This is a genomic window from Buttiauxella sp. BIGb0552 (genome assembly GCF_004366275.1).
GTDB lineage: Bacteria > Pseudomonadota > Gammaproteobacteria > Enterobacterales > Enterobacteriaceae > Buttiauxella > Buttiauxella gaviniae.
Genome location: NZ_SODY01000005.1, coordinates 173,015 through 230,685 on the forward strand (window position 1 = coordinate 173,015; position 57,671 = coordinate 230,685).

Below are 57,671 nucleotides of genomic sequence, written 5' to 3' on the forward strand. Positions count from 1 at the left end.
CATTCAAAATGCTGCTACGCGATAAATGCGTTCTCAGGCGAATATAATCAAGGATAGAAGTGTTGAGCCGAGCTTCGAGCGGCAGTCCAATCATCTCCTGCAGGTGGCTGCGAATGACGGAGTAAGTACGCTGTTGCAACACCATTTCATCGCGATAAACGAGGTAAGCGTTGAAATAAGCTAAGGTAGTGGATACATCACGCCACAGGTTCTGTTCATCGAATATTTTTAATGCATTTTCAACGTCAACGGCCAAAATTCGCGACTTTTTCTCGACACGTAGAATATGGTAGCGCTTGGGCTGGATAGCCTCGCCCAAGCCAAAAATATGAGGATCATAAGCACTTGCAACAACCAGACCATCAGTAACACGTACTAGCGAAATCTCACCTTCCATAAAGAGATATAGTTGTGGTTTACCTTTGTATTCCCAGCTCATTCTTTTGCGAGGGATAACTTTTATCTCCGAACTTACTGGTTCAAGTGCTGAGAACAGACATTGCATAGAATCGTCCGGGCGAGTGGGTATTGTCATCGGTTATCCTCAGTAAATTAATGCTTAGTGTGCCTTCTCTTTCTCTAAAATTCAGCTTTCTGTGTTCCAGTAAAACCAATAATTTAGCGTTCTAATAGCCACCAAATCCTCTTCAAGTCAGGTTAATTATATATCTAGTTTAAAAATAAAAAAATCATGGTTTTTCAAGGGGGGGTAATTAAGGGGATTTCAGAAATACTGAAGGGGAATATCCAGAAACAATTTAATTTTAAATGAAATAACTCAGTAGTGTGCTGGGTTATTATTTTGAGAGGATAAATACTTGGGATCTCTGCATCAAGAGATCCCAATATTTCGGCTTACTCGCCGTTAACCCAAATTCGCATTTCACCTTCCCCACGGTTCGCCCAACTAAACCATGGAATAAAAGTGAGCTTTTTCGGCTCGGCTTTCACCGGTGATTTGTCATAGTGATACAGTGCCTGTTGGTCAGCTTGCTCGCTTGCCATACGCAGTCCATCAGCCTTAATCAGCACCTTGTGCGCAAAAATACCTTTCCCTTCAATCAGGCTAAATGTGCTCTCTTTTGGTAACCATAGGTTATGCAATTCTGCACCGTTATCCGCTTCTTCCAGGCAGTACACCAACGGCCCGCGCTGCAAGGCAACTTTCCCGGCGACATGGCGCAGTAAAGGGTTGCCGTATACACGACGCACTGGCATCGGCAGCGTCAGGCTAATACGATCACCCTCCTGCCATTCGCGGTTAAGATGTAGATACCCTTTGCGCACGTCACCGACGCAGGGTTCGCCATTGAGCAGCACTTGCGGGTTTTCACACCAGTCCGGCAGACGCAGTGCCACGATATGTTGCACCGCCTGCGGTGATATCACGGTGATATCGACCTGCTCATTCCAGGGGTAGTTACCACTGACTTTTAGACGCAGCTCTTTCTCGCCCACCGATACGGCAATTTCGTTACCAACATACAGATGCACATACAGAGCATCCGGTTGAGGCGTGTAAATATAATGGCCGAGCGATGTCAGCACACGTGCAATATTTGGTGGGCAGCAGGCACAACCAAACCAGCGCTGACGAACAGGTTTTACATGATCATAAATATGGTTGAAGGCCAGCGATTTTGGATGAACTTCAAGCGGGTTCACATAGAAAAAGTGTTTACCATCCAGCGCCATGCCTCCCAGCACCGTGTTGTATAACGCACGCTCCATCACATCTGCAAAACGACTGTCGGCTTCCATTTGCAACATACGACGGGCATACATCATTAAACCGATAGAGGCACAACTTTCCGCGTAAACCGTGTCATTTGGCAGATCGTAATCCGAGCTGAATGCCTCTCCGCTGCTTTGAGAACCAATACCGCCTGTGATGTACAGCTGGCGTTGGACCATGTTGTCCCACAAACGCAAGCAGGTCTGGCGTTTTTCTTCGTCTTTATGCAAACGCGCAAGATGTGCAACACCAGCCATCAGGTAGACAAAACGCACCGCATGGCCGATAGCTGTTTGCTGGAGCACCAGCGGTTCATGCGCCTGGCTGTAGGCTTTGTCTTTTACCATCCACGCCGGGCCATGAATGTTCCAGTGCGAGGTACGTCCACGTTTTTCATATTCAATATCGTAGAAATGCGGCTGTGCTCCGCGTTCCTCAACAAAGTAATTTACGAGATCTAAGTAGCGATGGTTGTCGGTCACTTCATATAAACGCATCAGCGCCAGTTCGATTTCCGGGTGCCCCGGGTAACCGTGAAGCTGGTTTTCGCCTGGCCCAAAGACGCTGTCGATATGGTCAGCCAGGCGGCACACCACATCCAGCAGGCGGCGTTTCCCGGTTGCCTGAAAGAACGCAACACCCGCTTCAATCATATGCCCTGCGCAATAAAGCTCATGGCACTCGGCAAGATTAGTCCAGCGTTCCTCTGGCGCTTTTACGGTGAAATAGGTGTTTAGGTAACCATCTTCACACTGTGCTGCTTCCACCAGTTCGATAACTTCATCTGCGGTTTTCTCAAGATCCTCATCTGGCTTCTGGCACAGTGACCATGCCACTGCCTCCAGCCATTTCGCTACATCGCTATCCTGAAAAACCATGCCGTAGAACTCGCCATCTTTGCGACCTGCCGCTATTTCAAAGTTTTCGATAGCATGGCTTGGGTCTGCCTCAGTAATACGGTCGTTTAGGGCATCCCACTGATAAGGAATCACCACATCGCGCACCAGGCGTTGGTACTGCCCCAAAAACGCATCGGTTACTTTAAGTTTGTGCAGGTCAACTTCCTGTAATACATCTGGCTGATTCATAACAACTCCTCAGGCGGTCTGGACATGGCGCTGACGTAGGTCAGTAGAAATTTTCGCCATCATTGGATTATTCAGACGGCAACGGCGAATCGCCAGAGCCAATAATAAGTGAAATGCTGCTGGTAGCAGGGTTTCCAGCGCGGTAATGCCTTGAAGCGAAGCATGCGTCTGGTGTTCTAGTCCTGGCTTATAAGCAACGAATATAAAGACCAGGCTTAAGATCCCAGCACTCGCAGCCCAGGCAAGTTTGATAAAGAACAGGTTAAAGGCAAAATTCATGCCCGAGGAACGCACGCCGGTTTTCCACTCACCGTAATCATCAGCAAAGGCCATTATGGAAAAGTGCAGCGGTAAGGTGAAACCAAGAATGATGCCGTTAGCCAGAATCACCAGTAACCACAGCGTCTGGAAAGATGGGCCGGTAGGCAGTAGCCACATTCCAAACGCGAGCACTGCCAGTACGAGATTGGTGTAGTAATAAAGCTTTACAGTATCAAAGCGCTTGGCCAGAGGGTTAACAATCACAGCACCGAGAATCGAGGCAAAGGTCACCATGGTAAAGAACAGCGAAGCAAAGCCGGCACTACCTTGCAGCACATAAGTGATGAAGTACATGTAGCCGCCGCCGCGCAGGTTAAAGACGTTAATCAGCAGGAACGACATCACCAGGCTCAGCAGTAACTGGTCGTTTTTGCGCAAACCCGCCAGGTGCTCACGCAGCGTGAATTTGCCCATCAGCGCCAATGGCACACGTTCGCGAACCCAGAAGAAGCAGCACAAGAACATTACGACCGCGACCGCACATAAAATGCCGACGCCCATCTGGTAGCCTTTTACGGCATTGCCCTGGCCGATGATTTCTACCAACCACGGGAGGCCAACTGAAACCAGGAAGCCTGCAACCCCACAAAGTACAAAGCGCCAGGACTGGCAGGAAATGACCTCATCATGGCGTGTGGTCATGGTATTGATCAGCGCACAGTAGGGGACGTTAATCGCGGTATAGCCAACTGAAAGTAAAAGGTAAGTTCCGAATGCCCAAAGGATTTTCATGTTGGCGCTAAGGTCAGGCACGGTGAAGGTCAATACGCCGATAATGCCAATAGGTACAGCAACCCACAGTTGCCAGGGACGGAAGCGACCAAAGCGGCTCTGGGTTCGGTCAGCAAGAATTCCCATTAACGGATCGGAAATAGCGTCAAAGACACGCAGTGCGATAAACAGTGTGCCGACAATTGCCGGGGTTAAACCAAACACATCGGTGTAGAAAAAGGTCAGGAAGTTCATGATTAGGCAGGTAATGACGGTGCCGCCTGCATCACCTAATCCATAACCTATTTTCTCGCGTATGGAGAGTCGGTCACTTAACGTCGAAGTAGCAATATTATCTATAGGGGTAGAGGTCATGATTTACGCCTCGCATCGGGTAAAAAGTCTGGAGTTATTATTTTTGTATTTGCAAATGACCCGAATAATTTTGCATTCAATCTAAGTATCAACAAGGCGATAACAAAGTATAAAAAGGTGACGATTCCGACCTGAAGATAAAACTGTGAGGGAGATCGCCAAATACCAGTACCGATAACTGCACCCTGTATTTCTTATCTACACTAGGTTGATGAAGTGGCTTGAGGAAAATCGTAATTGCTTGATTTAAAAATTACTTTACCCATTTCCGTGCAAAACGGTGGCTTGTTTATTTCCCGTGGCGTGGGTAACCACCCGCAGCGAAAACTGGACTCATGGGAAATGATTTTCGTTGAAAAAGGGACACTTACGATCCGTGAGGATGACACGCTGTTCAGCGTAAAAGAGGGAGAAAGCCTGCTACTTTGGCCTCACAGAAAACACGTCGGAGTCGGAACCTTCCCGGCGGATTTAAAATTCTACTGGCTGCACTTTGAAATTAATCCGCAGCACGAATCACAAACAGAATTACCCGCTTCGCTCATCTCCCTGCCACAACATGGGAAAGTCCATAACCCACAATATGTTATTTCTTTATTTCGCCAGTTTTTAAGCGAGCAAGAAGCCATCAACCGCAGCGGTGCTCTGGAATTAATTTTATTGCTGATCATGCAACAACTTTCCGTAGCCGCGAATGATAACCCTCAGCCAGATAACAGCGGAGTTGCATTAGCGTACAAAGCACAGCAGCTCATTCGTACGCAGTTTCATCTGCCGATTTCCACCTCCACACTCGCCGATAAGTTACATTGCAATGCGGATTATCTAGGCCGTGTTTATCGCCAGACATTCCAGTTAACCATTACCGAAGCCATTCACCGCCAGCGTGTACTAAGTGCAGAGAAAATGCTGATTACTGACTCCTGCTCGCTTAGCGAAGTTGCCGAATGTTGCGGATTCCAGGACGTGGGGTATTTCAGGAAAGTGTTTCGTAAAGCGATGGGATTGACACCAGCAGCATGGAAGCGACGTTACTGTAAGATACATATTAATTCGGATTGAGCGTAAATGCTGATAAAGACCGCTCCCAGGACTAAAAGTACAAAACCCACAATGAGTGGGTTTTGTACTTGAAGTAGGCTGAATTATCAGTTACCTGTTGGTATATCGGCACTAGCAGTAGCGTTATACTGCTGGCCAATTTTTGCTCTCAAATCTGGATTACGTTTTTGGAGCTTATTATTTACCACCAAATAACCTGTAAATAAGCCAAGGAACACGACCAGAGAGAACCACTCCGCGACACCAATTTGGGAAAGCACAATCCCGAAACCAGCAAAAATTGCCGTGAGTAGAGTCATAACCAGCACAGTCTGGCGAGCCGTTAACCCACTACGCATTAAAATATGATGTAAATGATCGCGGTCAGGACGGAAAGGGCTATGTCCACGGCGAATGCGACGCACCATGATAGTCACCATATCCATCAGTGGCAGAGCTATTACCCACAGAGCCGTAACGGGAGCCATCACAGCTTCGCCGCCCTGGCTTCCAAGTATCACCAGCCAGAGCATCGTAAAACCAATCACCATACTTCCAGCATCACCCATGAATACTTTGAAGCGTTTATTACCGATTAACCCCATGTTGAGCATTAAATAAGGGATTAAGGCAATAATCATCAATAAACACCACATGGCACGCAAATGTGAACCAGCCAGTAGGAAGACCACCATCAAAGCCGCAAATGTTGCACTAGCAACGGAGCCGAGTAGGCCATCTACACCATCAACCATATTAAAAGCGTTGATTGCAGCCCAGGTGGCGAAAAGCGTCACCAGGTAACCTACTGGGCCGAGCACGAGTTCGTACCCACCCAACACATGGCCGAGTGTATGAAGGTATAAACCATCAACCATAATCACAACTGCAGACAATGCCTGGATAAACACGCGAGGTATCACCGGCAAGTCGAAACGATCATCGGCAATACCGACGAAAAGCAGTAGCGAGATACTGATTAAGTAGGGAATAAAATGTGTTTCTGTGTGCGGTAGAACTTCAGGCCAAAATAGGAAAAAAACCACTATGGCACAGTAGAATGATATCCCACCGACTAACGGAATTTCTCCTTTGTGTTGCTTACGCCCACCGGGCTTGTCAACCAAACCACACTTTAAGGCAAGCTGACGAGCGATAAGGAGGGCAGTCATCGCTGTTAAGAACATAATGAGAACTTCGATACTCATGGCAATACCTTATTTCTTTTTAGCAAAGTTGCCCCTATGGAGAATGTAGAAATTTCCACAAAACATTAGAGAAATTCATTAAATGCGTAGGACTGGCACGATAGCCACACATTTTATTAACATAGGATAAATACGAAAGTAGCGCCATTATATTACGTCTAAATTTTCAGGTCAAAATCATAATTCCTGATAGGTATTAGCCTGAAATACGTTTAGTAACGTTACTATTTTTATCGTTACTTTATATTATTCATATAAAACAACATCTTAAAAAATCACTTTATTACCAATTGCTTTCCGAGTTACCCATATATTATTTTTTAAAATCATCAAATAATTAATACAGGTTTTTCTTGTGTTTTTTTCTTTATGCCCATCAATATATCTTAATAATAATGGAAACTTTAAATCTCTAGCGGTGCTCTGGAGTGCCGGGACAAAAAATGAAGATTCGTACTCGCCCTTCTTCTCGCTTGCTAATCCTCAACAATAACGGTGCGGTACTATTATTTCGCTTTTCTCATCATGATGATGCGCTGGAAGGAAAGGTTTATTGGGCAACGCCCGGAGGCGGCCTTGAACCCGGTGAATCATTTGAACAAGCAGCCATTCGCGAATTGCACGAGGAAACTGGCCTCGTAAGGCTTGAGAGCGGGCCATCTGTTGCACGACGCACATTCATGATGCAACTACCGAGTGGTGAAACCGTACAGGCTGATGAGCGCTTTTATGTCATCAATGCTTCTGAAAGTGAGCTTTCACAGGCGGGTTGGAGTGAAAACGAAAAACGGGTGATAAGTCAGCAGAAATGGTGGCCGCAATCAGAGTTGCTAGAGACTGACGAGGTGATATTCCCTGAGGGACTGACAACGATTTTGGCGGAAATAGTAGATGATGAAGAATCAGAGAATTAAAAATGTAAAAGGTGGGCCACAGTGATGTTTGCCCACCTGATAACTACTTCTTCTTATTAAGCATCGACTTTAAATCTGCAAACGGATTGTAGGTCGCTTCACCCACGTCTTTCTGTGCATCTTCGCCCGCGACCACGGTTGTGCCGTATTGGTCAGCTTCGGTGTATTTTGAGTGCTCATGATCGTGGCAATACAGACACAGAAGTTCCCAGTTGCTGCCATCTTCCGGGTTATTAGTGTGGTCATGATCGATATGGTGAACCGTCAGCTCGCGCAAGTTTGAATAAACAAACTCACGTGAACAACGCCCGCACACCCACGGGTAGATTTTTAATGCTTTCTCACGATAGCCGCTTTCCAGCCGCGTATAGTTTTTCGGGATCAGTGCCATGATTCGTCATTACCATGTTAGAAAAGTAGGTTTACACCCAAAATAATTCGAATTGCGTCGCGGCGGCAAGTGAGCGCAGCCAACAAAGACGCAATTTGAAGTAGGACGGATATAGCCAGTTTCCGGCTAAATCTTCTCTTTATCAATCCCCAAACGTTTCATACGTGAAAGCAACGTCGTGCGTTTTAATCCCAATCGCTGTGCCGCACCACGTGCGCCGGCAACCACACCATTGGTCTCTTTCAGCACACGCAAAATTCTCTGCGCTTCATCTTCGCCTTCGCGGATTTCTTCGCTCGCGACAAGCTGCATCGGTTTTTCTTCCAGCTGCTGGTAGTCCATCTCAGGCAAGGAAAGATGCAACACATTGCCGCGAGTTAACAGAACCGCTCGTTCAATCACATTTTCCAGTTCACGCACATTACCTGGCCAATCCATACGGCTGAGTGCGCGCAAGGTTTCGGCTGGAATACTGTCAATATTACGGTTCATACGATGGGCGATTTTGAAGGTGAAAGATTTCACCAACAGCGGAATATCCTCCGGGCGCTCACGGAGCGGTGGCAACATAATCGGGAACACGTTCAGGCGATAATAGAGATCGCTTCGGAATTCACGCTCACTCACCATCTCTTTCAGATTGCGGTTGGTGGCGGCAATCAGGCGTACATCGACCTGCTGAACTTTGTTGCTGCCAAGGCGTTCAAATTCCTGCTCCTGTAGCACACGCAACAGCTTAGGCTGTAACTCCAGTGGCATATCGCCAACTTCATCAAGGAACAGCGAGCTTTTATCTGCCAGTTCAAAACGCCCGATACGTTGAGTATTTGCACCGGTAAATGCACCGCGCTCATGACCAAACAAGTCGCTTTCCAGCAACCCGGCAGGCATCGCCGCACAGTTAATTTTCACCATACGACGGCTGTTGCGTTCGCTCAGGTTGTGAATAGCGCGAGCAATCAGCTCTTTACCGGTACCCGTTTCGCCGAGGATCAGCACCGTACTGTCGCTTTTGGCTACCATCTCGACTTGTTTAAGCACATTCGACATCACGTCGCTGCGGCCAATAATCTCACCAAAATCACTGGCGACATTATTGATTTGCTCGGTGAGATAGAGGTTCTCATCGACCAGGTTTTCTTTCAGGCGATTGATTTCCTGATACGCCAGCGCGTTATCTACTGCAATGGCAATACGTTCCGCAATCTGGCGCATAAGCTTGAGGTTTTGCGGAGTAAAGACGCCCGCTTCACATTGCGCCAGCTTCAACACACCCACAATGTTATTGCCAAAAGTGAGAGGCAGCAGACACAGCGTCTGAATTTGGTTACCCCACATTTCAAACAACATGCGCTCATATGGCGCGAGTTGGTCACCGTGATGCAGATTCAATAACAGCATTTCACCGCTTTTGAATACCCGTTCAGAAAGTGTCCCCCCTAAAGCGACATCACTCTGATCGTGGATTGGCGACTGTTCTTTCACGAAATGGGTGGAATAGACGGTAAGGCGATCTTTGCGGTTTCCGCGTAGCACGATACTTATCGAGTCTATCGAGAAATAGTGGTGAATCTCGTTGGCGATCTCGCTTATCAGTTCATCAAGATCGAGCTTAGAAAGTACCGCGTTTGTCACTGCAACCAGGATACGGAAATCGTCACGTTCGCGGCACAGTTGTTGGTAACCAAGATTTGAGTCGATACGGTTTTGGATTTGTTCCGCAGCCAGGGCCACAACATGGGCCAGGGTATGCATGCGGTTGAGTTCTTTATCTGTCCAGGCAGTATCGTTGTCGCGAATAAACTCGCAGCCGCCAAAGATTTTCCCTTCTGCGGCAAGCGGCAACAGACAGTAACGACCAAAGGGCGCATACAGTTCAAGGTTCATCACCTGTGGCCAGGTGTCATTGAACTCTTCCTGAGTACAAATCAACGCTTCCGGGCGCGAAAGCACACGCCGCACCGGCCCATTAGCCAGCACCATTTCATCTTCGTAATGCAGTTCTTTGCCGTGTTTATCCATGCCATAGAAGGCCACGCGCTGATGTAGCGGATGATAAAGCAGAATATTCACTCTGTTCGCCAGCGCACCTTGTTTTGCCAATTGAGTCAGGCAATTGGCAAGTGCCGGGAGATCAGGTTGCTGCAACAGGGTACGCGTAATATCAAATAGGCCCTGCTGCCCGAGATCACTCATCGGTGTGTATGGCATTTTGCTCATCCAAAAAATAGACCCGGTGAGTTACCGGGTAGGGAATATATTTATCATATAAATGGCGCTAGACGCTTTAGTGTAGCCAGGACGGCACACAGCGCTCCTGGCTTAGGTCAACAAATGCGTGGCAGCGGCTCTGAATGCGGCAAATCTAATGTCCGTTTTACACCATATAGCCCGGCGACACGTACACCTTTACGTTCAACAACATCACCAATAATTGCCGCGTCCCTTCCTAAAGGGTGAGCACGCAGTGCTGTAAGTACCGCTTCAGCAGATTCACGCTCTACAGCGATAACCAATTTACCTTCATTGGCAAAATTAAGCGCATCGAGACCAAGCAATTCACAAACACCACGCACCGCCGGCTTCAATGGCAGCTGACTTTCCGCCACTTCCATTCCACAACCACACGACGCTGCAAACTCATGCAGTACAGCATTCACGCCGCCGCGCGTCGCGTCACGCAATGCTTTAACGCCGGGAATATTGAGCAGTGGCGCGATCAGAGGTGCCAGCACCGCACAGTCACTGATTAGCGCACCTTCCAGACCCAGCGATTCTCGCAGATTTAGGATAGTCGCTCCGTGGTCGCCCAGAGTTCCGCTGACAATCAGCACATCACTCACGCCGATCTGTTGCGTGCCCCAGTTCAGTCCGGCAGGAATAGCGCCGATACCCGCAGTGTTGATAAACAGCTTATCTGCCGCTCCACGCTGCACAACTTTGGTATCACCGGTAACCACCGCGATACCCGCCGCTTTTGCGGTAGCCGCCATACTGGTAACCACACGCTCCAGTGTTTCAAGCGGCAAGCCTTCTTCAAGGATAAACCCGCAGGATAACCAGCGTGGCGTTGCACCGCTGACAGCTACATCGTTCGCCGTACCGCAAATGGCTAACTTGCCTATATCGCCGCCGGGGAAAAACAGCGGGTCGATTACATAGCTGTCGGTTGAAAATGCCAGGCGATCGCCGCTTGCGGTGAGTTCAGCCAGCGGTAAACGCGCCTGATCCTCTTGCTCAGCAAGCCAGGGATTATCAAACGCCTGCATAAACAAGTCAGCTACCAATTTTTGCATTGCCTGGCCGCCGCTGCCGTGGGCCAATTCGATTGTTTTCATGCTTCACACTCCTGGCTGCGATATTGATACCAGGCAGCACATGCCCCTTCAGATGACACCATCAGTGCGCCAAAGGCATTTTGTGGATTACAGGTTTTGCCAAACATCGGGCATTGATGCGGTTTGCAGCGCCCGGTGAGCACATCGCCACAACGGGCGAGCGGGTCGTCGTAAACCTGCTGCGGCGCGGGTTTGAAGTGATCTTCCGCATCGAACTGACGATATTCGTCAGTCAGTTGAACGCCAGAATCGCTAATAGTACCTAGCCCACGCCATTCAGCATCACCACGCACGGTAAAGACGTCTGCGATAGCTTCCTGCGCAAGGTTATTACCAGCATCCGGCACCACACGTTTGTATTGGTTCTCCACCTTGCTGTTTTGATGGATTTTTTGCTCAACCAGCATCACCACACCTTGCAGCAAATCCAGTGGTTCAAATCCAGCAACCACCAGCGGGCGCTGATGCTCGGTGGCAATAAAGTCATAGGCTTCGGTGCCAATCACCATACTGACGTGGCCGGGAGCCAGGAAGGCATCAATGCCGTTATCCGGCTGCTCCAGCAAGCTACGCAGCGTTGGAATAAGCGTAATATGCTGGCAGAAAAAGTAAAAATTATTAATGCCCTGCGCTTTCGCTTGTTTGAGCGTAATCGCGGTGGTCGGCATCGTTGTTTCAAAACCGAGGCCGAAAAATACCACTTTGCGATCTGGGTCATGGCTCGCAATCGCCAGGGCGTCCATTGGCGAGTAAACCACGCGCACATCTGCGCCACGCGCTTTGGCCTGCATCAGCGAACCGTTTTTACCCGGCACACGCATCGCATCGCCAAAAGTGCAAAAAATCACTTCCGGATGGCTGGCGATTTCAATACACGCATCAATGCGCCCCATCGGTAGCACGCAAACCGGGCAACCCGGTCCGTGGATAAACTCAATGTTTTCGGGCAGCAACTGGTCGAGGCCAAACTTAAAGATAGCGTGAGTATGGCCACCACAGACTTCCATAATGCGCAGAGGACGCTCGGCGGTGTAAGTCAGTTTTGGGGCGCGTTCACGCAGCACATCAATAAGCTGCATGACTTTTTCCGGCGCACGGTATTCGTCAACGAAGTGCATCATCCGCGTTCTTCCCCAAACAGCAGGCCGCCGACATCGGGTTCCACTTCGAACATGTTTTGCAGGGCATCTAAGGTGTCGCGAGCTTCGGCTTCATCAATAATCGCCATCGCAAAACCAACATGAACCAGCACCCACTGGCCGATTTGCGCATCGCCCACCAGCATCAGGTTTACATCGCGTTTGATACCACACACATCTACTTTGGCGCTGCCGTCTGGCAGTTTTTCAACAATCTGGCCCGGAATGCCTATACACATCGTTGCGTCTCCAGCCAATTAAGCCACTCATCCATGCCTTCGCCGCTGGTCGCAGAAACCAACAGGATTTCAATATTCGGATTCACCTGGCGGGCGTAGTCGAGGCACTTCTCAACATCGAACTGCAAATATGGCAGCAAGTCGATTTTGTTAAGCAGCATTAATGAAGAGGCGGCAAACATATGCGGATACTTAAGCGGTTTGTCTTCACCTTCGGTCACGGAAAGCACCGCCACTTTATGGCGTTCGCCAAGGTCAAAACTCGCCGGGCACACCAGGTTGCCAACGTTTTCGATAAACAGAATCCCGTTACGCTCAAGCGGCAGTCGCTGCATGGCATCACGAATCATCTGCGCGTCGAGATGGCAGCCTTTACCGGTATTCACCTGAATGGCTGGCGTGCCGGTAGCACGAATACGCTCGGCATCGTTTACCGTTTGCTGATCGCCTTCAATAACGGCGCAAGGCACATTGCCGTGCAGGCGCTTCAGGCTTTCGGTCAGCAATGTGGTTTTGCCGGAACCCGGGCTTGAAACCAGGTTCAGGACCAGCTGTTGCTGTTTCGCAAACTGTTCACGGTTATACATTGCGAGCTGGTTATTTTTATCCAGCACGTTAAGTTCGATTTCCAACATACGTCGCTGAGTCATACCCGGCGCGTGGGTGCCTGCGGCACCGTGGCCATAATGCAGGTCGCCTTGTTCATCGGCGGTGGGGGCAAATTTCACCCCTGTGATTTGCATTGTTGCGCGCGCAGCTGGCGCGAAAGGTGCGCTACGGAATCCTGAGTGCGGGTTGCGCTCGTCGCCTTCTATATACAAGTTGCCTTCAGCGCAACCACAAGTACTACACATGATTCGTCTCCTCCACTTCCAGACGCTTAATCTGCACGCCATCGTCTGCCACTACGCGTAAATTGCTGCCTTCGCACAACGGGCAGCGCCGTACCAGCTGGGTTAACAAGGTGATGTGTTGCTGGCAGTCGTAGCACCAGCACTCCGCTTCTTGTTGGTGAATATGAAGCTGGCAGCCTTCGGCTAATGTGTCGCGGCACACTAATTCGAAACAGAACTCCAGTGCGCTTTGCTCAACGCATGAGAAAGCGCCTACTTCAAGCCAAACACCAGTAACGCGGGTGGCGCCGTGTTGGCGGGCTTGAGCTTCGATGAGTTCCAGTGCGCGTTGGCAGAGGGTGATTTCGTGCATATTGCCTCCGGGGATGTCTGCTGGAGGTAATGCAAGGATGATGCCAGGAATTTGGGGGCGATGCCCATACGAGATATATAGGGTATGGAGGTTTTCCGTTCACCCGGACGTTCTTCGATCCCGCATGGATTTGTGAACGGTGAACGTATCAAGGGGGCTGGCGTGAGCCACCTGGCACGTTCACCGTTCGCAGATATATGTAGGATCGGAGAACTGTCGGGTGAACGGAAAATCTCCATCCTCCCATAGGATCTACCTCAACAGGGCCAAATGTCACTCCCCGTCAAACATGACGAAATGACATGTCATTCCTGTGGCTATTTGTATCTTATTAATACAAAAACCAATAATTTCAACAAAATACAATATTGGCACGAAACGTGCTCTGTAGACGCAACAGCAAAAACAGAGTGATTTAATAATGAACATTTGGGAACTGAGCGAAAAAGCCGAATACATTGCCGACAAGCACCAGCGCTTGCTCGCGCAATGGCAACATTACTGCAATAGCTTGATTCAGGGCATCACCCTTTCTAAAGCAAAACTGCATCACGCCGTAGGGTGCAATCCTGATGATTCCCTGCGCTTCTTCTTATTTGACCATTTCGTCATTCACGTGCGCCTGGCCGAAGGCTTCAACAGCCATACCATCGAGTACTACGTTGAGAAGCGTAATGGCGAAGATAGAGTATTGATTGCCAAAGCAATCCTTGATGACGAAGGCCGCATCGATAACAGCATCAGCAACCGTAACCGTGAAAGTGTTCTCGAGCATTACCTCGAAAAAATTCACCCGGTATACGAAAGCTTGTACAGCGCCGTTCACACCGATACTCCGGTATCGATGGGGCAGCTACAACAAAGCGCTCAGGCCTGATAGCCATGTTGGGTGTCGAAAACTGTCGAAACGACAGCCGTCGGCACAGTTTCGTCAAAATTGATGACGTGTTCTAAGGAAGACCTGGTGAATCGCTTTATTATCGCCGACTCCAAACTTTGCATGGGTTGCCACACCTGTGAGGCGGCTTGCTCTGAAACGCACCGTCTGCATGGCCTGCAATCTATGCCGCGCCTGAAAGTGATGCGTGATGCTAATGATTCCGCGCCGCAAATGTGCCACCACTGCGAAGATGCACCTTGCGCGGGCGTTTGCCCGGCTAATGCCATCACCCGCATCGATGGGGCCGTACAGCTTAATGAAAGCCTGTGCGTAAGTTGCAAACTGTGCGCTATCGCCTGCCCATTCGGCTCTATCGAATTCTCCGGCAGCCGTCCTATTCATATCCCGGCAAACGCTAACAGCCCGAAAGCGCCACCTGCGCCACCGGCCCCTGCGCGTGTCAGTACGCTTATTGACTGGGTGCCTGGCATTCGCGCAATCGCGGTGAAATGCGACATGTGCAGTTTCGATGAAGATGGTCCGGCGTGCGTACGCACCTGCCCAACCAAAGCGCTGCGCGTGGTTGATAACAATGACATTGCCAAATCAAGCAAACTTAAACGTGAACTGACTCTGGGCACGACGCTTGGCGATCTCACTCTGTTTACCCAACCAGAGGTGAAAAAATGAGTGCTTTTATCCTGATTCATTGGGCGCTGATGGGCTTTCTGCTAAGTGCAATTCTGGCAGGTATCACGGCATTTAATAAACCGCTGAGCGGCGTTATTGCTGGGCTTGGTGGCGCAATTAGCTCTGTACTGGTACTGATTGCCGGTTTCGATGCGTTAACCGGGTTTAGCGGTATGGCGCAAGTTTGGCAGTTGCATCTACAGCTCAACGCCTTTAACGGCATCTGGCTAGTAACGCTGGGTCTGCCGGGTCTGTTTATCTCTCTGTTTAATATCGACTGGCATCGTCATCACGCCGTTAAAGCTAATGGCTTGTTGGTAAACCTGGTGATGGCCGCAGCGGTGGCAGCACTGGTGGCCGATAATATCGGCATGTTAGTTGTGCTGGCAGAAATCGTCGCACTGAGCGGCTACTTCCTGACTGGCTGCCAGAAGTCCGGGCAGTTGTGGTTTGCGCTGGGCCGTCTCGGCACCGTCCTGCTGGCGGTTGCGTGCTGGTTGCTGTGGAACCAGTACGGCACGTTGAGTTACGCCGAATTGCACCTGATGACCAACGGCGCGCCGATTAGCTCTGTTGTCTGGCTGCTGGGCCTGGTTGGTTTTGGTTTGATGGCAGGCATTATCCCACTTCATGGTTGGGTACCTCAGGCACACGCCAATGCATCTGCTCCGGCTGCTGCATTATTCTCTGCCGTTGTGCTGAAAATTGGCCTGTACGGCATCATGAGCTTCTCGCTCATCAGCAACACTATGCCGCTGTGGTGGGGTGTTCTGGTCGTCATTCTGGGGATGATTACTGCGTTTATTGGCGGCCTGTATGCGCTGATGGAACACAATATCAACCGTCTGCTGGCTTACCACTCCCTTGAGAATATCGGCATTATTCTACTCGGCCTGGGCTGCGGCATGATGGGTCTTGCGCTGAATGAATCCACGCTGGTTGCGCTCGGCATGATTGGTGGCCTGTATCACCTGTTCAACCATAGCGTATTCAAAACCACGTTGTTCCTTGGCGCAGGCGCGGTGTGGTTCCGTACTGGTCATCGCGACATCGAAAAACTCGGTGGTATCGGCAAGCGTATGCCGCTGATTTCCATCGCAATGCTTGTTGGCTTAATGGCGATGGCCGCACTGCCTCCGCTTAATGGCTTTGCTGGCGAGTGGGTTATTTACCAGTCGTTCTTCCACCTTGGCACCTTGCCGCTGTTTATCGCACGTTTCTTAGGCCCAATGCTGGCTGTAGGCCTGGCGATTACTGGCGCACTGGCAGTGATGTGTATGGCGAAAGTCTATGGCGTCACCTTCCTTGGCGCACCACGCACACCAGAAGCTGAAAACGCGACGTCTGCACCGTTCCTGATGAACCTGAGTGTGGCGGCCCTTGCAGCATGTTGTGTGATTGCCGGTGTTGCCGCTCCTTGGCTGATTCCACTGCTGCAAAACGCGATTCCACTGCCGCTGGAAACCGCAAACACCACCGTTTCACAACCGATGATCACCCTGCTGCTGATTGCCAGCCCACTGCTGCCATTCATTCTGATGGTGATTTTCCGTGGCGATCGCCTGCCAAACCGTTCGCGCGGCACGGCCTGGGTTTGTGGCTACGACCACGAACAAGCGATGGTGATTACTGCGGGTGGTTTTGCTCAACCAGTCAAAGCGGCGTTCGCGCCACTGCTGAAACTGCGCAAAACCCTGAACCCGGTGAAATGGGTACCTGGCTGGCAGTGTGATTGCCTTGCCGGTACGTTCCGTCGCCTGGCGATGATCGAACTGGCCGTGTTGCTGGTTGCGGTTTGCGCTTAAGGAGCCTGAGATGAATACCATTTTCTTTTCGTTGATTCAGGCGCTGGTTCTGTTTGCCGTCGCGCCACTGCTGTCCGGTATTACCCGCGTCACTCGCGCCCGCATGCACAACCGCCGTGGGCCGGGCGTGATGCAGGAATACCGTGACCTGTTCAAATTGTTCAGCCGCCAAAGCGTGGCCCCGGCCGCGTCCGGTTGGGTGTTCCGTCTGATGCCGTTTGTGATGGTTGGGGTGATGCTGACCATTGCTACCGCACTGCCGGTCGTCACGCTCTATTCACCACTGCCTTCACTGGGTGATTTGATAACGCTTATCTACCTATTCGCCATCGCGCGTTTCTTCTTTGCAATTGCAGGCCTGGATACCGGTAGCCCGTTTACCGGCATTGGTGCCAGCCGTGAAGCGATGCTTGGTGTGCTGGTTGAGCCTATCCTGATTCTGGGGTTGTGGGTTGCGGCACAAGTTGCTGGCAGCACACATATCAGCAATATCGCCTCCACCATCTACCACTGGCCTGCCGCGCAGAGTTTGACGCTGATTCTGGCACTCGCTGCTTGTGCCTTCGCCACGTTTATCGAAATGGGCAAGCTGCCGTTCGACCTCGCAGAAGCTGAGCAAGAGTTGCAGGAAGGCCCGCTGACCGAGTACAGCGGCGCAGGTTTTGCGGTGCTGAAATGGGGGATTTCCCTCAAGCAATTGGTCGTGCTGCAGATGTTTGTTGGCGTGTTTTTGCCATGGGGCCAGATGAGCGAATTTAGCTGGGGCGGCCTCGTGATTGCGCTGGTTCTGGCGGCAGTAAAACTGGTTGCTGGCGTGCTGATTATCGCGCTGTTTGAAAACAGCATGGCGCGCTTGCGCATGCTGGAAGCCTCAACAGTTACCTGGGCCGGTTTTGGCTTTGCCTTTTTAGCCTTCGTCTCCTTGCTGGCGGCGTGATTTAAGAGAATTTATCTATGTCTGAAGAAAAGATTGGTCAACATTATCTCGCCGCACTGCATAAGCAATTTCCTCATGCGGTGATCGACGAAGCGTGGCAAACCAAAGACCAAATCACCGTCACCGTGAAGCTCAACATGCTGCCAGAAGTGGTGGAGTGGCTTTACTACCAGCAAGGCGGTTGGTTATCCGTATTGTTCGGTAACGACGAACGCCAGTTGTGCGGCAATTATGCGGTGTATTACGTGCTTTCGATGGAAACCGGCGTGAAATGCTGGATCACCGTGCGCGTAGAAGTCGACGCTGATAAACCAGAGTTCCCATCCGTTACACCACGCGTTCCTGCTGCGGTTTGGGGCGAGCGTGAAGTGCGTGATATGTACGGCCTGCAACCTGTTGGCCTGCCGGATGAGCGCCGTTTAGTGCTGCCAGATGATTGGCCAGATGACCTGTATCCACTGCGTAAAGACAGCATGGATTACCGTCAGCGCCCGGCACCAACCAGCGATCAGGAAACTTATCAGTTCATCAATGAGTTGGGCAGCAAGAAGAACAACGTGGTGCCGATTGGCCCACTGCACGTAACCAGCGATGAACCAGGTCACTTCCGTCTGTTCGTTGATGGCGAAAACATTATCGACGCCGATTACCGCCTGTTCTACGTCCACCGTGGCATGGAAAAACTGGCTGAAACCCGCATGGGTTACAACGAAGTCACCTTCTTGTCTGACCGCGTATGTGGCATCTGCGGCTTCGCCCACAGCACCGCGTACACCACCTCAGTTGAGAACGCGATGGGTATCGTGGTGCCAGAACGCGCCCAGATGATCCGCGCTATCTTGCTGGAAGTTGAACGCCTGCACAGCCACCTGCTGAACCTCGGCCTGGCTTGTCACTTTGTTGGCTTCGACTCAGGTTTTATGCAGTTCTTCCGCGTGCGTGAGATGTCCATGAAAATGGCAGAAATCCTCACCGGCGCACGTAAGACTTACGGCCTGAACCTGATCGGCGGGATTCGTCGCGATCTGTTGAAAGATGACATGATCCAGACGCGCCAGCTTGCCCAACAGATGCGTCGCGAAGTGAAAGATCTGGTCGATATTCTGATGACCACACCAAACATCGAACAGCGCACCGTCGGCATTGGCCGCCTTGACCCGCAAATCGCCCGCGATTTCAGTAACGTCGGCCCAATGGTTCGCGCCAGCGGTCACGCTCGTGATACCCGCGCCGATCACCCGTTCGTTGGTTACGGTTTGCTGCCAATGGAAGTTCATAGTGAAACAGGCTGCGACGTGCTTTCACGCCTGAAAGTGCGTATCAACGAAGTCTATACCGCGTTGAACATGATTGATTTCGGTCTCGATAACCTGCCTGGCGGCCCACTGGCTGTAGATGGTTTCACCTACATTCCAAACCGCTTCGCCCTTGGCTTCTCCGAAGCACCACGCGGTGACGATATTCACTGGTCAATGACTGGCGATAACCAGAAGTTGTATCGCTGGCGCTGCCGTGCGGCAACGTATGCCAACTGGCCAACACTGCGTTACATGCTGCGCGGTAACACCGTTTCTGATGCGCCATTGATCATCGGCAGCCTGGATCCTTGCTACTCATGTACCGACCGCATGACGATTGTCGATGTGCGTAAGCGCAAGACCAAAGTGGTGCCGTACAAAGAGCTTGAGCGCTACAGCATTGAGCGCACCAATTCGCCGCTGAAATAAGCTGGAGTCACCATGTTTAACTTCATCAAAAAAGCCATTAAAGGCGGCGTGGCCACTGAGTCGTACCCGCTACAACCGATAGCCGTGGATCCGAACTTCCGTGGTAAACCGGAACATAATCCACAGCAATGTATCGGCTGTGCGGCGTGTGTTAACGCCTGCCCATCGAACGCATTAACGGTGGAAACCGACCTCGTGGCGGGGCAACTGGCGTGGACCTTCAACCTTGGGCGCTGCATTTTCTGCGCACGCTGTGAAGAAGTTTGCCCAACGGCTGCCATCAAGCTTTCTCAGGAATACGAACTGGCCGTCTGGAACAAAGCCGACTTCCTGCAACAGGCGCGTTTTGACCTGTGCAACTGCCGCCAGTGCAGCAAGCCTTTCGCGGTACAAAAAGAGATTGATTACGCGATTGCCTTGCTTGAGCACAATGGCGACAAGCTTGCCGAAGCGCATCGCACCTCGTTTGAAACTTGCCCGGAATGCAAACGCCAGCAAAGCCTGGTCTCTTCCGACCAAATCGATCTTAGCCGCCAGATAAGAGAGGTGCGCTCATGAGTATGTTACTCGGTCCACGTGACGATAAAGGCATGCCAGTACCAATGACGGTGGATGAATCCATCGCCAGCATGAAAGCCTCACTGCTCAAAAAAATTAAGCGTTCCGCGTATGTTTATCGCGTTGACTGTGGCGGTTGCAACGGCTGCGAAATTGAAATTTTTGCTACCCTTTCGCCACTTTTCGATGCAGAACGCTTCGGGATTAAAGTTGTTCCATCTCCTCGTCACGCGGATATTTTACTGTTTACCGGCGCTGTGACTCGCGCCATGCGTTCCCCCGCGCTACGTGCCTGGGAATCAGCGCCGGACCCTAAAATTTGCATCTCCTACGGCGCGTGCGGTAACAGCGGCGGTATCTTCCACGACCTGTATTGCGTCTGGGGCGGCACCGACAAAATCGTTCCGGTGGATGTCTATATTCCGGGTTGCCCTCCAACGCCTGCGGCAACGCTGTATGGTTTTGCGATGGCGCTTGGTCTGCTGGAGCAAAAAATCCACGCGCGTGAAGCCAGTGAAATGGATGCACAACCGGCGCAAATTCTGCACCCGGATATGGTTCAGCCATTGCGTGTTCGTATCGACCGTGCCGCACGCAGCCTTGCGGGTTATCGCTATGGCCGCCAGATTGCTGACAGCTATATGGAAAACCTCACCGCCGGTGGCGGCAGCGTTCAGCAGTGGCTGGCGCACGAGAACGATCCGCGTCTGACTGAAATCGTCACGCATCTGGAAGATCTGGTTAAGCAGGAGCGCGTGTAATGAGCGAGTCGGTGGTGTTTTGCCAGCTTAGCCGTAAGTTTGTCGATGAAAACGACAACACACCGAGTGATGCGCAGCAGGTGGTTTATTACAGCCTGGCAATCGGCCACCACCTCGGCGTTATCGACTGCCTGAAAGAGAACCTGGTTTGCTCGTATGAGCCTTACAAAGCGTGGATTTCCACGCTTGAAGAGGGCAGCGAAGCGCGGCGCAAAATGGAAGGTGTGCCGCGTTACGGTGAAATCGTTATCGACCAAAGCCACGTGGTTTTGCTGGCGAAAGCGTTTGATGCCGCCAAACCCACGCAAACTGAGCAGCAGCAAGAGTGGAGCCAGGAATTGCTCGATATGCTGCAAGCTATTCAACAAGAACCCGCCATTTATTTGATGGTACGGAGACGCTATGACTAACGTTTTACTGTGTGTCGGCAACAGCATGATGGGTGACGATGGCGCAGGCCCGCTACTTGCCGAGAAATGCCAGGCCGCCCCACAAGGCGACTGGATTGTTATTGACGGCGGCACCGCTCCTGAAAATGATGTGGTGGCAATTCGCGAATTGCGCCCGGAAAGATTGCTGCTGGTTGATGCCACAGATATGGGACTGAACCCAGGCGAAATCCGTGTCATCGACCCGGACGATATCGCTGAAATGTTTATGATGACCACCCACAACATGCCGCTTAACTATTTAATCGATCAGATTAAAGAAGATGTTGGCGAGGTGATTTTCCTCGGCATTCAGCCTGATATTGTCGGCTTTTACTACCCGATGACCGACGCGATAAAAGCTGCGGTGGAAACGGTGTATCAACGTCTGGCGGGCTGGGAAGGTAAAGGCGGTTTTGCGGATTTAGAAGCGCCGGAGTTCGAGTAATAGGGCTGTCGCTTATACGGACCTTTGAAGGGCAAATCCTGCCGATCCGGAGAAGGTTCCGTTCACTAAACGTTCAGTGTCCCCTGTGCTTACCGAAACGGTGAACGACTTAGGGTGACCACCGTCGTCACCCTAAGAACCCTGACTCCCGGCGATTAAATCGCTGCTTCGCAGTAAACCTCCGTTTTTCCTTTCAGTCCCAGGGTCGGTTGTGACGCGCTCCCAGCGATCACAACCTCTCGCCGTTCCCGATGGCTCGACCCGGCCTTACAGTCAAACCGGAGGCGATTTATGCCGGACTCAAAGGTCAACGTCAAAATCTAAGGTCAAAAGCCGAACCGGTTTTGACCTTGTTCCCGGTATAAATTGCCCCGGCGTTACCCATAAGTCAGGGTTGAGCTGCCGGGAGCAGCGAAAGTGAGCGATCGCCGGGAGCGAGTCGCGAACGACCCTGAACGTTGGGGATAAGCTGGGGTTTACCGCGCAGCGGCAATTTAAAAACCGGGCGACGGGGTCGCCAGGGGGATGTCGTTATCCACCTGGCACGTTCACCGTTCGCTGGCAACTATGAGATAGCGTAACGTTCGGGTGAACGGAAAACCTCTCATCTAACAAATCTAGCCCTGACAGATTACCAGTGAGGAATGCGTGTAAGAGACAGCCCTCAGGGAAAGGACTGGGGTGAAGGTGAGTAAACATCCTTCTGTCATCTGCCCAAATGACATCGTCAAATGTGTCGAAGTCACTGTCACCCCTCCCCCGATCAATACGCAAAGCCTTGAATCACGCTAGTTTCAAAGTTGGCACACTTTATGTATGCCTAGAGCAGTCTTATAAAAAAACACTCTATCCAGGAGTCTATGATGAACCGTTTCATCATTGCTGATTCGAGCAAATGTATTGGCTGTCGCACTTGCGAAGTGGCCTGTGTCGTAGCACATCAGGAAGCACAAGATTGCGCGGTATTAACACCGCAAACCTTCCTTCCACGTATTCATGTGATTAAAGGCGTGAATGTTTCCACCGCGACAATGTGCCGCCAGTGCGAAGACGCACCGTGCGCCAACGTTTGTCCTAATGGCGCAATCAGCCGCGAGCATGGGTTTGTGAATGTGATGCAAGAACGTTGCATCGGCTGCAAAACCTGTGTGGTTGCCTGCCCGTATGGCGCAATGGAAGTGGTTGTTCGCCCTGTTGTACGTAACAGCGGTGCAGGTCTTAACGTGATGGCAGAAAAAGCCGAAGCGAATAAATGCGACCTTTGCCACACCCGTTCAGAAGGCCCGGCCTGTATGGAAGCCTGCCCAACCAACGCAATTATCTGTGTTGATCGCAATAAACTTGAACAAATGAGTGCCGAAAAACGCCGCCGTGCTGCGTTCGATGCAACTTCATCCCTGATTTTCTAATTTCATCCCCTGACGGGAACGAAATTTTCAACTTTTAACAGGTCTGTTACTGATGAAAAAAATTACCAGCGTCTGCCCTTACTGTGGTGCAGGCTGCAAACTGAAACTGGTTGTTGAGAAGAACAAAATTATCCGTGCCGAAGCGGCTGATGGCGTGACTAACCAAAATGAACTCTGCCTGAAAGGCTATTACGGCTGGGATTTTCTCAACGATACCAAGCTGCTCACACCGCGTCTGACGCAGCCAATGATCCGCTATGAAAAAGGCGGCAAGCTTCAGCCGGTGAGCTGGGAAGAGGCGATTAGCTACACGGCTAAACGCCTGAAAGCTATCAAAGAGCAGCATGGCCCACGCTCAATTATGACGACAGGTTCGTCACGTGGGACAGGTAACGAAACCAACTATGTGATGCAGAAGTTTGCACGCGGTGTGCTGCATACCAACAACGTTGACTGCTGTGCGCGTGTTTGCCACGGGCCGTCGGTCGCAGGTTTGCAGGTGACGCTGGGTAATGGCGCGATGAGTAACTCCATCGGCGATATCGAAAACTCAAAATGCCTGTTGGTGTTTGGCTATAACTGCGCCGATTCGCACCCGATCGTGGCGCGTCGTGTGATTAAAGCCAAAGAACATGGCGCGAAAATCATTGTTTGCGATCCGCGCCGCATCGAAACCGCGCGTATTGCCGATCAGCATCTGCAACTGAAAAACGGCTGCAATATGGCGTTGGTGAATGCCTTTGGTTACGTGCTGCTCGAAGAGAATCTCTACGACACCGAGTACGTTGCGAAATTTGCCGAAGGCCTGGACGCTTACCGTGAAGTGGTTAAAGACTACGCGCCAGAAGACGTTGAGCACCTGACCGGTGTTCCGGCGCACCAGGTGCGTCAGGCAATGCGTACTTTTGCCGCCGCACCTTCAGCCACCATTATGTGGGGTATGGGCGTGACACAGTTCGGCCAGGCGGTTGACGTAGTGAAAGGGCTTTCAAGCCTTGCGCTGCTGACCGGAAACCTCGGGCGTGAAAACGTCGGCGTTGGCCCGGTTCGTGGCCAGAACAACGTGCAGGGCGCGTGTGACATGGGCGTGCTACCAAACCAGTTCCCGGGTTACCAGGATGTGGTTGACCCAGAAGTACGTGCGAAATTCGCCAAAGCCTGGGGCATCAACGTTGAAGATATGGACGACCAGGTTGGCGTGCGTATCACCGAAGTACCGCATATGGCTATCCATGGCGAGATGAAAGCCTACTACATCATGGGCGAAGACCCGTTGCAGACCGAAGCCGATCTTGGCCTGGTACGCAAAGGTTTTGAAGCGCTCGATTTTGTCGTCGTGCAGGACATCTTTATGACCAAAACCGCTGAAGTGGCCGACGTTATTTTGCCAGCCACTTCCTGGGGCGAACACGGCGGCGTGTTTACTTGTGCTGACCGCGGTTTCCAGCGTTTTGAAAAAGCCATTGATGCGAAGTACAACGTCAAACGTGACTGGGAAATTATCAGCCTGCTCGCCACCGAGATGGGCTACCCAATGCACTACGACAACAACCAGCAAATCTGGGATGAACTGCGTGAACTCTGCCCGCTTTTCTATGGCGTAACCTACGAGAAAATGGGCGATATGGGCCATGTACAGTGGCCGTGTCCGACACTCGATCACCCGGGTACGCCGTATCTCTACAAAGACAGCAAGTTCGACACCCCAACCGGCAAAGGCCAGCTGTTTGCGGCGCAGTGGCGTGCGCCAGCCGAAGTACCGGATGCCGAATATCCACTGGTGCTGTGCACCGTGCGTGAAGTCGGCCACTACTCCTGCCGTTCAATGACCGGGAACTGTGCTGCATTGCAGACTCTGGCCGATGAACCTGGTTTTGTGCAGATGAACCCGACAGATGCCAACCTGCTTGGGATTAAAGACAAGCAACTGGTGTGGGTCAGTTCGCGTCGCGGCAAAGTTATCAGCCGTGCCGAAGTGAACGAGCGCATTAACGTGGGCTCGGTGTACATGACTTACCAGTGGTGGATTGGGGCTTGTAATGAGCTGACTCAGGACAACCTTGACCCGATTTCCAAAACACCGGAAACCAAGTATTGCGCGGTCAACGTCAGCCAAATTGCCGACCAGCAGTGGGCAGAAAACTACGCTCAGACGACGTATAGCGATATGAAAGCGCGTTTGCGCCAGGCAGTAGAAGCTTAAAACGGTGGATGACGCTGCGCTAATCCCTCCTACGGGTTTTGTAGGTCGGATTAGCGTAAGCGACATCCGACAAAATTTCCCCAGACGAGTACCTATAGTGAATTTTAACGGCGTGATGCTACGCATTCGCGGCAAAGTACAGGGCGTTGGCTTCAGGCCATTCGTCTGGCAACTGGCACAACTTCTCAAACTCACAGGCGATGTCTGCAATGACGGCGCCGGTGTGTTGGTGCGCCTGACTTCCCCCGCCGATGCGTTTATCACCCAGCTTCACGCCAAATGCCCGCCACTGGCGCGTATCGATAGCATTGAACAATCGACAATGCTGTGGGAAACACTCCCCCATGATTTCACCATTCGCCACAGCGCGAGCAGCTCGATGGACACGCAAATCGTTCCGGATGCCGCAACCTGTCCGGATTGCCTGCGCGAGCTGAATGACCCGCACGATCGTCGCTACCGTTATCCGTTTATCAACTGCACCCACTGTGGCCCGCGCTTTACGATAATTAATGCCATGCCCTATGACCGCCCAAACACGGTGATGGCTGCGTTCCCGCTCTGCCCGGCGTGCGAAAAAGAGTACCGCGACCCAATGGACCGCCGCTTCCATGCCCAGCCTGTCGCCTGCCCTGAGTGCGGGCCGCAAATTAGCTGGCAATGTGGCGAGCAAAAACTTGCGCGCGAAGAGGCGTTACAAGCAGCCATTGCAGCGTTAAAAGACGGGAAAATCGTCGCGATTAAAGGGCTGGGTGGGTTCCACCTGGCGGTTGATGCAAGCAACGATGCCGCCGTTTCGCGCTTACGCGCCCGCAAACATCGCCCTTCTAAACCGCTGGCTGTCATGCTGCCCGATTCGCACCGGTTGCCCGCAGAGGTAACGGCACAGCTCAACACGCCAGCGGCACCGATTGTGCTAATGGCGAAATCTGCTTTGCACGGGTTAAGCACGTTTATCGCCCCGGGCCTAAGCGAAGTTGGCGTGATGTTACCCGCCAACCCGCTACAACACCTTTTGATGCAGGATTTTGGCGGCCCGCTGGTGATGACATCCGGCAATTTAAACGGCAAACCGCCCGCCATAACCAATCAGCAGGCGGTTGAAGAGTTGGCTGAGATTGCCGACGGCTGGTTGCTGCACAACCGCGATATCGTCCAGCGCATGGATGATTCCGTGGTACGGGCAAACGGTGAGATGCTGCGTCGTGCCAGAGGTTTTGTGCCAGATGCACTTCCGTTACCCCCAGGTTTTGACGCACTGCCGCCAATTCTGGCGTTAGGCTCTGACCTGAAAAACACCTTCTGCTTGCTGCGCGGCAACAAGGCGGTGCTGAGCCAGCATCTGGGCGATCTCGCTGAAGAAGGCGTGGAACAGCAGTGGCAAAAAGCGCGCACGTTAATGTGTGAGGCTTATGATTTTAAAGCGCAACATGTCGCCATAGACGCGCATCCCGGCTACCACAGCTCCCGCATCGGGAAAGAAATGGGTTTGCCAGTGAGCACCGTTTTACATCATCACGCTCACGCGGTGGCGTGTATGGCTGAACACAACTGGCCACTGGATGGTGGCGATGTGATTGCCCTAACTCTTGATGGCATTGGTTATGGCGAGAACGACCAGCTGTGGGGCGGCGAATGCCTGCGGGTTAACTATCGCGACTGTGAACATCTCGGGGGCTTGCCTGCAGTGGCGCTGCCTGGTGGTGACCTCGCCGCTCGCCAGCCATGGCGTAACCTGCTCGCCCATTGCCTGGCGTTTGTACATGGCTGGCAACGCCACCCGGAAACGGCCGTCATTCGCGCACAAAACTGGCCATTGCTGGCCACTGCCATTGAACGTGGCATTAATGCGCCAGTCGCCTCCTCCACGGGCCGCCTTTTCGATGCCGCCGCAGCGGCGCTGCACTGCACGCCCTTACAGCAAAGCTATGAAGGGGAAGCCGCCTGCCGCTTCGAAGCACTGGCGTCACAAAGTCGCGGGTGCCTCCACCCCGTTACGCTGCCGGTTATCGCAGGCCAGCTCGACATGGCGACATTCTGGCAGCAGTGGTTGAGCTGGCATGATTGCGCGTCCGCTCGTGCCTGGGCATTTCATGACGCCCTGGCAAAAGGTTTTGCTGATTTAGCCCGCAGCCATGCGCAAAGGCTCGCCATAAAGACTCTCGTTTTCAGCGGCGGCGTGCTGCATAACCGCCTGATGCGCGAAAGATTTTCGTATCACCTAGCAGATTTCAACCTGCTCTTCCCGACACAGTTGCCTGCCGGTGACGGTGCCCTTGCATTGGGCCAGGCGCTTGTTGCCGCCGCCCGTATCACCCTTCCCCCACAAGGATAAAATGATGTTATTGCGTGTTCTTCGTGATAATCCGCGTGCCGCTGTTTTGTTGGTGGTTTTAGTCGCAGCCAATCTTGCCGCCTGGGCCTGGGCGCTGGTTTCGTTTCACCACAGCACCGCGCTGATGGCCGCCAGTCTCCTGGCCTGGTGCTACGGTTTGCGTCATGCGGTGGACGCCGACCATATCGCGGCAATTGATAACGTGACGCGCAAGATGATGCAGCAAGGGAAACGCCCGTTTGGTATCGGCGCCTGGTTCTCACTCGGCCATTCCAGCATTGTGGTGCTGGCGTCTATCGCGATTGCCGCAACCGCGGCGGCATTTCAAAATGATATGGACTGGTTCCATGATGTGGGCGGCGTGATTGGCACTGCCGTATCGGCGTGTTTCTTGCTGGCAATGGCGCTGGTCAATCTGGTGATTTTACGCGGCGTATGGCGCAATTTCCGTCAGTTAAAACGTGGCGAGTCGCTGTCGGCCGAAGACACCGATTTTAACGGCGGCGGCATGATGAGCTGGCTGTTCCGCTCCACGTTTAAGCTGATTAGCAAAAGCTGGCATATGTATCTGGTCGGTTTTTTGTTTGGTTTAGGGTTTGATACCGCAACAGAAATTGGCGTCTTGGGCATTTCTGCCGCCAGCGCATCCAGCGGGATGTCGATATGGTCGATTCTGGTGTTCCCAGCGCTGTTTGCCAGCGGCATGGCGCTGATTGATACGCTCGACAATATGATTATGGTTGGCGCTTATGGCTGGGCGTTTAACAAACCGCAGCGCAAGCTCTATTACAACATGACGATTACGGGCACATCCGTTGTGGTGGCGCTGTTTATTGGCGGCATGGAAGCGTTAGGGTTGTTAGCGGATAAATTCAACCTGCACTCCGGCATGTGGAAGTGGGTCGATGCGCTAAATGAAAACCTCGGCAATGCGGGCTTTATCGTGGTTGGGCTGTTTATTGGCTGCTGGATTGTGTCGATGCTGAACTACCGTTGGAAGGGGTACGATTCGTTGGTGGTTCGCTAGAGAATTGCAGAATAATGTCGGATGTCGCTCACGCTAATCCGACCTACGAAAACCATTGTAAGGTGGATTAGCGCAAGCGACATCCACCGTTACAATTCAATCAATTACCGCTTTCAGCCCACGCGCGTTCAATCTCTTCGGCAAGGATCTTCACTCCCGCTTCTATTTTCTCCGGCTCCGGCACATAGTTCATGCGCATGCACTGATGCGTGTGCGGCCACGGCTTATCAAGTCCTGGGAAGAAGTAATCCCCCGGCACCATCAATACACCGCGCTTTTTCAGGCGCTGATAAAGTAGCTCGGTCGAAATCGGCAGGTCTTTAAACCACAACCAAAGGAAAATCGCCCCCTCCGGTTTATGGATTAAGCAGCGTTCTGGCGATAAATAGCGACGAATAGTCGCGATCGTGTCCTGAACACGCTGGTAATAGAACGGTTTGATCACTGTTTCAGACAAGCGCAGCAAATCGTTACGCTTAATCATTTCAGTGGCCATTGCCGGGCCAACCCCGCCAGGAGCCAGGCTGATAATGCCGTTCATATTGGTGATAGCGGAAATGATTTTTTCATTGGCGATGATGATGCCACAGCGGCTACCCGGCAAGCCGAGCTTCGACAGACTCATGCAAAGGATAATGTTCGGATTCCACAGCGGGCGTGCCTCGGTGAAAATAATGCCCGGGAACGGTACGCCATATGCGTTATCAATCACCAGTGGAATACCGTGCTGGTGCGCCAGAGCGTCGAGTTTAATCAGCTCTTCATCGGTAATGACGTTGCCCGTCGGGTTGGTTGGGCGCGACACGCAAATCATGCCGGTATCCGGACCGATTTGCAGGTGTTCAAAATCGACGTGATATTTAAACTGGCCTTCTGGCAGCAGCTCGATATTTGGGCGCGTAGAGACGAACAGGTCTTCTTCAAGGCCTGAATCGGCATAACCGATGTACTCCGGAGCGAGCGGGAACAGGACTTTTTTAGTGCTGCCATCCGCATAACGACCCGCGAACAGATTAAACAAGTAGAAAAATGCGCTTTGGCTACCATTAGTCAGTGCAATATTCTGTGGAGCAATATCCCAACCTAATTCTGTACGCAGCATTTCTGCAAGCGCGCCAAGTAACTCACTTTTCCCCTGCGGACCGTCGTAATTGCATAGTGCATCGGTCATTTTCCCGTTTGCCAGCATGTCTGCCAGTAGATCCTGGAAGTAGTCGTTCATCGCAGGAATTTGGGCAGGATTACCGCCACCGAGCATAATAGCTCCAGGTGTGCGTAGGCCGTCGTTGAGGTCCTCCATCAGGCGTGTAATGCCTGCATGGCGGGTAAATTTGTCGCCGAAAAGTGAAAACGTCATAACGTAGAGGTCTTTGACTATCAAAAAGAGGCTAACCATAACGCCGGAGAAGACGCGGTGCAAACGCATTAAGGATAGTTGCAGTCATGGAATATGCTGCTTTAGATAAGATAAAAAGCATTAAGTACTGCGCTTCGCTTTGCGGCCTACAAGTGCATTTGTAGACCGGGTAAGCGAAGCGCCATTCGTTATTGATTCCCCGCCCAAACGACCATTACTTTGTCGCCTGCAGATTCACGGCTAAAGCCGTACCCTTGCTTCATGCTCAGTGTGTTCTGCATGCCCGCGCCAATTGCCGGGTGGCGGGCTCGGAACTGGCTGATTTTCTGCCAGTGCGACAAAGTGGCAACATTTTGCCCCCAGTTCATATCAGAACGAGTTCCCTGAAGCGGGTCAGAACCTGTCGGGCCAAATGGGCGCTCAGTCTCATCACCATAGAAAATCTGCACCGCACCAGGTGCCAGCAACAGCAATTCGGCCGCACGCTGACCGCCTTCGCGGAACAGGCGGGTATCATGCGAGGAAAGGTAGCTAAGCACATTGAAATCCTGCAACTTAGTCGCCATCTGCTGCCAGGTGAGATCGATGTCTGCCAGGCAATCCACCGCTTTTGCCGCTTGTTCCTGATAATCAAAATTGATCATCGCGTCAAAGCCGCTGTTGTAGTAATCGCTCCGCATCACGCCGTGGCCCCAGGACTCACCCGTCATCCAGAACGGCGCATCATCCAGCTTTTTATCTGGATTAGCTTTTTTCCATTCGGCCAGTGCAGTAACAGATTGCTCTTTAAGCTGCTGCCAGCCGGCTTTTTCGACATGCTTTGCCGTATCCACCCGGAATCCGTCGATGCCGTAATCACGCACCCATTGGCTCAGCCAATGCGTCAGATAATCTCGCACCGTAGCACCCGCCATTTCTTTTGCTTGGGTATCGGGTTTATTGCGATAAAAGATCGGCAAGCCCGCCGGTTGTGTGGATTCCGTTTTTAAATCTGGCAGGAAGGCCAACGACATGGTGAGGTCGTCAAATCCAGGGGAGTCGTAATTGCCAATATCGGTGCGAATCCAGTTTTTCCCCCACCAGTTTTGCCAGGCCGTTTTATCACCAAAGTTGATGTAATCATTAAAGGAGTGCCAGCTCTGGCCAGGGCCTGGTTTCCAGTCTGTCCAGTGCTTGCCGAGGGTTTTAGTCAGCTCGTCACCTTTAAGATACAGCGCACCAAAATCGTATTCCTGCATATCGGCAAGCGTTGCATAACCTGTATGGTTCATCACGATGTCGAACAAAATTCGAATGCCGCGTTTATGGGCTTCGTCTACCAGCGTACGTAGTTCATCCTCAGTCCCCATATTGGCATCGAGTTTTGTCCAGTCCATGGTGTAGTAACCGTGGTAGGCATAGTGTGGGAAATCCCCTTTTGTGCCGCCACCAACCCAACCGTGAATTTGCTCGAGAGGCGAGCTTATCCACAATGCGTTCACACCCAGTTGCTGTAGATAATCGAGTTTTTGGGTTAGTCCAGCCAGGTCACCACCGTGGAAGGTACCGATTTCCTGCATGCCATCTTTGTGGCGACCATAGCTGTTGTCGTTTTTCGGATTCCCATTCTCAAAGCGGTCAGTCAGCACAAAATAGACCGTGGCAGTGTGCCAGCTAAACGGAGCAGTCTGTTTGGTAGAGGCTGATTCCAGAAGCAGCAGGCCGTTGCTATTTGCCGCAGGCATCAGCGTAACCTGACCTTGTTTGACCGTTGTTGTAGCGCCGCTGTAGAAATCGCGGACCTCGCTACCTTCAGCAAAGGTTTTGCTGACATCCACTGTGAGCGGTTTACCATCCCATTTAGGGCACTGACGGGTAACATCAACAGGAGCGGCTTGTGCCTCGCTATTGACGCTCAGGATGAGCGTAGGAGTGCCACTGCGCGTATCAATTTGAACCCGATACTCTCCTTCACGAAATAAACGCCAGACGGGTGCTTCCCCTTCGCAAGGTTTAAGCGACAGCGCCTGGTTAAGTTTGATTGATTCTGCAGGTTGCCAGCATGACTGATCTGATTTAAGACTGAGCGGTAATATGCCTTTCGCAAGCTTACCTTCGCTCACAAATAGCCCTGGATTTTGCTCTTTAAACGCAGGTAAACCAGGAGCTGTCCAGGCGGCTTGTACCAGTCCAGGGAACAGGAGAAATAGCAGAGGTAATTTTTTCATAGGGTTAAGCCCGTGTTTATCTTTTATTCAGTTTGGCACTGTTTTAATTAACTGAATTCATCCTCAAAATGGATAGTTGGGGATGAGATAATAGGGTGAGTGACGGGGTTATCAGTTTGCTCAAATATGGGATAACCATCGCATATTACGATACTTTTTACCGTCATAAGAAGATCGTACGTGACATCAATTAAGAATCGGATTATTTATTTTGGTGCTCAGAAGGTCTAAATTTGTTAGTATCCGCGTTTACTTTATTCGAAACCTTTTATAAATAAGGCACTGGAAACGTAACGATCCGACCAGGAGATCTAATGATATCAACCCATTTCCGACGATTTGGGGCTGCGATACTTATGTTACTCACCTTCAGTTTTTCAACTGGGGTATTAGCAAGTAAACATGAGCCAAAATCGCATAAAGCCCATATAGTTAAGACCAAAAGCACAACGACACACAGTAAGAAATTGGTAAGTAGTAAAAAAGAGTATTCTCGCAATAGTGAAATTGCATCGCTCCCTGACTTGCGAAAATACCCTTCCGGAACACCTAGAAAAAAAGCGTTTCTCCGGACGGTCATGCCATATATTACTAGTCAAAATGCAGCGATTACTGCAGACCGTAACTGGTTGGTTTCTAAGCAGTATGAAAAACGCTGGTCACCATCAGAGCGTACTCGCTTGAAAGGAATTACCCAGCGCTACAAAATTGCGTGGAATGGTAATACTAAGCGTGTGCCGTGGAATACGCTGATGGAAAAAGTCGACATCATTCCTACCAACATGGTGGCAACGATGGCTGCAGCTGAAAGCGGCTGGGGTACGTCTAAACTTGCCCGTAGCAATAACAACTTGTTTGGTATGAAGTGCAGCAAGCGCCATTGCAACAGCGAACCAGGTAAAGTTAAAGGCTATTTGCATTACGATTCAGTTAAAGAAGGCGTTAACGCTTACGTAACAAATTTGAACACGCATCCGGCCTATAATTCCTTCCGTAAATCACGTGCGCAATTGCGTAAAGCGGATCAGGAAGTGACTGCCAGCAATATGATTCATAAGCTGAAAGGGTATTCTACAAAAGGTAGTAGCTATAACAATTACCTATTTGCGATGTACCAAACCAATCAGCGCTTTATGGCACCGAACTAATTAAAAAAATAGAATGTTAATAATAAGTAATAATTCACGCCTTCAATTCGAAGGCGTTTTTTTTGCTTAACTCATTCACTAAACCAATATTTCACTATGCCTTTCACGATGATCTTTCGGCGTTGAGTCATACTCTTTTTTAAATACCGAATAGAAATATTGCAGTGATGGGTAACCGCACATTTGCGATATTTCATTGATAGACAAAGACGTAGACACCAGCAAACTGCGCGCTTTTTCTAACTTTTCGGTGTGAATTATTGTATGAATCGTCTCACCAACTTCTTCTTTAAACCGCTTCTCGAGATTCGAACGCGAGATCCCTACAGCATCCAAAACTTGCTCAACTTTGATACCTTTACAGGCATGGTTTCGGATGTAGTGCATTGCCTGAATCACTGCGGGATCATGCAAAGAACGGTAATCCGTTGAACGGCGTTCAACCACACGCACCGGCGGCACCAGAATGCGTTGTAAAGCAAGTGGTTCATTGTCCATCAAACGATGCAACAACTTTGCGGCCTGGTAGCCCATCTGCCTTGTCCCCTGCGCAACCGATGAGAGCGCCACGCGCGATAGGTAACGCGTTAGTTCTTCGTTATCTATCCCAATCACACAGAGCTTCTCCGGCACAGGGATATGCAGATGTTCGCAAACTTGCAGCAGGTGACGTGCACGTGCATCCGTCACGGCAATAATCCCCGTTTGCGGAGGGAGTGTTTGCACCCAATCCGCCAGGCGGTTTTGCGCATGCTGCCAATTCTCGGGGGCCGTTTCTATACCCTGATAAACCACACCCCGGTATTTTTCTTTTGCCACAAGTTGGTTAAAAGCGTACTCACGCTCCATTGCCCAACGCTTGCCACTGGAGTTCGGCAAACCATAGAAGGCGAAACGTTGAACGCCCTTCTCTTTTAGATGCAAAAATGCACTTTCCACCAGGGCATGGTTGTCGGTAGCAATGTAATGTACGGGTGGATAGTGTTCTGGTAAATGGTAGGACCCTCCTACACCAACAATCGGAACATCCTCCCCATCTAATAAACGCTGGATTTCAGTATCATCAAAATCGGCAATCACGCCGTCGCCTAGCCACTCTTTGATGTTGTCGATGCGGGCACGAAAATCTTCTTCAATAAAAATGTCCCACTCAGATTGAGACGCCTGCAAATATTCTCCAACTCCCTCCACTACCTGGCGGTCGTAGGCTTTGTTGGCATTGAATAACAACGTAATGCGATGACGTTTCTCAAACATGCTTTTATTCCCTGATAACAAAACATTAAACTCAATACCACAATTGCAACAATGCCGGGAAACATCGCCCCGGCATTGTGAACATTTGCACACTTACGCTTTGCGTTTTGTTGCTGAATCCATCCACACAGCCAGCAATAAAATGGCACCTTTTACGATGTATTGCCAAAACGTAGGGACATCCATCATGCTCATGCCGTTATCCAGCGAAGCCATGATAAATGCCCCCATCACCGCCCCAGCAACGCTTCCCACACCGCCAGCAAGACTCGTACCGCCAATGACACATGCTGCAATGGCATCCAGTTCAGCAATGTTCCCGGCAGACGGAGAGCCAGCCCCCAATCGCGAGCTGAGAATTAACCCGGCAATCGCCACCATCAAACCGTTTATGGCAAACACCGCAAGCTTGGTGCGCTCCACATTTATACCCGATAGCCGCGCCGCCTCGATATTGCCGCCAATCGCGTAAATACGTCTGCCAAACGCTGTGCGAGTCGCCATAAACATTCCCGCTAGCAGTAATAACGTGAGGATCAGCACAGGTGTAGGTACGCCACGGTAATCATTGAGTAGCCAGATAGCCCCCAACACGATAACTGCTGTGATGGCTTGTCGCCCTACGACACCTGTGGAGGCGGGTGTTTCCAGCCCCAGAGCCTGGCGTCGAGTGCGCATCCGCCATTGCCAGGCAACAAAAATCACCAGCCCTAAAGTGCCAATACCAAAGCCAATACCATCTGGCAGGTAACTTTGCCCGATTTGCGACATCGCCGCACTGGTTGGCGACACGGTGGTGCCATTAGTAATACCAATCAGCACACCGCGAAACGCCAGCATCCCGGCAAGCGTCACGATAAATGACGGCACTTTGCGATACGCCACCCACCAACCGTTCCACGCACCTAAAACGAGGCCAAGAACCAGCGTTACGGCAATCGTGAGCGGTAAAGGCCAGCCCAGCCAGACATCAAAAATGGCGGCCACTCCGCCCAGCAGACCCATCATCGAGCCAACAGACAGATCGATTTCTGCCGAAATGATGACGAACACCATGCCGACCGCCAGAATCCCGGTGATCGCGGTTTGGCGTAACAAATTGGAGATATTTCTGGCACTGAGATAAGCGCCTTCGGTGGTCCAGGTAAAGAACAGCATAATCACCACAATCGCCGCGATCATGACAAAAACCTGGAGATTAAGTGCCCGCAGCCCGGCAAAAGGTGATGCCGCAGGTGCCGTGAGTTTCATTTCAGACGGATTACTTTTCGACATGCTTTTCGCTCCTCAGTGCAGCTTCCATAACCTGCTCCTGGGTCAGGTTATTATTAATCAGATTGGCTTTGATTCGCCCCTCATGCATCACCAGCACTCTGTCACTCAGGCCGAGCACTTCCGGCAATTCCGATGAGATAACAATGACCGCAATACCTTGCTGAACCAGCTGATTAATAAGTTTGTAGATTTCGTATTTCGCGCCGATATCAATGCCACGCGTGGGTTCGTCGAGAATCAAAATGCGTGGATTGAGAAGCAGGCAACGCGCAAGAATGGCTTTTTGCTGGTTGCCACCACTCAGGCGACCGATTGCCAATTCTGGTGATGACGTTTTAACTTTCAGTCGCCCAATCGATTGCAGAATGCAGTTTTGTTCGGCAGCGTCATCCAGGTGAGTTAACGCGCCAGAAAACTGGCTTAATGCGGCAAGTGTGATGTTTTGCCCAACAGCCATGACCGGCACGATGCCATCTTTTTTGCGATCTTCTGGCACCATCGCAATGCCGTGAGCTATCGCCTGCTGGCAATTGCCGATAGTGACCGGTTGATTATCAATGAAAATACGACCTTCAGACTTGCCCGGCCAGACGCCAAACAGACACTGCACAGCTTCGGTACGCCCTGCGCCGACCAAGCCTGCTATCCCAAGAATTTCACCTTTATGCAGTGAAAACGAAATGTCATTGACTCGCTTGATATGCCGATTGACCGGGTGCCAGGCAGTGAGGTGCTCAACGCGCAGCACTTCTTCACCAGTCTGATGCGGTTCATTAGGATAAAGCGCCGTAAGCTCGCGCCCCACCATCATGGTGATGATGTCTTCTTCACGCATCAATGCCGCATCCCGTGTACCAATCGGTTGCCCATCGCGGATAACGCAAATGGTGTCGGAAATAGCTTTCACTTCATTGAGTTTGTGGGAGATGTAAATACAGGCAATACCATGAGCCTGTAGATCACGAATAATTGCTAGTAGCACCCCAGTTTCTTGCTCAGTTAGTGATGCCGTAGGCTCATCCAGAATGAGTAAGCGCACTTGTTTATTAAGCGCTTTGGCAATTTCGACCAATTGCTGCTGCCCAAGCCCCAGTGAACCGACGCGCGTATCCGGGGAAATATTCAGGCTCACCTGCGCCAGCAATTTTTGGCAGCGCAGCGTCATGCTGTCGTAATCCAGCACGCCATATTGTGAAAGCTCAGCACCGAGGAAAATATTCTCGAGTACTGTTAAGTGTTTAACCAGAGCCAGCTCCTGGTGAATAATCGCAATACCTTTGCGTTCGGTATCGCGGATATGGCTCGCCTGAAGTTTTTCACCGGCGAACCATATGTCACCTTCGTAACTGCCGTAGGGATAGATACCGCACAGCACTTTCATCAGCGTGGATTTACCAGAGCCGTTTTCACCACAAAGGGACATCACTTCACCGGCATCCACCGCCAGGCTGACGTTATCCACTGCTTTCACAACGCCGAAAGCTTTGGTGATATTTTTCATTTCCAGTAAACAAGGCATGACCCCTCCTTACCTGCTTTAAAGGTATCGCCCGCGCAAAAAACACGGGCGGAGTGGGTTATAGCTCGTTCTTCTTGTGGAAACCGTCTGCCACAACGGTGCTATCGATATTGGCTTTATCGACTTCGATAGGTGTCAGTAGACGCGAGGGAACATCTTTAATGCCATTATTCAATACAGCATCAGATGCAGGTTGTTTGCCTTCTCCTAATTCCACGGCAATTTCAGCGGCGGTATTTGCCAATTTGGTGATGGGCTTATAGACCGTCATGGTTTGCGTACCGGCAATAATGCGCTTCACCCCGGCAAGGTCAGCATCCTGCCCGGAAATCGCCACTTTGCCAGCCAGACCCTGCGCACTTAACGCCTGTATTGCACCACCCGCAGTGGCATCATTTGATGCCACAACTGCATCAATTTTGTTGTTATTGGCGGTGAGGGCATTTTCCATAATTTTCAATGCATTCTCAGGCAGCCAACCATCAGCCCATTGGTCGCCGACAACCTTTATTTTCCCACTATCAATATAAGGTTTTAATACTTTCATCTGCCCGGCGCGGAACAGTTTTGCATTATTATCAACAGGCGAGCCACCCATTAAAAAATAATTACCAGAAGGCACTTTATTAACAATACTTTGCGCCTGCAATTCGCCGACTTTTTCATTATCGAAAGAGATATAATAGTCAATGTCGGCATTATTAATCATGCGATCATAAGCTAATACTTTTATCCCTTCTCTTTTTGCTTCGGCAATCACATTACTTAAAACCTGGCCGTTGTAAGGGATAATGACCAACACATCTACGCCACGGTTAATCATGTTTTCGATTTGCGACATTTGCGTTTCTTCGTTGCCATTAGCGGATTGTACAAAGACTTTCGCGCCCAACGATTCGGCTTTTTTAACAAAAATATCGCGGTCTTTCTGCCAGCGTTCAAGACGTAAATCATCGATTGCCATACCGATTTTAACTTCTTTAGCGATACCGCTGATGCTGGTAAGGACGAGCGAGGCACACAACGTTAGTAAAAGGTTCTTAATCTTCATTTTGTTATACCTGTAGGGTGGGATAAATCGGATTAAATATTATTAACATCTATCGACCGGGCAATTGTTGTCTGTGAATGGCAATCCAGCAATTACAGATTTTTATCTTCTCATTACGTTTTTTTGTTTAATTGTTAATTTATGATGGCGATCGTACTTTAATTTAGAAATCCATTTCATTGCGATATTTACTGGAATAATGCTCGAGTTGTTTTTTGGTTTATTTTCATCATTTTTTGCGAGATGGCGCACGTTTGAGCATTCTCTTAATCGCAGTGTGAAATAACGTAATTGAGCAACGTCGGAGGAAAATACAGGATAGTTACAGAATCTCTTACTTGCCGCCCCCCTCTTGATTATGATTACGGAGTCAATTATGCAAGCCTATTTCGACCAACTTGAACGTGTACGTTTTGAAGGTACTAAATCCACTAACCCTCTGGCCTTCCGCCACTACAATCCGGACGAAATTGTTCTGGGTAAACGCATGGAAGAGCACCTGCGTTTTGCCGCCTGTTACTGGCATAACTTCTGCTGGAACGGTGCCGACATGTTTGGTGCCGGTTCCTTTGAACGTCCATGGCAACAAGCAGGCGATGCATTAGGCCTGGCAAAACTGAAAGCGGATGTGGCGTTTGAATTCTTCCACAAACTGAATGTGCCGTATTACTGCTTCCATGATGTGGACGTATCGCCAGAAGGCGCGTCACTGAAAGAGTATCTGAACAACTTCGCACAAATGATCGACGTGCTGGCGCAAAAGCAGCAAGAAAGCGGTGTGAAATTGCTGTGGGGTACCGCTAACTGCTTCACCAATCCACGCTTTGGTGCGGGTGCGGCAACCAACCCGGATCCGGAAGTGTTTTCCTGGGCCGCCACGCAAGTGGTGACCGCGATGAACGCCACTCACAAACTGGGCGGTGAAAACTATGTGCTTTGGGGTGGTCGTGAAGGCTACGAATCCCTGCTCAATACCGATTTGCGTCAAGAACGCGAGCAAATTGGCCGCTTCTTGCAAATGGTCGTTGAGCACAAACACAAAATTGGTTTCCGTGGCACGTTGCTTATCGAACCAAAACCACAAGAACCAACGAAGCATCAGTACGATTACGATGTCGCCACGGTTTATGGTTTCCTGAAGCAATTTGGTCTGGAAAAAGAGATCAAAGTAAATATCGAAGCAAACCACGCAACACTTGCGGGTCACTCGTTCCATCACGAAATCGCCAGTGCTATTGCACTGGGCATCTTTGGTTCGGTTGATGCCAACCGTGGCGACCCGCAATTGGGCTGGGATACCGACCAGTTCCCAAATAGCGTGGAAGAAAACTCATTAGTGATGTACGAAATCCTGAAAGCAGGTGGTTTCACCACGGGCGGCCTGAACTTTGATGCCAAAGTGCGCCGCCAAAGCACCGATAAATACGATCTGTTCTATGGTCATATTGGGGCCATGGATGTGATGGCACTATCGCTGAAAATTGCGGCTCGTATGATTGAAGACGGTGAACTGGATAAACGCGTTGCGAAGCGTTATGCCGGTTGGAATGGTGAACTGGGCCAGCAAATTCTGAAAGGACAAATGTCTCTTGCGCAGATTGCACAGTACGCTGAGCAGCATAACCTGGCACCGCAGCATCAAAGCGGGCATCAGGAGCTACTGGAAAACCTGGTGAATCATTATCTTTTTGATCAATAAATTTAAGCCGTAGTCATGAAGTGCAACCTGTAGCGAATGCCCTAAATAATTCGAATTGCAGGACAAAAGGCTTCAGCATTTTGAACAGTGCTTGCGCTGGCCCCAACGGGGCGAGGCTCTGCCGAGTAACGCGGCAAAGGATCTCCCCCCTGAAACTTGAAGTATGACGGGCATATAAGTAGGAGTCGGTATGTACATAGGAATCGATCTCGGAACATCGGGTGTTAAAGCGATTTTGCTGGACGAGCAAGGCGAGGTGTTGGCATCACGCACTGAAACACTGACTGTTTCACGCCCCCACCCGTTGTGGTCTGAGCAAGATCCAGAGCACTGGTGGCAAGCGACAGACAGAGCAATGAAAGCACTTGGCGAGCAGCATTCTCTTCAGGGCGTGAAAGCGCTGGGGATTGCCGGGCAAATGCATGGCGCAACCCTGCTTGATAAACAGCAGAACGTTTTACGCCCGGCGATTTTGTGGAACGATGGCCGCTGCGGTGAAGAATGTGCGCTGCTGGAAGCCGCCGTACCAGAATCTCGCAAGATTACCGGCAACCTGATGATGCCAGGTTTTACTGCGCCGAAGCTGCTATGGGTTCAACGCCATGAGCCTGAGGTTTTCGCGCAAATAGATAAAGTCCTGTTACCGAAAGATTACCTGCGTTTGCGCATGACCGGTGTGTTCGCCAGCGATATGTCCGATGCGGCAGGCACCATGTGGCTGGATGTCGCGAAGCGCGACTGGAGCGACAAAATGCTCGACGCCTGCCAGCTGAGCCGCCAGCAAATGCCTGAATTATTCGAAGGCAGTGAAATCACCGGCAAGCTGAAAGAAGACGTGGCTAAGGCCTGGAATATGTCCGCTGTGCCAGTTGTTGCAGGCGGTGGGGATAACGCCGCAGGGGCTGTTGGCGTAGGCATGATGGATGTCGGCCAGGCAATGTTGTCGCTGGGCACATCTGGCGTTTACTTTGCCGTTAGCGATGGCTTTCGCAGTAAGCCTGAAAGCGCCGTACACAGTTTCTGCCACGCGCTGCCAAACCGCTGGCACTTGATGTCCGTGATGCTAAGCGCCGCATCCTGCCTTGACTGGGCTGCAAAACTCACCGGGTTAGATACCGTTCCGGCATTACTGGCAGCTGCTGAAAAAGCGAATGAGGAAGCGGGCGATGTGTGGTTCCTGCCGTATCTTTCCGGCGAGCGCACTCCGCATAACAATCCTCAGGCAAAAGGGGTTTTCTTTGGCCTGACACATCAACATGGCCCGGCAGAGTTGGCTCGTGCAGTGCTTGAGGGGGTCGGTTATGCGCTGGCTGAAGGTATGGACGTGGTGCATTCCTGTGGGGTAACGCCGCAAAGCGTGACGCTAATCGGTGGCGGTGCGCGTAGCCCGTACTGGCGTCAAATGCTGGCAGATATTAGTGGGCAAACGCTGGATTACCGTACCGGAGGTGATGTTGGCCCAGCGTTGGGTGCGGCGCGTCTGGCTCAAATCGCCATGTCACCAGATAAACCTTTGCAATCAATGCTTGCGCAGTTACCGCTTGAGCAGCAACACAAGCCAGATATGGCACGCCATGAGCGTTACAAAACTCGCCGTAAAGTGTTTAGCCAGATTTATCAGCAGCTTTTGCCGTTGATGTCATAGAGATATTTTGCTGGGCGGTGATGTGCCCGCCCAGTAAATGTCGGATGTCGCTGCGCTAATCCGACCTACGGAAAACAGTTGTTGGGTGGATTAGCGTTAGCGATATCCACCTCGAATGCTTAAGACAGCAGCGAGAACGCAATCATCCCAACAACCGCACCCGTGGTGCCGAGGATGGTTTCCATCATGGTCCAGGTCTTCAGGGTTTGCCCTTCGGTTGCACCAGTGAATTTACCAAACAACCAGAAACCAGCGTCGTTAACATGGCTCACAACAATAGAACCACCCGCGATACAAATCGACAAAGCAGCCATTTGTGCGCCGTTATAGTTCAGCTGCTCAATAACCGGCATCACAAGACCAACGGCGGTCAGGCAAGCAACCGTTGCTGAACCCTGAATAATGCGAACCGCAGCAGCCAGCACAAAACAGGTTAAAGCAATGGGCAAACCTAAACCCGTCAGTGCTTCGCCCAGTGCAGGGCCAACGCCAGAATCCACCAGCACTTGTTTAAACACCCCGCCCGCACCGATAACCAGCAAGATAATGCCAGCCGGTTGCAGCGCGTGGCCGCAGATTTCCATGACCTTTTCTTTCGCCATTCCCTGACGATATGCCAGGCCATAAATAGCCACCAGACACGCCACCAGAATCGCGGTGAACGGATGACCAATAAACTCAAGCCATTCGTACAGCGTGGAACCCTGTTCGACGAAACGTGCAGCAATGGTTTTCATGCCAACCAGCACCAGCGGCAGCAGAATAAGCGACAGGCTGAAGCCGAACGATGGCAGTTTGCCTTCGCCCAGATGCGGTTCGGTGATGTCGTCAGGAATATGCAGTTCGACGTATTTACTGATGAAGTTACCAAACAACGGCCCGGCGATAATCATACTTGGAATGGCGGCGCACAGGCCTAGCAGAATCATCCAGCCAAAGTCGGCGTGCATTTGGGAAGCCAGCAACATGGGTGCAGGCCCTGGCAGCAGAAACGCTGCGGCAGCGGCGACACCTGCGAACAGAGGAATAACTAATTTGACCAGGTTTGTTCCGGTATGACGGGCCATAGAAAACGCCACGCTAATCAGCAGAACAATGGCAACTTCGAAGAACAACGGTAGCGCACAAATTAAACCCGCGAGGCCAATCGCGTAATGTGCGCGACTCTTGCCAAAAGCCTTCAGCATTTTGACGGCTATCTGATCTACGGCACCTGTTTCATGAAGAATCTTGCCAAACATCGCACCGAGTGCGACGACGATGGCCAGAAATCCAAGTGTGCCACCCATGCCTTTTTCCATGGTTGCCGCGATTTTATCGAGCGGCATCCCGGAAAATATCCCTGCACCAATTGAAACCACCATCAAAGCGACGAAGGCATGCATACGAGCCTTCATCACTAAAAACAGCAGCAGTAAAACCGAACCTACTGCTGTTAAAACAAGTGTTAATGTACTCACTGCGCACTGCCTTCATTAATCACATCAATAGTGCTGGCCACCACGCCTTCCAGCGTTTGGTCAATATCCACCACCAGAACATCAGGTTCATCAGCTTTTGGTTCTTCCAGCGTTTCAAACTGAGTGACCAACATCTGAGTTTTGAAGAAGTGACCTTTACGTGCTTTCAGACGGTTTTCAATGACTTCAAAATCCCCTTTCATGTAGATGAAAGAGAGATTTGGGTTACCGTCGCGCAATTGGTCGCGATAAACCTTTTTCAGTGCGGAGCAAACAATGAGGGAGACTTTATTGGTGCGTTGCATGGCGAAAGCCGCGTCATTTAACGCTTGCAGCCATGGTTTGCGGTCTTCATCGTTGAGCGGCTCACCGGATGCCATTTTCATGATATTGCAGCGAGGATGAAGGAAGTCACCGTCAAGGAACGCGGCTTTGAGTTGATGTGCTACTTCACTTGCAACAGCAGATTTACCGCTGCCAGAAACGCCCATCAGGACGTAGATATGGTGGTCATGGTTGGTAGTGCTCATAGCGTAGCTCCGACTGTTATACCCTTCATTCTTCAAGCTACCTCTTTGTTGGCTGCGTTCACTCGTCCGAATCACTTAGTTTACTAAGTTCATCGGAACTCCTTCTCTTGCCGCCGCGATGCAACTCGAATTATTTTGGGAATATTAAAACTGTTACGGGTAACTGTTATCGGTAACATTGTCTAAGCTGATTGCGCAATAAGCAATAACCATTAGCTTGCAAAGCGTATAATTGTGAACCAAATCAAAAAATACTGCCATTCCCCCTAAATAATTCGAGGTGCAGGAAGGCCGTAAGTCCCCAGGAACATAGATAACTATGTGACTGGGGCGCGCGGGTGCAGCTAACACACCTGCACCTTGAAGTATGACGGGGGAATTAAATTGAACCGCCGGGAGAGAGAGTAAAACCTAAATCTAACATCTGCGGCGTAACAGTTTCGCCACGTATCCGCGCCAGCAAACGCTCAGCACCAATACGCCCCATACGTTCACGCGGCGTCAGTACGCTGGCAAGACGCGGTTCCATTACCTGCCCAATATCGTGGCCGTGGAAACCGGCAATCGCCATATCTTTTGGAATACTCAAGCCCTGACGCTGGCATTCAAATGCCGCACCGATGGCTAAGTCATCGTTAGTACAGAAGATGCTGTCGAGCTGCGGATATTCACGCCTGGCCTGACGGAACAATTCAATACCGGTGGAATATGAGGAGGAGTTTTCGACCATTACACTATATGGCACAAGGCCGGCATCGTTCATCGCCTGCTCATAGCCTTTTTTCTTAATCACAGTACGTTCATCAAGACGTGCACCGAGATACGCTACATGGCGGTGGCCACGCGCAATAATGGCGGCAGTCATCTGGCGTGCTGCTTCGAAGTTATCAAACCCTACGGCAATATCCAGGCACGGCGAAATGCTGTCCATCAATTCAACAACTGGGATACCCGCCACTTCAATCATTTTTAAGGTGCGCGGAGTATGGGTACGCTCGGTAAGGATAAGACCGTCGATATTCCAGGAAAGCATTGATTCCAGACGCTCTTCTTCCAACTCCGGTTTGTAGCCGTAGTGAGCAAGCATGGTCTGGTAGCCGTAAGCATCGACAACGTTTTCAATACCACGAAGCACTTCAGCGAAAACCTGGTTGGTAAGCGAAGGCAATAACACGCCGATTGCGCGACTGGTAGAATTGGAGAGGATGTCTGGTGCGCGGTTCGGAATATAGCCAAGTTCATCAAGGGCTGCGGCAATTTTTACCTGTAACGCAGCGGAAACCTGGTCAGGGTTACGCAAAAAGCGACTGACCGTCATTTTGGTTATGCCAACGCGGTCTGCAACGTCCTGTAATACCGGTCTTTTCTTTTTCATTGTCCTGCTGTGCGGGTTAACTATCGACAACGAAGTTTAGCACGGACAAAGCACAACCTTCCCCTGTTTCCGAGGAAGGTTGTGACCGGTAATTATGCATTTAAATACCCAAAATCATTCGGGGTGCAGCAAGGCGGCAAGGAAATAAGTCCCCGGGAGCTTACTAAAGTAAGTGACTGGGGCGAATTTACGTAGCCAACACCGCTGCAACCTGAAGGATGACGGGTATTAGACTGGAGGTAAATCGAACAAAAGAATCTCACTTTCACTATTGGCATGAATCGAAATCGCTTGTTCATCCCACACGGCGATAGCATCGCTGGTTTTGGCCTGAGTGCCATTAATCGACACATCACCTTTCACGACCTGAATCCAGATACGGCGTTCAGCCGGAATCTGATAAACAGATTGTTCGTCTTTCGCCAGCGCCCAACGCGACAGTTCCATATCCTGATTCACCAGCAAGGAACCCTCACGTGCATCCGGTGAAAGCACCAGTTGGCGGCCTTGCGGTGCATCGAAACGACGTTGGTCGTAACGCGGCGTGATGCCAGTTTTGTCTGGAATGATCCAGATTTGGTACAAACGCAGGCGCTCAGTCTTGCTTGGGTTGTACTCGGAGTGAGTAATCCCGGTGCCGGCGCTCATAATCTGGAACTCACCCGCAGGAACCTTCTCTTCATTCCCCATGCTGTCCCGGTGTGCAACCGCGCCTTCCAGCACATAGGTCAGGATTTCCATGTCCTTGTGCGGATGGGTACCGAATCCTTCTCCAGCGTCCACTACGTCTTCGTTAATCACACGTAATGCCGAGAAACCCATGAAATTGGCATCGTAATAGTTAGCGAATGAGAAGGTGTGCCAGCTATCCAACCAACCATGATTCGCATGACCACGTTCTTCAGCTTTTCTTAAAAAGATCATCTTCATTTCTCCGCAATTCGTTTGATGGGCTAAGTGTGGACCCGAATCGGAAATGATCATAGAGGGTGAAAATTGACGCCTCTGTTCAAAAAAAGTGAACGAGTCAGAGGCGTAAAATTTCTGGTTAAGCGAGGGTCACAGTAGAAGGTGCAGCTTGCTCGAAACCACGTTCGAGGATCTCAAGGTTGGTTAATGCTTCAATTTCTCTGACGTAATTTGGCCTGCCGTTAACAATGGTTTCGTACAGTGCGTCGTATACACGCCCGTAGTCTCCCGCTTCCGGTTTCAGCTCTTCGCGCACGGTTTCGCCCACGTCGTTGACATATTCAAGCACGCCTACGCTGCTGTCTGCAGCAAAGCCCGGTTCACCCGGCATGATGTAAGCCTTGAGGCTGGTTTCTTGCTGGTCGATGCCGAACTTAATGAACGAACCTTTGGTGCCGTGAACCAGGAATTTCGGGTAATCGATTTTAACTAAATGGCTGGTTTTGACGATGGCTTTCATATCGCCATAGAAAAGCTGCGCTTCAAAAGTATCGTCCGGGTTGGCTTTATTACGCACGCTACGAATATCGTAGGCAACGTGATCGGGGCGGCCAAACAGCGAGATGATTTGGTCCATGGTATGCACACCGAGGCCATAGAACGCACCATCTGCCGGCAGCCCTGGTTTAGTTTCCGCAACCGGGCGATACATATCAAAGTGACTTTCAATTTCAACGATATCGCCAAGTTTTCCGCTTTCGATGGTTTTTTTCATCGTCAGGAAACAGGAGTCAAAACGGCGATTCTGGTAAGGCGTGACGGTCAGCCCTTTGGCTTTCGCCAGTTCGAACAACTCTTTGGCTTCAGCAAGTGTTGGGGTAAACGGTTTTTCCACCAGCACATTTTTGCCTGCTTCCAGCGCGCGTTTCGCGTAATCAAAGTGGCTATCCGCGTGGGTGCAAACCACCACCAGCTTGACCTGCGGGTCGTTCAGCACTTCGTCCAGATCGCTGGTGAAATGAATGTGGTTATATTCCGGCTGCTGCTCGATATCCGGCTTTTCATTGCGGCGGAAAATATGGGCAACGTGGAATTTATCTTTGCGGACCAGAACGTAAGGGAGGTGGTAACGCGTGGTACTTTTGCCAAAACCTATAAAAGCGCAGTGTAGGGTCATTGCTTCGTCCTTTTTGACTTTGAATTGCAATTACCATACTTGAGTCTTTGGCGGATGTCGCGGCGCTAAGCCGTCCTACGAAAACAATGTTTTTATAATAAAGATCGAGGGTTTTGCCCAAATTAGTTGGAGTTGTAGCAAGGCGGCAAGGGAACGAATCCCGATGAGCTTACTTATGTAAGTGATTCGGGTGAGTGAGTGCAGCCAACACAGCTACAGCTTCAAATAAGCAGGGCAAAAAAAAGCCAGCACAAGGCTGGCTAAAGTAATACTGGAAGCAATGTGAGCAATGTCGTGCTTTCAGGATGTCTCCGTAGGGGTCTCCCCTGAACGCATGGCAATAATAATCATTATCATTCGCACTTGTCTACTTTTTTTTAGAAAAAATTGGCAGTTGACGAAAATTAAAAAGTCAATAATGTTGAAGGGGTTACCTAACCAATTGAGGATAAAAGGAATGAGTGAAATCGTAGTTCGTCACGCGGAAATCGGAGATTTAGAATCCCTGCAGCAAATTTATGCCCAGCCTGCGCTATACCGTGACACGCTACATATTCCTCATCCTCCGCTAAAACTGTTCATCGATCGGATGGCCGACCTGAAGCCAGGCAGCCGTAACCTGGTCGCATGTATTGATGGCAAAGTTGTTGGCCAGCTTATGTTGATGGTTGAGCAGTCTGCGCGACGTAGCCACGTCGCGACATTTGGTATGGGTGTAGATAGCAACTATCAAGGCAGAGGCGTTGCCAGCGCGCTTATGGCCGCGATGACCGACCTGTGTGATAACTGGCTGCGTATCGACCGTATTGAGCTGACAGTGTTTGTTGATAATGCACCTGCACTCTCGGTTTACCGCAAATTCGGCTTTGAGATTGAAGGCACAGGCAAAAACTTCGCGTTACGTGATGGGCAGTATGTGGATGCGTATTATATGGCGCGCCACAAAGTGAACATGCAGTAAAGGCCACGGGGGAGTTCACCTCCCCCGCTTAATTTATTCTTTTACCAGTACAGCCTGCTCACGGTAGTTGTGTGGAAAGTACTGCTGCAATTCTTTAATTTTCGGCAAATCATTCACCACAATGTACGGGTGATTCGGATTGTCGTTTAAGAAGTTTTGATGGTAAGCCTCCGCCGGATAAAAATGCCCACTACTTTCCACTTTCGTCACTATCGGCTTGCTGTAACTATGGCTGCCATTCAGTTGTGCGATATACGCTTTCACCACTTCGGACTGCTGCGCATTCATCGGAAACACAGCTGAACGATATTGCGTTCCGGTATCCGGACCTTGTCTATTTAGTTCGGTTGGATTATGGCCAACAGAAAAGAAGATATGCAGCAATTCACCGTACGTCACCTGAGTTGAGTCGTAAGTGACCTGGACAGTTTCCGCATGGCCCGTATCGCCATTACTAACCTGATCGTAATTCGCGGTCTGCGCATCGCCACCAGCATAGCCAGATACTGCGTTAGTCACACCTTTAACGTGCTGGAATACACCCTGAATTCCCCAGAAGCAGCCACCAGAGAACAACGCAGTTTCGCTGTGTGATGAGCCAGGTGCTTCATCGCGTGCAGGCGCGGGAATAACCACAGCGGGTTCAGCTCCTCCCATCGACCAGGCACTGCTCTGAAAGGCAAACGCGGATACCGCCACCAGGCCCACAATTAAGCTGTAATTACGCAGAGACAGAATACTTTTTCGGTTAATTTTCATGGAGAGACTCACTTACAGGTTATGCCTGACTTAAACCGCTTTTGGAGTAAATATCATCGCCAACCCATTCATGCAGTAGCGCAAGCCCGTGGGTTTTGGGCCATCATCAAATACATGCCCGAGATGCCCACCGCAGCGGCGGCAGTGCACTTCGTCGCGCACCATACCCAACGAAATATCCCGGCTGGTGAGTGCTGCATTGGGTAAAGGCTGCCAGAAACTCGGCCAACCTGTATGGCTGTCGAATTTAGTCTCTGAAGAAAAAAGGGGAAGCTTGCATCCGGCGCAGGAAAATTCACCCTTGCGGTGCTCATCATTCAATGGGCTGGTATAGGGCCGCTCGGTGCCCGCTTCGCGCAAAATATAAAATTGCGCGTCACTTAAGCGTTGATGCCACTGGGCATCTGTTAGCGTGAATTCAAATTTTTCAGCCAATGCCTGCGCAACAGCTTTGCGGGAAAACAGCGATGGTAACAACCCCATCAACGCCACGCCTGAAACCACACTACTTCCCAGCAGGAAATTACGTCGGTTGATCATCATTACCTCAACTTTTCCAGTATCTGATGTCACCAAACTACAAAAGAACAAGTCTCCGAATCCTCCCGAAAGATTAAACTTTTTGAGACAACTGGAGTTATCAGCGCCGAGATGAGTAATGAAAGGAATAGTCTGCGAAAACACCACTCCCCAGCGGGAGGAGTGGTGTTATTGATTAATAACCAGCGGCGAGATCATCAACCGAACGCGGGTCAGAAGCGCCATATAGCGAACCATCTGGCCCAACCATAATACTTTGCGTACTGCCCATCACCTCTTTCACCTGGACGTTCTGCCCTTTATCTTTCAGCAGCTTAAGTGTATCCGGGCTAAAGCCTTTTTCGACTCTTAACTCATCAGGCAACCATTGATGATGGAAACGTGGTGCATTAGTTGCTTCAGCGACGTTCATTCCATAATCGATGGTATTCATCACCATTTGCAGCACAGTAGTGATGATTCGGCTACCGCCCGGGCTACCTGTAACCAGCCAGGTTTTGCCATCTTTCACCACAATAGTTGGCGACATCGACGACAGCGGGCGTTTATGCGGCCCAACGGCATTAGCATCGCCACCGACCAGCCCATAAACGTTCGGCACGCCCGGTTTAGCCGAGAAGTCATCCATTTGGTTATTCATCAGAATGCCGGTGTTGCCTGCAACAATGCCGGTGCCAAATACAGTATTGAGCGTATAGGTCACTGCAACGGCGTTGCCATCTTTATCCACCACGGAGAAATGAGTGGTCTGGTTACTTTCATACGGCGCGAGTTTACCGGGTTTGATTTCACTCGACGGGCGCGCTTTGTTGATGTCTATCTGTTCCGCCAGTGATTTGGCATAGGCTTTGTTAGTTAGCGCCTGCCACGGCACTTTCACAAAGTCAGGGTCACCGAGGTATTCCGAGCGATCCGCATAAGCATATTTTTCAGCTTCAGCGGTAAGCTGCATCGCATTGGCACTGCCGAAACCATATTTACCGAGATCAAAGTTTTCCAGAATATTAAGGATTTCAACGATGTGAATGCCGCCAGATGACGGGGGAGGCATAGAGAAAATCTGGTAGCCACGGTAGTCACCGCTGATTGGCGCACGTTCGACAGCCTTGTAATTCGCCAGATCGGCCTTGCTAATTAACCCACCATTTTTTGCCATTTCATCGGCAATCTGGTCGGCAATGGCCCCTTTATAGAAGGCATCAGGGCCATTTTCGGCAATCATCTCCAGGCTTTTGGCGAGGTTCGTCTGCACCAGTTTGTCGCCCTTTTGCAGCGGTTCCCCATCAGCTTTCCAGAAAATAGCTTTGCTGTTTGGATGATTAGGAAGCACTTCCGCGCCATAGACTTTCAGGTCTTCCGCCAGTGCATCATTCACTGTGAAACCATCTTGCGCCAGTTTGATGGCGGGCTGGATAACTTTGTTGAGCGGCAAAGTACCGTACTTTTCCAGGGCCATTGAGAAGCCTGCCACTGTGCCTGGTGTGCCTGAAGCAAGATGAGAAGTAAGGGATTTTTTGCTGTCAGCATTGCCCTGCGCATCGAGGAACATATCGCGCGTGGCTTTTTCTGGCGCCATTTCACGGAAATCAATGGCGGTGGTTTTACCATCTTTGGTTCGCAGCATCATAAAGCCGCCGCCACCAATATTACCCGCCTGCGGGTGTGTTACCGCTAGCGCAAAGCCCACGGCAACGGCGGCATCTACCGCGTTGCCACCTTGTTTAAGGATATCGACACCCACTTGTGTTGCGAGTGAATCTTGCGAGGCCACCATGCCATTTTCAGCACGTACCGGGTGATATACGTCCGCTTCAACACCGTAAGATACAGGAGCTGCAACCGGAGGGGGCGCAGCACTAACGCAGAGGCACAGTCCTATCATCAGCACGGGAACGGTCATCCAGCGCAGAATTTCTAAACGAATATTTTTCCACTGCTTCATCGTTGTTTTCTCCATATATTTATAAAACCCTATGGATTTCATGGTGCAGGAAGGCGGCAAGCGAACGAATCCCGATGAGCTTAGTGGACTAAGTGATTCGGGTGAGTGAACGTAGCCAACGCATCTGTAACGTGAAAGACGACGGGTTTTAGAGTCAATCGCCCATAAAGCCTGGTCCATAATTCCTAAATAATCTTCGCAACTACGGAAAACGATTAAACTTAGTAGATCCCCCAAATGGAGGAAGTGAAGATGAAAAAAATACTCATGCTGGCGGCTGTGCTGCCATTGACCTGTTTGGCACAGCCGATTAATACCCTGAATAATCCAAACCAACCGGATTACCAGATCCCAAGTCAGCAACGCATGCAGCAGCAGATGCAAACGCAGCAGATACAGCAAAAAGGGATGTTGAATCAGCAGTTACAAACGCAGACGCGTATGCAACAACAGCATTTGGAAGGGCAGATAAACAATAATTCCCAGCAGGACGTCTTTAAGGTGAAAAAAACGCTGCCGAATGAGATGGAAGTAGGAACGCAGCAGGTGTTGCCAAATAACAACGGCGGGATGTTGAGTGGAAGTAGCAGTACAAGCAGTCAGGATCACATGCTGCAACCGAAAAGCAATGGCAGCATGCTTAACCAAAGTAATCACTCAGCGCCATTACAGCCGAGTATTCCGCTGAAAACTATTGGGCCGTAAAATCAGCGCCAATCTGGTCAATACGGTCGGTACAAATGGTATCAACTCCCCAGCGCAGCAACGTTGCTGCTCGTTGGGGAGCATTCACCGTATAAACCAGAATATGCAGTCCCGCCGCTTTAAGCTCATTCACACGAGACTCATCAAGCAATTGATGGTTCAAGTGAATGGAAACGCAGCCAAGTCGGGTGGTCAGTTCCCGCCAGTCATCACGCCATTCATCGAGTAACAACCCGCGTGGGAGTTCAGGCACGGCATTTTGCGCCGCCTCCAACGCTTCGATAGAAAACGAAGACAGCAACGGTGCGGTTTGCCCCTGCCATAATTCAATGGCTGCCAGAGCGATAACTTGCCCGGTTTGCGTATCGGTGCCGGTCGACGGCTTGATTTCGATGTTTGCCATCATGCCGTGCTGTTTACAGCGTGCGGCAACCTGCGAAAGCAGAGGTAATGGCTCGCCTTTAAACTCACCGCTAAACCAGCTTCCGGCATCAACATTCAGCAGCTTATCCCACGGCAAATCACCCGCAATTCCCCAGCCATTACTGGTGCGCTCAAGCGTGTCGTCGTGCAGTAGGAAGATTTGCCCGTCTTGTGAAAGTTTGGCATCAAACTCAATCATGGTATGACCGTAGCGCGCACCAACATCAATGGCTGCCAGCGTGTTTTCCGGTGCCAGTTTTCCGCCGCCACGATGGGCCGCGACTTTTGGGTATGGCCAGTTACTCATAAACGTTGTCCATTTTCTTTATCAAAGAAATGTAGATTATTTTCAGGCAGATGCAGCCAAAGCGTGCTGCCGGGTTGCGGGCGCTCCTGGTGCGACAGGCGCACCACCATTTTTTGCTCGCCCCAACGCCCGTGCACTAAATTATCCGCGCCGAGCATCTCCAGCGTGTCCACTATAAAGGGGATTCCACCTGCGGTTTGTGAGCTTAGCGCAATATGTTCCGGGCGGATACCCAGGGTTACAGCCCGTCCTCGTTGCAGGTTTGCCGCATTTCCCAGTGGTAACGCCATGCCGCCTGCCAGCTCAAAGCGTGAGCCATCAGCACTGATATTCCCTTCCAGCAAGTTCATGGCGGGTGAGCCGATAAAACTCGCCACAAAGCGGCTTGCCGGGCGTTCGTAGACTTCAACTGGCGTGCCGATTTGCTCGGCGACGCCCTTGTTCATCACCATCACACGCTGCGCCAGTGTCATCGCTTCAACCTGGTCGTGTGTGACGTACAAACTGGTGGTTTTCAGGCGGCGATGCAGTTGTTGTAATTCCAGGCGCATCTGCACGCGCAGCTTGGCATCGAGGTTTGATAATGGTTCATCGAACAAGAAAACAGCCGGATCGCGCACAATCGCGCGCCCCATTGCCACACGCTGGCGTTGCCCACCGGAAAGCTCACGCGGGCGGCGTTTAAGTAAACCATCGAGCTCCAGAATTCGGGCCGCTTCCACCACTTTCTGCTGGATGTGTGCTTTGCCCATGCCACGGATTTTCAGCCCCCAGGCCATGTTTTCTTCCACGCTCATATGTGGATAAAGTGCGTAGTTCTGGAACACCATCGCGATGCCGCGCTCTTTCGGCTCCATTTCGGTGACGCGCTGGCGATCAATCCAGATATCACCACTGGTAACACGCTCTAGGCCGGCGACCATACGCAGCAATGTTGATTTGCCGCAGCCCGACGGGCCAACCATCACGATAAATTCGCCGTCTGCCACATCCAGCGTTAACGGTTGAATCACCTGGGTTTTATTATCCCAGCTTTTGCTTACTGCCTGTAGTTTTAATCCTGCCATGGGTTACTTCTCACTATCAACAAGGCCACGCACAAACGCGCGTTGCATGGCTAAAACAATAATTACCGGCGGAATCAGCGTCAGCAGCATCGCCGCCATCACCTGGTTCCACTGTGTAGAGCCTTCGCCAGACGACATCATCCCTTTAATACCCGCGACAGCCGTACCGAGGTTAACGTCGCTGATAATCAGCAACGGCCACAGATACTGGTTCCAGCCGTAGATAAAGGTGATGACGAACAGCGCCGCGAGGTTGGTTCTTGAGAGCGGCAGCACGATGTCGCGGAAGAAACGCATCGGCGATGCACCGTCGATACGCGCCGCTTCCATAAGCTCGTCAGGCAGCGTCATAAAGAACTGGCGGAATAAAAAGGTCGCGGTCGCTGATGCCATTAACGGCAGCGTCAGGCCGGTGTAGCTATCGAGCATTTTGAGATTGGCGATCACTTCCACCGTCGGGAAAATACGCACTTCAACCGGCAGCATCAGAGTGATAAAAATCATCCAGAAAAACAGGTTACGCAGCGGAAAGCGGAACCAGACAATGGCGAAAGCGGAGAGCATGGAAACCGTGATTTTGCCGATGGTAATCACCATCGCCATGACAAAACTGTTCAGCAGCATCAGGCCAAATGGCGCACTGTTGGCACCCACGCCGTGCGTCCAGATATAGCCCATGTTTTCCAGCAGATGCGTGCCCGGAATCAGCGTCATTGGCGTCTGAAAAACGGCTTCGTTATCCAGCGTTGCCGCCACAAATGCGACGTACAGCGGGAACAGAATCACGATGATGCCAAGAATCAGCATGGTGTGGCTGAAAATCGTCAGCCCACGGCGGTTCTCAATCATTGGTAGCGTACCTTACGTTCCACAAAGCGAAACTGAACCACGGTCAGGATGATCACCAGCAGCATTAACACCACTGATTGCGCGGCCGACGCGGAGAGATCGAGTCCGGCAAAACCTTCGCGATAAATTTTGTAGATAAGCGTGGTGGTCGCCTGCACTGGCCCACCGCCTGTTGCGGCGTCGATAACCGGAAAGGTGTCGAAAAAGGCATAGACCAGGTTTACCACCAGCAGGAAGAAACTGACCGGGGCAATCAACGGCAGCGACAACTTGAAAAAGCGGCGCACCGGGCCTGCTCCGTCAATGGAAGCGGCTTCGACCAGGGATCGAGGAATCGACTGCAGGGCGGCAAAGAAGAACAAGAAGTTGTAGCTGATTTGCTTCCAGACCGAAGCAAACACCACGAGGAACATCGCCTGGCCACTGTTTTGCGCGTGGTTCCAGTGGTAACCAAACTGCTCAAGAACGTGGGTTAGCAGGCCGCGCCCAGGGTTAAACAAGAAGATCCACAATACGGCGGCAATCGCCGGGGCCACCGCATACGGCAGCAGCATGAGCGTTTGGTAAATACGACTGCCACGAATCACGTAATCCGTCAGGGCGGCGAAAAACAGTGATACCAGCAGGCCGCTACCCGCTACTAATCCACTGAAAATTAAGGTGGTGTAGAAAGAGTCGAGATAGTAGCTGTCGTGGAAAAGCTGTTTGAAGTTATCCAGCCCGACAAAAGTACTCGAAAGCCCAAAGGGATCGACATTCTGGAGTGAATACCACAGCGCTTCGCCCGCAGGCCAGATGAAAAAGATAATGGTGATAACCAGTTGCGGCAGGACAAGGGCATACGGAAGCCAGCTGGAACGAAACACCGGACGAGATGATGACATAGTGTTGCTCTTATAGAGATTAATGGTGGATGTCGCATGCGCTAATCCACCCTACAACGGCTTTCGTGGGTCGGATAAGCGAAGCGCCATCCGACACCAACAAAACTTAAGACTTCGTCGACTGCTCGAAACGGCGCAGCAGCTGATTTCCACGTTCAACCGCGCTATCTAACGCCTGTTGAGGGGTTTTCTTGCCGGTCCATACCGATTCCAGTTCTTCATCTACGATGGTACGAATCTGTGGCATGTTGCCCAGACGCAGACCTTTGGTGAATGGCAATGGCGGCTTGTTCATCATCTGGCGCGTAGCGATATCTGCACCTGGATTTTTCTCGTAGAAGCCTTGTTCGCGCGTCAGGTCATAAGCCGCTTTGGTAATTGGCAGATAACCTGTTTTCTGGTGCCACTCAGCGGCGATTTCTGGCTGAGCAAGGAACTGCATAAACTCGGCAACGCCTTTGTATGTTGCGGCGTCTTTACCCTGCATAACCCACAGACTTGCCCCACCGATAATGGCGTTTTGTGGTGCGTTCGGAATGGTTGAGTCGTAAGGCATCATGCCCACGCCGTAGTTGAATTTGGCGTAATGGCGGATATCAGCAAGCGAACCGGAAGAGGCGGTTGTGATGGCGCAATCACCGTTGTAGAACTTCTCGGTGGACTCATCTTTACGGCCAAAGTAGCTAAAATCACCTTTCTTATTCAGCGCTTCCAGCAGAGCGATGTGTTTCACCTGCTCTGGTTTATTGAATTCCAGCACGGCGTCAGTACCATCAAAACCGTTGTTTTTGGTCGCAACCGGCAAGCCGTTCCATGCGCTGAAGTTTTCAATTTGAATCCAGCCCTGCCAGCCGCTGGCGTAACCACATTTCATACCTGCCGCTTTCAGCTTCGCGGTGTATTCAGCCAAGTCCTGCCAGGTTTTTGGCGGCTGGTCCGGGTTGAGGCCAGCTTTCTTAAAGGCATCTTTGTTGTAATACAGCACTGGCGTGGAGCTGTTGAAAGGCTGGGAAAGCAGATGCCCGGTTTTCGCGTCGGTGTAGTAACCGGAAACCGTCGGCACAAATTGGGATTCGTCGAACTTAATGCCCGCATCGTTAAACACTTCATACACAGGCTTGATAGCTTTCGAGGCCATCATGGTCGCCGTGCCTACTTCGTAAACCTGCAAAATAGCTGGCGCATTACCCGAGCGGAAAGCCGCAATCCCTGCCGCCAGGTTTTGTTCGTAGTTACCTTTATAAACCGGAACAATTTTGTAGTCTGGATGCGTCTGGTTAAAGCGTTGAGCCAGTGAATCAACTTCTTTGCCCAGTTCGCCTTCCATTGAATGCCAGAACGGAATGGAGGTGGCGGCGATAGCGCTGCTGCTAAATACGCATCCTAGCGCAAGGCAAATTGCGGTGTGTCGTAACGATGCAGTCATGTCTTATCTCTCGAATTATTTTGAGTTGAATAAGTTGCGCGAAAATACGCGTTTTTGTTCGCATCAAAACATGACATGCGCGAATGACAGAAAAATAACCGTGAGGTGACAGGATCGTTACGATGAAGTGAAGGAATTATGACTGGAGGCAAAATGTCATAAAAAAAGGAGCCAAAAGGCTCCTTAGGTTTGAAGCGATAAACTAGCCGCCGAGGTAGGCGCTACGTACCGCTTCGTTAGCCAGAAGCGCATCACCGGTGTCTTCCAGCACCACGTGGCCGTTTT

At 51.0% G+C, this 57,671-nt stretch carries 51 protein-coding genes (2 of these 51 running past the window's edge); 20 read left to right on the forward strand and 31 right to left on the reverse strand.

Going from position 1 to position 57,671, the window contains the following annotated elements:
* From EDF88_RS15995 to EDF88_RS16005, 3 genes are all read right to left on the reverse strand, one after another.
* Positions 1-535 carry the 5' portion of a helix-turn-helix domain-containing protein gene (locus EDF88_RS15995; RefSeq protein ID WP_134185794.1) on the reverse strand. It extends 89 nt beyond the left edge of the window, so the window shows 535 of its 624 coding nt (coding positions 1-535); its start codon is at positions 533-535; the stop codon falls past the left edge of the window.
* Between the two features lie 320 nt (positions 536-855).
* On the reverse strand, positions 856-2,823 hold the full coding sequence (locus tag EDF88_RS16000) for a glycoside hydrolase family 127 protein (RefSeq protein WP_134185796.1): 1,968 nt from the start codon (positions 2,821-2,823) through the stop codon (positions 856-858).
* 9 nt (positions 2,824-2,832) lie between these two features.
* Entirely contained in the window at positions 2,833-4,230 is a 1,398-nt protein-coding gene (locus tag EDF88_RS16005) for an MFS transporter (RefSeq protein WP_134185798.1), read from the reverse strand.
* A gap of 237 nt (positions 4,231-4,467) precedes the next feature.
* On the opposite strand from EDF88_RS16005, the gene EDF88_RS16010 reads away from it, so the two are divergent.
* The gene (locus EDF88_RS16010; protein ID WP_134185801.1) at positions 4,468-5,292 is read left to right on the forward strand and encodes an AraC family transcriptional regulator; all 825 of its coding nucleotides are present in this window, start codon (positions 4,468-4,470) and stop codon (positions 5,290-5,292) included.
* Positions 5,293-5,378: 86 nt separating this feature from the next.
* On the opposite strand, the gene wecA is transcribed toward EDF88_RS16010, so the two are convergent.
* Positions 5,379-6,479 carry a UDP-N-acetylglucosamine--undecaprenyl-phosphate N-acetylglucosaminephosphotransferase gene (wecA, locus tag EDF88_RS16015; RefSeq protein WP_134185803.1) on the reverse strand — a complete coding sequence of 367 codons (1,101 nt, stop codon included), beginning with the start codon at positions 6,477-6,479 and terminating at the stop codon, positions 5,379-5,381.
* A gap of 449 nt (positions 6,480-6,928) precedes the next feature.
* On the opposite strand from wecA, the gene EDF88_RS16020 reads away from it, so the two are divergent.
* Positions 6,929-7,393, forward strand: a complete 465-nt coding sequence (locus EDF88_RS16020; protein ID WP_134186033.1) for an NUDIX domain-containing protein — start codon at positions 6,929-6,931, stop codon at positions 7,391-7,393.
* 43 nt (positions 7,394-7,436) lie between these two features.
* Here the strand turns inward: EDF88_RS16020 and yajD are convergent, their stop codons facing one another.
* The 7 genes from yajD to hypA all read right to left on the reverse strand — a co-directional run bounded on the left by yajD (position 7,437) and on the right by hypA (position 13,706).
* Entirely contained in the window at positions 7,437-7,784 is a 348-nt protein-coding gene (gene yajD / locus EDF88_RS16025) for an HNH nuclease YajD (RefSeq protein ID WP_034460453.1), read from the reverse strand.
* A 126-nt stretch (positions 7,785-7,910) separates the two neighbouring features.
* Positions 7,911-9,995 (reverse strand): formate hydrogenlyase transcriptional activator FlhA, encoded by a 2,085-nt coding sequence (flhA, locus tag EDF88_RS16030; RefSeq protein WP_134186035.1) that lies wholly within the window; start codon positions 9,993-9,995, stop codon positions 7,911-7,913.
* A 116-nt stretch (positions 9,996-10,111) separates the two neighbouring features.
* Positions 10,112-11,122 carry a hydrogenase expression/formation protein HypE gene (gene hypE / locus EDF88_RS16035; protein WP_134185805.1) on the reverse strand — a complete coding sequence of 337 codons (1,011 nt, stop codon included), beginning with the start codon at positions 11,120-11,122 and terminating at the stop codon, positions 10,112-10,114.
* Positions 11,119-12,240: a hydrogenase formation protein HypD gene (gene hypD, locus EDF88_RS16040; RefSeq protein ID WP_064514562.1), complete on the reverse strand. Its 1,122-nt coding sequence runs from the start codon at positions 12,238-12,240 to the stop codon at positions 11,119-11,121. Before hypD ends, hypE begins: the two co-directional genes overlap by 4 nt.
* The gene (locus EDF88_RS16045) at positions 12,240-12,500 is read right to left on the reverse strand and encodes a HypC/HybG/HupF family hydrogenase formation chaperone (RefSeq protein WP_034460456.1); all 261 of its coding nucleotides are present in this window, start codon (positions 12,498-12,500) and stop codon (positions 12,240-12,242) included. The genes hypD and EDF88_RS16045 overlap by 1 nt, the downstream gene beginning before the upstream one ends.
* Positions 12,491-13,354, reverse strand: coding sequence for a hydrogenase nickel incorporation protein HypB (hypB, locus tag EDF88_RS16050; RefSeq protein WP_064514564.1), 864 nt, complete (start codon positions 13,352-13,354; stop codon positions 12,491-12,493). The genes EDF88_RS16045 and hypB overlap by 10 nt, the downstream gene beginning before the upstream one ends.
* On the reverse strand, positions 13,347-13,706 hold the full coding sequence (gene hypA, locus EDF88_RS16055) for a hydrogenase maturation nickel metallochaperone HypA (RefSeq protein WP_034460458.1): 360 nt from the start codon (positions 13,704-13,706) through the stop codon (positions 13,347-13,349). Before hypA ends, hypB begins: the two co-directional genes overlap by 8 nt.
* A gap of 421 nt (positions 13,707-14,127) precedes the next feature.
* Between hypA and hycA the strand changes: the two genes are divergently transcribed.
* The 13 genes from hycA to EDF88_RS16120 all read left to right on the forward strand — a co-directional run bounded on the left by hycA (position 14,128) and on the right by EDF88_RS16120 (position 28,914).
* Entirely contained in the window at positions 14,128-14,583 is a 456-nt protein-coding gene (hycA, locus tag EDF88_RS16060; protein ID WP_064514566.1) for a formate hydrogenlyase regulator HycA, read from the forward strand.
* Positions 14,584-14,670: 87 nt separating this feature from the next.
* On the forward strand, positions 14,671-15,276 hold the full coding sequence (locus EDF88_RS16065; RefSeq protein ID WP_064514567.1) for a 4Fe-4S dicluster domain-containing protein: 606 nt from the start codon (positions 14,671-14,673) through the stop codon (positions 15,274-15,276).
* A complete protein-coding gene (gene hycC, locus EDF88_RS16070) occupies positions 15,273-17,081 on the forward strand; it encodes a formate hydrogenlyase subunit 3 (RefSeq protein WP_064514569.1) in 1,809 nt (602 codons plus the stop codon). The genes EDF88_RS16065 and hycC overlap by 4 nt, the downstream gene beginning before the upstream one ends.
* A 10-nt stretch (positions 17,082-17,091) precedes the next feature.
* Positions 17,092-18,018 (forward strand): respiratory chain complex I subunit 1 family protein, encoded by a 927-nt coding sequence (locus EDF88_RS16075; RefSeq protein ID WP_064514571.1) that lies wholly within the window; start codon positions 17,092-17,094, stop codon positions 18,016-18,018.
* A gap of 17 nt (positions 18,019-18,035) precedes the next feature.
* Positions 18,036-19,745: a hydrogenase large subunit gene (locus EDF88_RS16080; RefSeq protein ID WP_064514573.1), complete on the forward strand. Its 1,710-nt coding sequence runs from the start codon at positions 18,036-18,038 to the stop codon at positions 19,743-19,745.
* A gap of 12 nt (positions 19,746-19,757) precedes the next feature.
* Positions 19,758-20,303: a formate hydrogenlyase complex iron-sulfur subunit gene (locus EDF88_RS16085; protein WP_134185807.1), complete on the forward strand. Its 546-nt coding sequence runs from the start codon at positions 19,758-19,760 to the stop codon at positions 20,301-20,303.
* Positions 20,300-21,064 carry an NADH-quinone oxidoreductase subunit B family protein gene (locus EDF88_RS16090; RefSeq protein WP_134185809.1) on the forward strand — a complete coding sequence of 255 codons (765 nt, stop codon included), beginning with the start codon at positions 20,300-20,302 and terminating at the stop codon, positions 21,062-21,064. The genes EDF88_RS16085 and EDF88_RS16090 overlap by 4 nt, the downstream gene beginning before the upstream one ends.
* The gene (locus EDF88_RS16095) at positions 21,064-21,474 is read left to right on the forward strand and encodes a formate hydrogenlyase maturation HycH family protein (protein ID WP_064514579.1); all 411 of its coding nucleotides are present in this window, start codon (positions 21,064-21,066) and stop codon (positions 21,472-21,474) included. Before EDF88_RS16090 ends, EDF88_RS16095 begins: the two co-directional genes overlap by 1 nt.
* Positions 21,467-21,940, forward strand: a complete 474-nt coding sequence (hycI, locus tag EDF88_RS16100; protein ID WP_134185811.1) for a hydrogenase maturation peptidase HycI — start codon at positions 21,467-21,469, stop codon at positions 21,938-21,940. Before EDF88_RS16095 ends, hycI begins: the two co-directional genes overlap by 8 nt.
* An 863-nt stretch (positions 21,941-22,803) precedes the next feature.
* Positions 22,804-23,349, forward strand: a complete 546-nt coding sequence (gene hydN, locus EDF88_RS16105; RefSeq protein ID WP_064514584.1) for an electron transport protein HydN — start codon at positions 22,804-22,806, stop codon at positions 23,347-23,349.
* Positions 23,350-23,401: 52 nt separating this feature from the next.
* Positions 23,402-25,552 carry a formate dehydrogenase subunit alpha gene (gene fdhF, locus EDF88_RS16110; RefSeq protein ID WP_134185813.1) on the forward strand — a complete coding sequence of 717 codons (2,151 nt, stop codon included), beginning with the start codon at positions 23,402-23,404 and terminating at the stop codon, positions 25,550-25,552.
* A 115-nt stretch (positions 25,553-25,667) separates the two neighbouring features.
* A complete protein-coding gene (gene hypF / locus EDF88_RS16115; protein ID WP_134186037.1) occupies positions 25,668-27,887 on the forward strand; it encodes a carbamoyltransferase HypF in 2,220 nt (739 codons plus the stop codon).
* A gap of 4 nt (positions 27,888-27,891) precedes the next feature.
* A complete protein-coding gene (locus tag EDF88_RS16120; RefSeq protein WP_134186039.1) occupies positions 27,892-28,914 on the forward strand; it encodes a HoxN/HupN/NixA family nickel/cobalt transporter in 1,023 nt (340 codons plus the stop codon).
* A gap of 100 nt (positions 28,915-29,014) precedes the next feature.
* On the opposite strand, the gene avtA is transcribed toward EDF88_RS16120, so the two are convergent.
* Together avtA and EDF88_RS16130 are read right to left on the reverse strand one after the other, a co-directional pair.
* A complete protein-coding gene (gene avtA, locus EDF88_RS16125) occupies positions 29,015-30,271 on the reverse strand; it encodes a valine--pyruvate transaminase (protein ID WP_134185815.1) in 1,257 nt (418 codons plus the stop codon).
* 188 nt (positions 30,272-30,459) lie between these two features.
* Complete coding sequence (locus tag EDF88_RS16130) at positions 30,460-32,478, reverse strand: alpha-amylase (protein ID WP_134185817.1); 2,019 nt, start codon at positions 32,476-32,478, stop codon at positions 30,460-30,462.
* 314 nt (positions 32,479-32,792) lie between these two features.
* On the opposite strand from EDF88_RS16130, the gene EDF88_RS16135 reads away from it, so the two are divergent.
* The gene (locus tag EDF88_RS16135; RefSeq protein ID WP_034460478.1) at positions 32,793-33,626 is read left to right on the forward strand and encodes a protein bax; all 834 of its coding nucleotides are present in this window, start codon (positions 32,793-32,795) and stop codon (positions 33,624-33,626) included.
* A 78-nt stretch (positions 33,627-33,704) separates the two neighbouring features.
* Here the strand turns inward: EDF88_RS16135 and xylR are convergent, their stop codons facing one another.
* The 4 genes from xylR to xylF form a co-directional block, all read right to left on the reverse strand.
* Entirely contained in the window at positions 33,705-34,883 is a 1,179-nt protein-coding gene (gene xylR, locus EDF88_RS16140) for a D-xylose utilization transcriptional activator XylR (protein ID WP_134185820.1), read from the reverse strand.
* Between the two features lie 93 nt (positions 34,884-34,976).
* Complete coding sequence (xylH, locus tag EDF88_RS16145; protein WP_134185822.1) at positions 34,977-36,158, reverse strand: xylose ABC transporter permease XylH; 1,182 nt, start codon at positions 36,156-36,158, stop codon at positions 34,977-34,979.
* Positions 36,145-37,677, reverse strand: a complete 1,533-nt coding sequence (locus EDF88_RS16150; protein ID WP_134185824.1) for a xylose ABC transporter ATP-binding protein — start codon at positions 37,675-37,677, stop codon at positions 36,145-36,147. The genes xylH and EDF88_RS16150 overlap by 14 nt, the downstream gene beginning before the upstream one ends.
* A 58-nt stretch (positions 37,678-37,735) precedes the next feature.
* Positions 37,736-38,728 carry a D-xylose ABC transporter substrate-binding protein gene (gene xylF / locus EDF88_RS16155; RefSeq protein WP_064514601.1) on the reverse strand — a complete coding sequence of 331 codons (993 nt, stop codon included), beginning with the start codon at positions 38,726-38,728 and terminating at the stop codon, positions 37,736-37,738.
* 376 nt (positions 38,729-39,104) lie between these two features.
* Here xylF and xylA point away from each other — a divergent pair, with 376 nt between their 5' ends.
* Both xylA and xylB read left to right on the forward strand, forming a co-directional pair.
* A complete protein-coding gene (xylA, locus tag EDF88_RS16160) occupies positions 39,105-40,427 on the forward strand; it encodes a xylose isomerase (RefSeq protein ID WP_134185826.1) in 1,323 nt (440 codons plus the stop codon).
* Between the two features lie 190 nt (positions 40,428-40,617).
* Positions 40,618-42,072, forward strand: a complete 1,455-nt coding sequence (gene xylB, locus EDF88_RS16165) for a xylulokinase (protein WP_134185828.1) — start codon at positions 40,618-40,620, stop codon at positions 42,070-42,072.
* Between the two features lie 119 nt (positions 42,073-42,191).
* Here xylB and gntU read toward each other — a convergent pair whose 3' ends face one another.
* The 5 genes from gntU to EDF88_RS16190 form a co-directional block, all read right to left on the reverse strand.
* A complete protein-coding gene (gntU, locus tag EDF88_RS16170; RefSeq protein ID WP_064514606.1) occupies positions 42,192-43,532 on the reverse strand; it encodes a gluconate transporter in 1,341 nt (446 codons plus the stop codon).
* On the reverse strand, positions 43,529-44,062 hold the full coding sequence (gene gntK, locus EDF88_RS16175; RefSeq protein ID WP_064514608.1) for a gluconokinase: 534 nt from the start codon (positions 44,060-44,062) through the stop codon (positions 43,529-43,531). The genes gntU and gntK overlap by 4 nt, the downstream gene beginning before the upstream one ends.
* A 379-nt stretch (positions 44,063-44,441) precedes the next feature.
* Positions 44,442-45,437 carry a gluconate operon transcriptional repressor GntR gene (gntR, locus tag EDF88_RS16180; protein WP_064514609.1) on the reverse strand — a complete coding sequence of 332 codons (996 nt, stop codon included), beginning with the start codon at positions 45,435-45,437 and terminating at the stop codon, positions 44,442-44,444.
* Between the two features lie 228 nt (positions 45,438-45,665).
* Positions 45,666-46,361, reverse strand: coding sequence for a pirin family protein (locus EDF88_RS16185; RefSeq protein ID WP_134185830.1), 696 nt, complete (start codon positions 46,359-46,361; stop codon positions 45,666-45,668).
* Between the two features lie 124 nt (positions 46,362-46,485).
* Positions 46,486-47,523: an oxidoreductase gene (locus tag EDF88_RS16190; RefSeq protein WP_134185832.1), complete on the reverse strand. Its 1,038-nt coding sequence runs from the start codon at positions 47,521-47,523 to the stop codon at positions 46,486-46,488.
* Positions 47,524-47,980: 457 nt separating this feature from the next.
* Here EDF88_RS16190 and yhhY point away from each other — a divergent pair, with 457 nt between their 5' ends.
* Positions 47,981-48,484, forward strand: coding sequence for an N-acetyltransferase (gene yhhY, locus EDF88_RS16195; RefSeq protein ID WP_134185834.1), 504 nt, complete (start codon positions 47,981-47,983; stop codon positions 48,482-48,484).
* 33 nt (positions 48,485-48,517) lie between these two features.
* On the opposite strand, the gene msrA is transcribed toward yhhY, so the two are convergent.
* The 3 genes from msrA to ggt are packed head-to-tail and all read right to left on the reverse strand — an operon-like array spanning position 48,518 to position 51,725.
* Positions 48,518-49,243 (reverse strand): peptide-methionine (S)-S-oxide reductase MsrA, encoded by a 726-nt coding sequence (gene msrA, locus EDF88_RS16200; protein ID WP_134185836.1) that lies wholly within the window; start codon positions 49,241-49,243, stop codon positions 48,518-48,520.
* Between the two features lie 30 nt (positions 49,244-49,273).
* The gene (msrB, locus tag EDF88_RS16205) at positions 49,274-49,927 is read right to left on the reverse strand and encodes a peptide-methionine (R)-S-oxide reductase MsrB (protein WP_243839627.1); all 654 of its coding nucleotides are present in this window, start codon (positions 49,925-49,927) and stop codon (positions 49,274-49,276) included.
* 31 nt (positions 49,928-49,958) lie between these two features.
* Positions 49,959-51,725, reverse strand: a complete 1,767-nt coding sequence (ggt, locus tag EDF88_RS16210; protein WP_134185838.1) for a gamma-glutamyltransferase — start codon at positions 51,723-51,725, stop codon at positions 49,959-49,961.
* Positions 51,726-51,977: 252 nt separating this feature from the next.
* On the opposite strand from ggt, the gene EDF88_RS16215 reads away from it, so the two are divergent.
* Positions 51,978-52,430, forward strand: a complete 453-nt coding sequence (locus EDF88_RS16215; protein ID WP_064514621.1) for a DUF2756 family protein — start codon at positions 51,978-51,980, stop codon at positions 52,428-52,430.
* On the opposite strand, the gene ugpQ is transcribed toward EDF88_RS16215, so the two are convergent.
* The 6 genes from ugpQ to livF all read right to left on the reverse strand — a co-directional run.
* On the reverse strand, positions 52,417-53,160 hold the full coding sequence (gene ugpQ / locus EDF88_RS16220; protein ID WP_064514624.1) for a glycerophosphodiester phosphodiesterase: 744 nt from the start codon (positions 53,158-53,160) through the stop codon (positions 52,417-52,419). The two genes, EDF88_RS16215 and ugpQ, sit on opposite strands and share 14 nt — an antisense overlap.
* Entirely contained in the window at positions 53,157-54,227 is a 1,071-nt protein-coding gene (locus EDF88_RS16225) for a sn-glycerol-3-phosphate import ATP-binding protein UgpC (RefSeq protein WP_064514626.1), read from the reverse strand. Before EDF88_RS16225 ends, ugpQ begins: the two co-directional genes overlap by 4 nt.
* Before the next feature lie 3 nt (positions 54,228-54,230).
* A complete protein-coding gene (ugpE, locus tag EDF88_RS16230; protein WP_134185840.1) occupies positions 54,231-55,076 on the reverse strand; it encodes a sn-glycerol-3-phosphate ABC transporter permease UgpE in 846 nt (281 codons plus the stop codon).
* Positions 55,073-55,960, reverse strand: a complete 888-nt coding sequence (ugpA, locus tag EDF88_RS16235) for a sn-glycerol-3-phosphate ABC transporter permease UgpA (protein ID WP_064514631.1) — start codon at positions 55,958-55,960, stop codon at positions 55,073-55,075. Before ugpA ends, ugpE begins: the two co-directional genes overlap by 4 nt.
* 106 nt (positions 55,961-56,066) lie before the next feature.
* Entirely contained in the window at positions 56,067-57,386 is a 1,320-nt protein-coding gene (ugpB, locus tag EDF88_RS16240; RefSeq protein ID WP_134185842.1) for a sn-glycerol-3-phosphate ABC transporter substrate-binding protein UgpB, read from the reverse strand.
* Between the two features lie 202 nt (positions 57,387-57,588).
* Positions 57,589-57,671 carry the 3' portion of a high-affinity branched-chain amino acid ABC transporter ATP-binding protein LivF gene (gene livF / locus EDF88_RS16245; protein ID WP_034499522.1) on the reverse strand. 631 nt of this gene lie beyond the right edge of the window, so 83 of the gene's 714 nt are visible here — the last part of the coding sequence; the start codon falls outside the window, past its right edge; its stop codon occupies positions 57,589-57,591.

Bases quoted from the DNA above. Each gene is read 5' to 3' on its own strand.
- ugpA (WP_064514631.1), bottom strand. From the start codon at position 55,960: ATGTCATCATCTCGTCCGGTGTTTCGTTCCAGCTGGCTTCCGTATGCC.
- EDF88_RS16120 (WP_134186039.1), top strand. From the start codon at position 27,892: ATGTTATTGCGTGTTCTTCGTGATAATCCGCGTGCCGCTGTTTTGTTG.
- yajD (WP_034460453.1), bottom strand. From the start codon at position 7,784: ATGGCACTGATCCCGAAAAACTATACGCGGCTGGAAAGCGGCTATCGT.
- xylR (WP_134185820.1), bottom strand. From the start codon at position 34,883: ATGTTTGAGAAACGTCATCGCATTACGTTGTTATTCAATGCCAACAAA.
- EDF88_RS16090 (WP_134185809.1), top strand. From the start codon at position 20,300: ATGAGTATGTTACTCGGTCCACGTGACGATAAAGGCATGCCAGTACCA.
- xylF (WP_064514601.1), bottom strand. From the start codon at position 38,728: ATGAAGATTAAGAACCTTTTACTAACGTTGTGTGCCTCGCTCGTCCTT.
- hycC (WP_064514569.1), top strand. From the start codon at position 15,273: ATGAGTGCTTTTATCCTGATTCATTGGGCGCTGATGGGCTTTCTGCTA.
- EDF88_RS16095 (WP_064514579.1), top strand. From the start codon at position 21,064: ATGAGCGAGTCGGTGGTGTTTTGCCAGCTTAGCCGTAAGTTTGTCGAT.
- fdhF (WP_134185813.1), top strand. From the start codon at position 23,402: ATGAAAAAAATTACCAGCGTCTGCCCTTACTGTGGTGCAGGCTGCAAA.
- EDF88_RS16225 (WP_064514626.1), bottom strand. From the start codon at position 54,227: ATGGCAGGATTAAAACTACAGGCAGTAAGCAAAAGCTGGGATAATAAA.
- xylH (WP_134185822.1), bottom strand. From the start codon at position 36,158: ATGTCGAAAAGTAATCCGTCTGAAATGAAACTCACGGCACCTGCGGCA.
- EDF88_RS16190 (WP_134185832.1), bottom strand. From the start codon at position 47,523: ATGACCCTACACTGCGCTTTTATAGGTTTTGGCAAAAGTACCACGCGT.
- ggt (WP_134185838.1), bottom strand. From the start codon at position 51,725: ATGAAGCAGTGGAAAAATATTCGTTTAGAAATTCTGCGCTGGATGACC.
- ugpB (WP_134185842.1), bottom strand. From the start codon at position 57,386: ATGACTGCATCGTTACGACACACCGCAATTTGCCTTGCGCTAGGATGC.
- hypE (WP_134185805.1), bottom strand. From the start codon at position 11,122: ATGAAAACAATCGAATTGGCCCACGGCAGCGGCGGCCAGGCAATGCAA.
- hypB (WP_064514564.1), bottom strand. From the start codon at position 13,354: ATGTGTAGTACTTGTGGTTGCGCTGAAGGCAACTTGTATATAGAAGGC.
- EDF88_RS16045 (WP_034460456.1), bottom strand. From the start codon at position 12,500: ATGTGTATAGGCATTCCGGGCCAGATTGTTGAAAAACTGCCAGACGGC.
- EDF88_RS16080 (WP_064514573.1), top strand. From the start codon at position 18,036: ATGTCTGAAGAAAAGATTGGTCAACATTATCTCGCCGCACTGCATAAG.
- EDF88_RS16185 (WP_134185830.1), bottom strand. From the start codon at position 46,361: ATGATCTTTTTAAGAAAAGCTGAAGAACGTGGTCATGCGAATCATGGT.
- avtA (WP_134185815.1), bottom strand. From the start codon at position 30,271: ATGACGTTTTCACTTTTCGGCGACAAATTTACCCGCCATGCAGGCATT.
- flhA (WP_134186035.1), bottom strand. From the start codon at position 9,995: ATGCCATACACACCGATGAGTGATCTCGGGCAGCAGGGCCTATTTGAT.
- xylA (WP_134185826.1), top strand. From the start codon at position 39,105: ATGCAAGCCTATTTCGACCAACTTGAACGTGTACGTTTTGAAGGTACT.
- hycA (WP_064514566.1), top strand. From the start codon at position 14,128: ATGAACATTTGGGAACTGAGCGAAAAAGCCGAATACATTGCCGACAAG.
- EDF88_RS16085 (WP_134185807.1), top strand. From the start codon at position 19,758: ATGTTTAACTTCATCAAAAAAGCCATTAAAGGCGGCGTGGCCACTGAG.
- EDF88_RS16075 (WP_064514571.1), top strand. From the start codon at position 17,092: ATGAATACCATTTTCTTTTCGTTGATTCAGGCGCTGGTTCTGTTTGCC.
- hydN (WP_064514584.1), top strand. From the start codon at position 22,804: ATGAACCGTTTCATCATTGCTGATTCGAGCAAATGTATTGGCTGTCGC.
- ugpE (WP_134185840.1), bottom strand. From the start codon at position 55,076: ATGATTGAGAACCGCCGTGGGCTGACGATTTTCAGCCACACCATGCTG.
- EDF88_RS16215 (WP_064514621.1), top strand. From the start codon at position 51,978: ATGAAAAAAATACTCATGCTGGCGGCTGTGCTGCCATTGACCTGTTTG.
- EDF88_RS16150 (WP_134185824.1), bottom strand. From the start codon at position 37,677: ATGCCTTGTTTACTGGAAATGAAAAATATCACCAAAGCTTTCGGCGTT.
- xylB (WP_134185828.1), top strand. From the start codon at position 40,618: ATGTACATAGGAATCGATCTCGGAACATCGGGTGTTAAAGCGATTTTG.
- ugpQ (WP_064514624.1), bottom strand. From the start codon at position 53,160: ATGAGTAACTGGCCATACCCAAAAGTCGCGGCCCATCGTGGCGGCGGA.
- msrA (WP_134185836.1), bottom strand. From the start codon at position 49,243: ATGAAAATTAACCGAAAAAGTATTCTGTCTCTGCGTAATTACAGCTTA.
- EDF88_RS16130 (WP_134185817.1), bottom strand. From the start codon at position 32,478: ATGAAAAAATTACCTCTGCTATTTCTCCTGTTCCCTGGACTGGTACAA.
- hypA (WP_034460458.1), bottom strand. From the start codon at position 13,706: ATGCACGAAATCACCCTCTGCCAACGCGCACTGGAACTCATCGAAGCT.
- hypF (WP_134186037.1), top strand. From the start codon at position 25,668: ATGCTACGCATTCGCGGCAAAGTACAGGGCGTTGGCTTCAGGCCATTC.
- EDF88_RS16135 (WP_034460478.1), top strand. From the start codon at position 32,793: ATGATATCAACCCATTTCCGACGATTTGGGGCTGCGATACTTATGTTA.
- EDF88_RS16000 (WP_134185796.1), bottom strand. From the start codon at position 2,823: ATGAATCAGCCAGATGTATTACAGGAAGTTGACCTGCACAAACTTAAA.
- yhhY (WP_134185834.1), top strand. From the start codon at position 47,981: ATGAGTGAAATCGTAGTTCGTCACGCGGAAATCGGAGATTTAGAATCC.
- wecA (WP_134185803.1), bottom strand. From the start codon at position 6,479: ATGAGTATCGAAGTTCTCATTATGTTCTTAACAGCGATGACTGCCCTC.
- gntR (WP_064514609.1), bottom strand. From the start codon at position 45,437: ATGAAAAAGAAAAGACCGGTATTACAGGACGTTGCAGACCGCGTTGGC.
- hycI (WP_134185811.1), top strand. From the start codon at position 21,467: ATGACTAACGTTTTACTGTGTGTCGGCAACAGCATGATGGGTGACGAT.
- EDF88_RS16005 (WP_134185798.1), bottom strand. From the start codon at position 4,230: ATGACCTCTACCCCTATAGATAATATTGCTACTTCGACGTTAAGTGAC.
- gntK (WP_064514608.1), bottom strand. From the start codon at position 44,062: ATGAGCACTACCAACCATGACCACCATATCTACGTCCTGATGGGCGTT.
- hypD (WP_064514562.1), bottom strand. From the start codon at position 12,240: ATGCACTTCGTTGACGAATACCGTGCGCCGGAAAAAGTCATGCAGCTT.